Source organism: Dactylosporangium sp. NPDC051087, assembly GCF_055586325.1.
Genome location: NZ_JBVJIJ010000032.1, coordinates 1 through 57671, shown reverse-complemented (window position 1 = coordinate 57671; position 57671 = coordinate 1). Strand labels below are relative to the sequence as shown.

The 57671-nt window shown below is 71.6% G+C and carries 47 protein-coding genes and 5 pseudogenes (1 of these 52 running past the window's edge); 23 read left to right on the top strand and 29 right to left on the bottom strand.

The genetic code is table 11. From position 1 onward, the window contains the following. Positions 1–2386: the 3' portion of a TIR domain-containing protein gene (locus ACZ6TV_RS44345; protein ID WP_465305652.1), read on the top strand. It extends 560 nt beyond the left edge of the window; 2386 of the gene's 2946 nt are visible here — the last part of the coding sequence; its start codon lies beyond the left edge, outside the window; its stop codon occupies positions 2384–2386. Between the two features lie 3 nt (positions 2387–2389). Here ACZ6TV_RS44345 and ACZ6TV_RS44340 read toward each other — a convergent pair whose 3' ends face one another. Then, positions 2390–2995, bottom strand: coding sequence for a helix-turn-helix domain-containing protein (locus ACZ6TV_RS44340; RefSeq protein ID WP_465305650.1), 606 nt, complete (start codon positions 2993–2995; stop codon positions 2390–2392). A gap of 142 nt (positions 2996–3137) precedes the next feature. On the opposite strand from ACZ6TV_RS44340, the gene ACZ6TV_RS44335 reads away from it, so the two are divergent. Continuing rightward, positions 3138–3299: a hypothetical protein gene (locus tag ACZ6TV_RS44335; protein ID WP_465305648.1), complete on the top strand. Its 162-nt coding sequence runs from the start codon at positions 3138–3140 to the stop codon at positions 3297–3299. A gap of 117 nt (positions 3300–3416) precedes the next feature. Next, positions 3417–3896 (top strand): hypothetical protein, encoded by a 480-nt coding sequence (locus tag ACZ6TV_RS44330; protein ID WP_465305646.1) that lies wholly within the window; start codon positions 3417–3419, stop codon positions 3894–3896. 200 nt (positions 3897–4096) lie between these two features. Here ACZ6TV_RS44330 and ACZ6TV_RS44325 read toward each other — a convergent pair whose 3' ends face one another. Together ACZ6TV_RS44325 and ACZ6TV_RS44320 are read right to left on the bottom strand one after the other, a co-directional pair. Next, positions 4097–5035, bottom strand: a complete 939-nt coding sequence (locus ACZ6TV_RS44325) for a hypothetical protein (RefSeq protein WP_465305644.1) — start codon at positions 5033–5035, stop codon at positions 4097–4099. Between the two features lie 28 nt (positions 5036–5063). Continuing rightward, a complete protein-coding gene (locus ACZ6TV_RS44320) occupies positions 5064–5570 on the bottom strand; it encodes a nuclear transport factor 2 family protein (protein WP_465305642.1) in 507 nt (168 codons plus the stop codon). A 151-nt stretch (positions 5571–5721) separates the two neighbouring features. Here ACZ6TV_RS44320 and ACZ6TV_RS44315 point away from each other — a divergent pair, with 151 nt between their 5' ends. Beyond that, positions 5722–6660, top strand: coding sequence for a TIGR03619 family F420-dependent LLM class oxidoreductase (locus tag ACZ6TV_RS44315; protein WP_465305640.1), 939 nt, complete (start codon positions 5722–5724; stop codon positions 6658–6660). Here the strand turns inward: ACZ6TV_RS44315 and ACZ6TV_RS44310 are convergent. From ACZ6TV_RS44310 to ACZ6TV_RS44250, 13 genes are all read right to left on the bottom strand, one after another. Next, complete coding sequence (locus ACZ6TV_RS44310) at positions 6633–7607, bottom strand: zinc-binding dehydrogenase (RefSeq protein WP_465305764.1); 975 nt, start codon at positions 7605–7607, stop codon at positions 6633–6635. The genes ACZ6TV_RS44315 and ACZ6TV_RS44310 overlap by 28 nt on opposite strands. Positions 7608–7674: 67 nt before the next feature. Then, the gene (locus ACZ6TV_RS44305) at positions 7675–7965 is read right to left on the bottom strand and encodes a hypothetical protein (RefSeq protein WP_465305638.1); all 291 of its coding nucleotides are present in this window, start codon (positions 7963–7965) and stop codon (positions 7675–7677) included. Between the two features lie 3 nt (positions 7966–7968). After that, the gene (locus ACZ6TV_RS44300) at positions 7969–9057 is read right to left on the bottom strand and encodes an ABC transporter substrate-binding protein (protein ID WP_465305636.1); all 1089 of its coding nucleotides are present in this window, start codon (positions 9055–9057) and stop codon (positions 7969–7971) included. Between the two features lie 34 nt (positions 9058–9091). After that, positions 9092–9970: an ABC transporter permease gene (locus tag ACZ6TV_RS44295; protein WP_465305634.1), complete on the bottom strand. Its 879-nt coding sequence runs from the start codon at positions 9968–9970 to the stop codon at positions 9092–9094. Between the two features lie 2 nt (positions 9971–9972). Beyond that, positions 9973–10800 carry an ABC transporter ATP-binding protein gene (locus ACZ6TV_RS44290; protein ID WP_465305632.1) on the bottom strand — a complete coding sequence of 276 codons (828 nt, stop codon included), beginning with the start codon at positions 10798–10800 and terminating at the stop codon, positions 9973–9975. A 56-nt stretch (positions 10801–10856) separates the two neighbouring features. Further along, on the bottom strand, positions 10857–11606 hold the full coding sequence (locus tag ACZ6TV_RS44285) for an SDR family oxidoreductase (protein ID WP_465305630.1): 750 nt from the start codon (positions 11604–11606) through the stop codon (positions 10857–10859). Beyond that, positions 11597–12220, bottom strand: coding sequence for a cysteine hydrolase family protein (locus ACZ6TV_RS44280; protein ID WP_465305628.1), 624 nt, complete (start codon positions 12218–12220; stop codon positions 11597–11599). Before ACZ6TV_RS44280 ends, ACZ6TV_RS44285 begins: the two co-directional genes overlap by 10 nt. Beyond that, a complete protein-coding gene (locus ACZ6TV_RS44275) occupies positions 12217–13272 on the bottom strand; it encodes a Gfo/Idh/MocA family protein (protein WP_465305626.1) in 1056 nt (351 codons plus the stop codon). Before ACZ6TV_RS44275 ends, ACZ6TV_RS44280 begins: the two co-directional genes overlap by 4 nt. Before the next feature lie 82 nt (positions 13273–13354). Beyond that, on the bottom strand, positions 13355–14242 hold the full coding sequence (locus ACZ6TV_RS44270; protein WP_465305624.1) for an amidohydrolase family protein: 888 nt from the start codon (positions 14240–14242) through the stop codon (positions 13355–13357). Positions 14243–14246: 4 nt separating this feature from the next. Then, complete coding sequence (locus ACZ6TV_RS44265; protein ID WP_465305622.1) at positions 14247–15068, bottom strand: enoyl-CoA hydratase/isomerase family protein; 822 nt, start codon at positions 15066–15068, stop codon at positions 14247–14249. Further along, positions 15065–16243, bottom strand: a complete 1179-nt coding sequence (locus ACZ6TV_RS44260) for an acyl-CoA dehydrogenase family protein (RefSeq protein ID WP_465305620.1) — start codon at positions 16241–16243, stop codon at positions 15065–15067. The genes ACZ6TV_RS44265 and ACZ6TV_RS44260 overlap by 4 nt, the downstream gene beginning before the upstream one ends. After that, the gene (locus ACZ6TV_RS44255; RefSeq protein ID WP_465305618.1) at positions 16244–17236 is read right to left on the bottom strand and encodes an acyl-CoA dehydrogenase family protein; all 993 of its coding nucleotides are present in this window, start codon (positions 17234–17236) and stop codon (positions 16244–16246) included. It lies immediately after the preceding gene. Beyond that, a complete protein-coding gene (locus tag ACZ6TV_RS44250) occupies positions 17233–18117 on the bottom strand; it encodes an enoyl-CoA hydratase/isomerase family protein (RefSeq protein ID WP_465305616.1) in 885 nt (294 codons plus the stop codon). Before ACZ6TV_RS44250 ends, ACZ6TV_RS44255 begins: the two co-directional genes overlap by 4 nt. A 59-nt stretch (positions 18118–18176) precedes the next feature. On the opposite strand from ACZ6TV_RS44250, the gene ACZ6TV_RS44245 reads away from it, so the two are divergent. From ACZ6TV_RS44245 to ACZ6TV_RS44235, 3 genes are read left to right on the top strand one after another with little or no spacing between them, the layout of a single operon-like run. Continuing rightward, positions 18177–19127 (top strand): hypothetical protein, encoded by a 951-nt coding sequence (locus tag ACZ6TV_RS44245; RefSeq protein WP_465305614.1) that lies wholly within the window; start codon positions 18177–18179, stop codon positions 19125–19127. Then, positions 19124–22585: an indolepyruvate ferredoxin oxidoreductase family protein gene (locus ACZ6TV_RS44240; RefSeq protein WP_465305612.1), complete on the top strand. Its 3462-nt coding sequence runs from the start codon at positions 19124–19126 to the stop codon at positions 22583–22585. The genes ACZ6TV_RS44245 and ACZ6TV_RS44240 overlap by 4 nt, the downstream gene beginning before the upstream one ends. Then, positions 22582–23427: a FadR/GntR family transcriptional regulator gene (locus tag ACZ6TV_RS44235; protein ID WP_465305610.1), complete on the top strand. Its 846-nt coding sequence runs from the start codon at positions 22582–22584 to the stop codon at positions 23425–23427. The genes ACZ6TV_RS44240 and ACZ6TV_RS44235 overlap by 4 nt, the downstream gene beginning before the upstream one ends. 59 nt (positions 23428–23486) lie before the next feature. Here ACZ6TV_RS44235 and ACZ6TV_RS44230 read toward each other — a convergent pair whose 3' ends face one another. Together ACZ6TV_RS44230 and ACZ6TV_RS44225 are read right to left on the bottom strand one after the other, a co-directional pair. Continuing rightward, positions 23487–24044, bottom strand: coding sequence for a peroxiredoxin family protein (locus tag ACZ6TV_RS44230; protein WP_465305608.1), 558 nt, complete (start codon positions 24042–24044; stop codon positions 23487–23489). A 228-nt stretch (positions 24045–24272) separates the two neighbouring features. Next, positions 24273–25562, bottom strand: a complete 1290-nt coding sequence (locus ACZ6TV_RS44225; protein WP_465305606.1) for an MFS transporter — start codon at positions 25560–25562, stop codon at positions 24273–24275. 114 nt (positions 25563–25676) lie between these two features. Between ACZ6TV_RS44225 and ACZ6TV_RS44220 the strand changes: the two genes are divergently transcribed. Continuing rightward, a complete protein-coding gene (locus tag ACZ6TV_RS44220; protein WP_465305604.1) occupies positions 25677–26168 on the top strand; it encodes a MarR family winged helix-turn-helix transcriptional regulator in 492 nt (163 codons plus the stop codon). A 63-nt stretch (positions 26169–26231) separates the two neighbouring features. On the opposite strand, the gene ACZ6TV_RS44215 is transcribed toward ACZ6TV_RS44220, so the two are convergent. Both ACZ6TV_RS44215 and ACZ6TV_RS44210 read right to left on the bottom strand, forming a co-directional pair. Further along, on the bottom strand, positions 26232–27728 hold the full coding sequence (locus tag ACZ6TV_RS44215; protein WP_465305602.1) for a S8 family serine peptidase: 1497 nt from the start codon (positions 27726–27728) through the stop codon (positions 26232–26234). Between the two features lie 205 nt (positions 27729–27933). Next, entirely contained in the window at positions 27934–28989 is a 1056-nt protein-coding gene (locus ACZ6TV_RS44210) for a LacI family DNA-binding transcriptional regulator (RefSeq protein ID WP_465305600.1), read from the bottom strand. Positions 28990–29435: 446 nt separating this feature from the next. On the opposite strand from ACZ6TV_RS44210, the gene ACZ6TV_RS44205 reads away from it, so the two are divergent. From ACZ6TV_RS44205 to arfA, 10 genes and pseudogenes are all read left to right on the top strand, one after another. Further along, entirely contained in the window at positions 29436–31532 is a 2097-nt protein-coding gene (locus ACZ6TV_RS44205) for a family 43 glycosylhydrolase (protein ID WP_465305598.1), read from the top strand. A 12-nt stretch (positions 31533–31544) separates the two neighbouring features. Next, positions 31545–32453, top strand: a pseudogene (locus ACZ6TV_RS44200) (glycoside hydrolase family 10 protein); the annotation flags it as partial. A gap of 9 nt (positions 32454–32462) precedes the next feature. Further along, positions 32463–32990, top strand: a pseudogene (locus tag ACZ6TV_RS44195) (RICIN domain-containing protein); the annotation flags it as partial. Between the two features lie 26 nt (positions 32991–33016). Then, entirely contained in the window at positions 33017–34489 is a 1473-nt protein-coding gene (locus tag ACZ6TV_RS44190) for a non-reducing end alpha-L-arabinofuranosidase family hydrolase (protein WP_465305596.1), read from the top strand. A gap of 60 nt (positions 34490–34549) precedes the next feature. After that, positions 34550–35677 (top strand): ricin-type beta-trefoil lectin domain protein, encoded by a 1128-nt coding sequence (locus tag ACZ6TV_RS44185; protein WP_465305594.1) that lies wholly within the window; start codon positions 34550–34552, stop codon positions 35675–35677. Positions 35678–35679: 2 nt separating this feature from the next. Next, entirely contained in the window at positions 35680–37308 is a 1629-nt protein-coding gene (locus ACZ6TV_RS44180; protein ID WP_465305592.1) for a glycoside hydrolase family 27 protein, read from the top strand. Beyond that, a pseudogene (locus ACZ6TV_RS44175) lies at positions 37305–37754 on the top strand (family 43 glycosylhydrolase); the annotation flags it as partial. The gene ACZ6TV_RS44180 and the pseudogene ACZ6TV_RS44175, both read left to right, overlap by 4 nt. Positions 37755–37848: 94 nt before the next feature. Beyond that, positions 37849–39138 (top strand): carbohydrate-binding protein, encoded by a 1290-nt coding sequence (locus tag ACZ6TV_RS44170; protein WP_465305590.1) that lies wholly within the window; start codon positions 37849–37851, stop codon positions 39136–39138. 73 nt (positions 39139–39211) lie between these two features. Continuing rightward, positions 39212–42088, top strand: a complete 2877-nt coding sequence (locus tag ACZ6TV_RS44165; protein WP_465305588.1) for a glycosyl hydrolase family 95 catalytic domain-containing protein — start codon at positions 39212–39214, stop codon at positions 42086–42088. 141 nt (positions 42089–42229) lie between these two features. Next, the gene (arfA, locus tag ACZ6TV_RS44160; protein ID WP_465305586.1) at positions 42230–43744 is read left to right on the top strand and encodes an arabinosylfuranosidase ArfA; all 1515 of its coding nucleotides are present in this window, start codon (positions 42230–42232) and stop codon (positions 43742–43744) included. Between the two features lie 91 nt (positions 43745–43835). Here arfA and ACZ6TV_RS44155 read toward each other — a convergent pair whose 3' ends face one another. Genes ACZ6TV_RS44155 through ACZ6TV_RS44135 form a run of 5 tightly spaced genes read right to left on the bottom strand, consistent with a single transcriptional unit; the run spans position 43836 to position 49421 of the window. Further along, on the bottom strand, positions 43836–44996 hold the full coding sequence (locus ACZ6TV_RS44155) for an acyl-CoA dehydrogenase family protein (protein ID WP_465305762.1): 1161 nt from the start codon (positions 44994–44996) through the stop codon (positions 43836–43838). Positions 44997–45010: 14 nt separating this feature from the next. After that, complete coding sequence (locus ACZ6TV_RS44150; protein ID WP_465305584.1) at positions 45011–45958, bottom strand: NAD(P)-dependent oxidoreductase; 948 nt, start codon at positions 45956–45958, stop codon at positions 45011–45013. A gap of 6 nt (positions 45959–45964) precedes the next feature. Continuing rightward, positions 45965–47383, bottom strand: coding sequence for an aldehyde dehydrogenase family protein (locus ACZ6TV_RS44145; protein WP_465305582.1), 1419 nt, complete (start codon positions 47381–47383; stop codon positions 45965–45967). 2 nt (positions 47384–47385) lie between these two features. After that, complete coding sequence (locus ACZ6TV_RS44140; RefSeq protein ID WP_465305580.1) at positions 47386–48381, bottom strand: ABC transporter ATP-binding protein; 996 nt, start codon at positions 48379–48381, stop codon at positions 47386–47388. After that, positions 48378–49421: an ABC transporter ATP-binding protein gene (locus ACZ6TV_RS44135; protein WP_465305578.1), complete on the bottom strand. Its 1044-nt coding sequence runs from the start codon at positions 49419–49421 to the stop codon at positions 48378–48380. The genes ACZ6TV_RS44140 and ACZ6TV_RS44135 overlap by 4 nt, the downstream gene beginning before the upstream one ends. A gap of 123 nt (positions 49422–49544) precedes the next feature. Here ACZ6TV_RS44135 and ACZ6TV_RS44130 point away from each other — a divergent pair, with 123 nt between their 5' ends. The 5 genes from ACZ6TV_RS44130 to ACZ6TV_RS44110 all read left to right on the top strand — a co-directional run bounded on the left by ACZ6TV_RS44130 (position 49545) and on the right by ACZ6TV_RS44110 (position 54998). After that, entirely contained in the window at positions 49545–50078 is a 534-nt protein-coding gene (locus ACZ6TV_RS44130; protein ID WP_344512985.1) for an Lrp/AsnC family transcriptional regulator, read from the top strand. A gap of 18 nt (positions 50079–50096) precedes the next feature. Further along, positions 50097–51044 (top strand): nickel ABC transporter permease, encoded by a 948-nt coding sequence (gene nikB / locus ACZ6TV_RS44125; RefSeq protein WP_344512984.1) that lies wholly within the window; start codon positions 50097–50099, stop codon positions 51042–51044. Further along, positions 51034–51948: an ABC transporter permease gene (locus ACZ6TV_RS44120; protein WP_344512982.1), complete on the top strand. Its 915-nt coding sequence runs from the start codon at positions 51034–51036 to the stop codon at positions 51946–51948. The genes nikB and ACZ6TV_RS44120 overlap by 11 nt, the downstream gene beginning before the upstream one ends. Positions 51949–51964: 16 nt before the next feature. Then, complete coding sequence (locus tag ACZ6TV_RS44115) at positions 51965–54148, top strand: thiamine pyrophosphate-dependent enzyme (protein WP_465305575.1); 2184 nt, start codon at positions 51965–51967, stop codon at positions 54146–54148. 541 nt (positions 54149–54689) lie between these two features. Further along, complete coding sequence (locus ACZ6TV_RS44110; protein ID WP_465305573.1) at positions 54690–54998, top strand: hypothetical protein; 309 nt, start codon at positions 54690–54692, stop codon at positions 54996–54998. 250 nt (positions 54999–55248) lie between these two features. Here the strand turns inward: ACZ6TV_RS44110 and ACZ6TV_RS44105 are convergent, their stop codons facing one another. From ACZ6TV_RS44105 to ACZ6TV_RS44090, 4 genes and pseudogenes are all read right to left on the bottom strand, one after another. Next, on the bottom strand, positions 55249–56259 hold the full coding sequence (locus ACZ6TV_RS44105) for a hypothetical protein (RefSeq protein ID WP_465305571.1): 1011 nt from the start codon (positions 56257–56259) through the stop codon (positions 55249–55251). Between the two features lie 572 nt (positions 56260–56831). Next, positions 56832–57041 (bottom strand): cold-shock protein, encoded by a 210-nt coding sequence (locus ACZ6TV_RS44100; protein WP_465305760.1) that lies wholly within the window; start codon positions 57039–57041, stop codon positions 56832–56834. 99 nt (positions 57042–57140) lie between these two features. Beyond that, positions 57141–57305, bottom strand: a pseudogene (locus ACZ6TV_RS44095) (cold-shock protein); the annotation flags it as partial. A gap of 60 nt (positions 57306–57365) precedes the next feature. Beyond that, positions 57366–57557 (bottom strand): annotated as a pseudogene (locus ACZ6TV_RS44090) (cold-shock protein); the annotation flags it as partial. Positions 57558–57671: the final 114 nt, after the last annotated feature.

Sequence of the window (57671 nt, the reverse complement as noted above, 5' to 3'; positions counted from 1 at the left end):
TCAGCGAACGGTGCCGCCCGCCTTGCACGGCGAGCGGCCGTTCCTCAACCGCAATGACGAGCGGCGCGACCTGCTGGCGTCGTTGCGACGTCCCGCCGGCGAGCTGGTGGTGGTCTGCGGGGCGCAGGGTCTCGGCAAGACCCGCATGGTGAACGACGTGCTGCGTGAACTGGAGCGTGGCACCCCAGATCTGCGCCCCTGGTTGCAGCAGGTCGGGTCCAGGCACGCGTTCGTCGCCGGTGACCTGGTGGCGGCGCTGAACGACCTGCTCGCCGGCGCCGGTGGCGAGGCCCCGGACTACCGTCCCAAGGACCCCGTCGTCGTCAAACTCAAGGCGCTGCTGGAACTTCCGGGCACCCGGCCGGCCCTGATCGTCCTCGACTCCGCCGAGCAGCTGCTGGACGGCGGAAACCAGCAGCTCCTGGACGGCGACCTCGACAACGCGCTTGAGCTGCTCTACGGCCAGGACGCCGCGGCGCACCGGGTCACCGTCGTGCTCGTCACCAGGATGCTGCCGGCCTCTCCGGGAAAGAGCTGGCCGTCGAACCTCACCGTGGTTCCGGTCCGCGGCGGACTGGCCATCGGCGACTTCACAACATTCCTGCGCCGGCTCGACGCCGACGGTGTGTGGTTCCGCGGGGACCGGGTCGCCGCCCTGCACCACGGCGCACGCGGCCTGCCACGGGTGGCCGAACTGGCGTACGGGCTGCTGCAGCACGACACCGAGATCTATACCTCGGTCGACGAGGTGCTGGAGGTCATCGACGGCCGATCGGCCACGGAGATGCCGCCGCTGCTGCTGGGCGAGCTGGTTGGCCGGCTCGGCCCCGATCGGGTCAAGGTGGCGGCGGCGGTCGCCGCATACGGCCGCCCCGCCTCCGTGGCCGACGTCCTGGCGTTGCTCGACCTGGACCCGGCGAGATCGAACAGCGTGACGGCCACACTGCGGCAACTCGTGGCGCTGAAGGTGATCTCGCAGGTGTCCGACGACGAGTTGTACCTCGTGCAACCGCCGGACAGCGAACGGATCCTGGACCAGCTCGTTGACGGGCAGGAGCCGGATCGGTGGGACCTGCTGTCGCGCGCCGCCGAGCACGTCGGCAGGCAGAGCCCTGAGCCGGTGACCGGCATCCATGATCTTGATCTCCGGCGGCAGCAGATCGAGCTGTTGCTGCAGGCCGGGCAGCACGTACAGGCGTTTCATCTCGTCAACGACCTCGACCGGCGGTTCCTGTACCCCTGGGGGTTCTTCTCGCTGCTCGCCAGTCAGCGCGAGGTGCTGCGGGACAACTTGATCAGACCGTTGCATCAGCTCGTCAACCTCAACGCGCTCGGCCGTTCCTATGCTGCGCGGCATCGGTACCGTGAGGCGGTTGACAGTTTCCGCGCCGCGTTGGAGCTGTCAAGACGTCGTAAGAATCGTCAACGGACGAAGCGGCTCACGGTCAACCTCGCCAGCGCACACTTCGAATCCGGCAACACCGTGGAGGCCAGCCGGCAGTATGATGAGGCGTTGACCTTGGCACGACGGCTGGCGGCACGTTCGGAGACTGTTCCGCCGCTGCAAGGGCTTGCTGCCTGCGCCAGGCGGCATGGGCGCTTCCAGGACAGCCTTCGCGACCTGGACGAGGCGATCGACATCGCCCGCGCCGAAGCGGAGCCGGACCGGCTGGCGGAGCTGCTGCTCAGCGTCGGCAGGATCCGGCTCGACCTGGGCGACAGAACCCGGGCCGAGGAGTGCTTCGCCGCCGCGGCCGAGTACATCGGCCGGGCGTCCCACCGCAGGTTGCTGAGGTGCCAGCACCTGGACGCTATTGCGGACATGTGGCTGGGCGCCGGCCAGCCCGGCATCGCGATCACCCACGCCGCCGACGCCGTCGAACTCGCGCTGGACCTCGGCAACTCCGCCGTCCTGCAACAGGCCCGCACCACTCTGGCCGCCGCGCATCTGGCCGGTGGAGGGACGGCCGTCGGCAGCGGAGTGAGGGCCGCACGCCAGGAGATCAGACTTGCGGAAAACTACCGGTTGCCTCGTCGGTCGCTGGTCACGCTGGTGTACGGCGGCCTGATCGACATGCGCGTCACCCCGCGGCTCGGCGGCGTGACGTACTTCCGGCGGCTGCGGTCCGAGGCGGCCGAGCGGCAGCGGATCGACCGGGACGACTTCGGCGCCTGGAACATGCAAGGCCTGGCCATCTGTGGCCTGCACGCGTGCACGGGATCGTCGCTCGAGACCGCGGAGGCCGCCTTCGGACGAGCGCGCGAGCTGACGTCCGGCGCACCCGGCGTCCTCGCGCGGCTGCACGGCCTGCTGGAAATGCTCGTGGCCGCGGCATCCGAGCCGGACGAGCTCAGGCGCCTTGTCGCGGCGGTCCGGTCCGGCTGACACTCATCGCAGCCAGCCACGCTCGTTGGCGCGTATCAACGCCTCGGTCCGGGTCCGGACACCGATTGCGCGGTACAGATCCTTGAGCAGCCGGAACATGGCCCGCTCCGAGTAGCCGACCTCCAGGGCGAGCCGGCTCACCGTCGACCCGGCGGACAACCGTCGCAGCCACGCCAGCTGCTCGGCGGACGGCCGTCGGCCGGCGGGTTCACCGGCCGGCGTGGCCAGCGCGGCGAGGGCCCGCAGCACGGTGCTCGGCAGCACCGACTCCCCGTCGAACGCAGCCTGGCAGACCCGCCGCACACCGTCGGTGCCGGTTGCTCGGTCCACCACCGACAGCGCACCGGCATGGACGGCCCTGACCACGGCGTCGAGGTCGATGTCGTCGAGCAGCACGACCACGCCGGCGGCCGGCGATTCGGCGGCCTCGGCCAGCATCGTCCAGTCCTGCGCCGACCGCACCGTCAACAGCGCCACGGCCGGCCCTGCCGACCGCAGCCAGGTCGGCAGGTCGTGCGGCATGTCAACGACGTGATCGTCCAGGGCCAGGGCGGCGGCTACCCCGGCACGGAACAGCGGCAGCGGATCGACCACCGCAACCCGGCCCAAGCGCCACCGCCCTCCACAGTCCGGGTATCTGCTTAACAGACATCGAACGGCAGGGGTACGCCAACGCGGACGACGCGCGGGCCGGGCAGAGGCAGGCGGATCCGGTCATGGATGCGCGACCCCGTCGGCCTCTACCGTCGGCGTGATTGCTCACGGCTACCGCGAGGACCACGGCATGACGTTCGACGACGATCAGGCAGACCCTCCGTACGAGGACGTCTGGCTGGAGGAATCTGAAGACGACGAGGACGACGAGGACGACGACGGCAAGAAGGGCAAGGGCAGGAAGGGCCGGAAGTCGTAGCGCGACAGCGGCGCGCCACCCAGGCGGCCCCTATAGTCGTACCCAAGGCGCGGCCCGTGGGCCGCGCCGGCCGTCGCCGTCGGCGGCGGTGTGTCGCTCACAACCGCAAGGACGGCTTTGAGCACTATCGGGGTCACGGGACACCAGAACATCCCCGTCCAGGCGCTCGACTACATCGCAACTGGCATCCGGGATCGGCTCGGTCGACTTGACCAGCCGGTGACCGGTGTCGGCTGTCTCGCGGCAGGTGCGGATCAGCTCTTCGCGACGATTCTGGCGGAGCTTGGCGGTCGGCTCGACGTCGTGGTGCCCTGTGATGACTATGACTCCGCCTTCGATGCGCCGGCTGATGCGGAGCGGTATCGGCTCCTGCTGTCCACGGCGGACTCAGTGGAGCGGCTGCCGTTCGCGGTGCCGTCCGAGGAGGCGTTCATGGCGGCCGGCATCCGCGTTGTCGAGCGAAGCTCGGCGCTGCTCGCGGTGTGGGACGGTCGGCCGGCCGTCGGCTACGGCGGCACCGCCGACGTCGTCGCCCACGCACACTCTCTTGGCCGGCCGGTGCACGTCATCTGGCCCGCCGGCGTCACCCGCGCCTGACATCGCCGGAGCGCCACGTCGACCTGCTCGGTGTGGGCCGCGGTTCATCAGCGCGTCGTCCGTGATCAGCCCGAGGTGCATTGCCGGTGTCGATGCCGTACATCTTCCGGACAGGACGCTGCCGCCCGCCGGCCGGAGCAGGATCGTGCGGTCGGCGACGTCGGCCCGCAGCCCGCTCAGGCGGGCTGCCCGGCCGGCGGTCAGCGGCGCGTGGCGGATCCCAGGAGGGCGTCGATCTCCCGGTCGTAGGCGGCGTCCTCGGTCTCGGCCAGGGCGTGGACGAACTGCCCGTGGCCGTCTTCGACGAGTGCCTCCCGCAGGTGCCTCGGCGGGGCGCCGGCGTCCTTCGGGAACACGTGCACCCAGTCGGTCGGCAGGCCGAGCAGCCGCCCGCCGGTCCGGGTCACCGCGTCCGCGGGGAAGTCGGTGTGCACGAGCGACGGTGCGCTGCCCCGGTACACGCTCGCCGACACGTACGGCCCGCCGAGCGGTGTCAGCCGCCGCAGGCGCAGCACGACGAATGACAGGCCGGCCTCCTGGTACGCCACCCAGCCGGCCGGTGCGTCCACGGTCAGGACCGGCTCGCCGTCCAGCCCGGCCAAGGTCCTCGTCCCGGCCGCCGCGCCGGCGTCGCGGTCGCCCAGGGTGACGGTGGCCAGGGTCCGCGCGGCGAACTCGGCCAGGCCGTCCGGGTCGTCGACGGCGTTCGGCGACACGAACAGCTGCACCCGCACGACGCTCGTGTCGCGGGTCCGGACGAACGCGTCCGCGATGGGCACGGCCCGGCGGGTCACGTCCAAGGGCCGGTAGCCGTAGGCCACCGTGTCACCGGGGAGCGGGACGGGCACGAGCCGCTGATCGGCCGGCAGCGGCCAGGAGGTGGCGACCGCGCCGACGGCCGCCCCGAGGTCACCGGACACGAACTGGAACAGCTCGGTCGCCAGCAGCACCAGACGCTCCCCGTCCAGGTCGTACACGACCCGGGTCTCCGTCCGTCCGGTCGTCGCCACCCCCATCAGCGACTGCGGCCGCGCCTCGGCCCTGGCCCCGTCCGGCGGAGCGACACCCAGCCGTCCGTCGAGCAGCGACAACATCGGTCCCGCCTGGTAGTCGCGGCCGGTCAGTCCAAGTGCTCCCACACCTGTCGACGGTAGTACGCCGCCGTGCTCACCGGGCGAGCAGGTCGGTGCGGAGCCGGTACACGTAGTCGTCCCGGTCGCGGCGGCCGGCCGGGCCGGGGCCCTCGCGCGGGACGAACATGTTGGCCTCCGAGCGGGTCCATTCCCGCGACGCGTAGCGCTCCAGGATGCGCCACTCGCCGTCGCGCTGCTCGAGCAGGTCGACGTAGCGGAAGCCGCTGGTGAAGTTCAGCCGCGCGGAGTCCGACGGGGTGCCCCAGTGCACGGCGGTGCCGTAGGTCTCCGACAGGGCCCGGGTTCCGGCGAACTCGACCAGGTGGTTGGCGACCAGGTGCATCGTGCCGTCGAAGCCGCGCAGCTTCGGCTCGACCCAGGCGACGTACTCCTCGACGGGGCCGTCGAAGCCGGTGTGGTGGTCGATCCCGCCGGGGTGGTAGCACGATCGGACCAGGTCCATGTCGAGGCGGTCGACGCCCCGGCAGTACCGGCAGACCAGTTCCCGGATGGCGGCCCGGTCGGCGTCCTCGTTCGTCATCAGAACCTCCCGCAAACTGTCTGGTGTGGACCCGCTCGGACCTGCACGGCCTGGTGTTTTCCCGAGCCGCACAGGTAAGCTACCAAGCACTTGCTTGGTTAAGGAACCCGTTGGCTGCCAACGGTTTTCCGTGGGTGGAAGTGGGGATGCGATGGCTCGGCTGGGCTTCAACCTGATGGGCGTGGACGAGCTGTACGGCGGCCGCTTCACCGGCATCCTGGAAGCGGCCGGACTGGCCGACCGGATGGGCGTGGACCTGCTGGTGCTGCCCGACCACGTGACGATCAGCGAGCAGGCCCACCGGGACCGGGTTGCCGTCGGCTTCCCGTACCCCATCGAGACCAACTGGTTCGAGCCGCTGACCGCCCTCGCCGCGGTCGCCGGGGTCACCGGCCGGGCCCGGCTCGGCACCAACGTCCTCATCGCACCGATCCGCCCGGCCGTGCTGCTGGCCAAGCAGCTCGCCACGCTCGACGTCATCTGCGGCGGGCGGCTCGACGTGGGTCTCGGGGCGGGCTGGCAGGAGGAGGAGTACCGGACCACCGAGCGGCCGTTCGAGCGCCGCTTCGGCTACCTGGAGGAGCAGGTCGCCGTCTGCCGGGCGCTGTGGGCCGGCGGGCCGGCCGCCCACGCGGGGCAACGGGTGGACTTCACCGACCTGCACAGCATGCCGGTGCCCGTGCAGGGCGCGGATCTGCGGCTGTCGTTCGGCTTCCACCCCACCCCGCGGGCGATCGAGCGGGTGGTGCGCCACGGCGTGGGGTGGTGGGCGGCGCCGATGCCGGTCGAGGAGGTGCGGGCCGCGGTCGCCGCCATCCGCGCCGAGTGCGTGCGGGTCGGCCGGGACCCGGCGACGATCCCGGTCACCGCGGCCACCACGCTGGTCGCGCACGGCAGGACGGCCGAGGAGGCCGGCGCCGCGCCGGTGCTGCAGGAGGCGCGGGCGCTGTGGGAGGCCGGTGCCGACTGCGTCATCGTGCACCCCCTGGCGTTCGTGCGGGCACCGCAGGAGCTGCCGGCGTTCCTGCAGCCCCTGCTCGACGCCCGGGACGCGGTCGCGGGTCACGCCTCGACGACCACCTTGAGCTGACCGGCCCGGGGCGCGGCGGCCCGGTCGTAGGCCTCCTGGACGCGGGTCATCGGCAGCCGGTCGGTGACGTAGGCGTCCAGGATCGACGGGTGCTCGCGCAGGTACCGCTGAGCCAGCCGCAGCACCCGTCCGCGGTCCTTGGTGGTGCCGGCCCGCAGCGTCAGGTCCTTGCGGAAGAACGTGTGCATCGGCACCGGGTAGACCAGGTCGTCGGGCACCCCGAAGTAGTAGACCAGGCCGCCGTCGGCGGCCGCGTCGACGGCACAGCCGAGGGTGCCGACCTGGTGCCCGATCGACTCGACCACCACCCGCGGCCGGTCGGCGGGGGCGAGCGAGGCGACCCACCGGTCGCACGAGGCCCGCACCGGCTCGTCCACCCCGAAGGTCCGTGCCTGTGCCGAGCGGTCGATCCGGTCGACGCCGATCACGTGGGCCGCGCCCGCTGTCTTCAGCACGTGGCTGAACAGCATGCCGATCGGTCCCTGGCCGAGGACGGCGACCCGCTGCCCGGTGACGTCACCCATCCGCTCGACGGCGTAGATGACGCATGCCAGGGGCTGCGCTACGACCGAGTGCGCCGGTGGGAGCGTGCCGTCGTCGGGTACCAGCGAATCGCCTTCGGTGACGACGAGGTCGGCGAGCGCGTCCTGGCCGAGGGCCCAGCCGACCGCGGTGGTGCCGGGTTCGATGCCGGGGTGGCGGGAGGCGACCACGTCGCCCACCACCTCGTGCATCGGGCAGCCCGGCCCGGGTGGCGCGCCGTCCGGGTGGTTGCCCAGCCCGCCCTGCAGCTGGACGGCGCCCTTGAACAGGGGCATGTCGCTGCCGCAGATCGCGCCGGCCCGGACCCGCAGCAGCACCTCGCCGGGGGCGAGCGCCGCCGGGGACGGTGCCGGGACGCGGACGTCGGCGAACGTCGACGGGGCGACGAGCTGGGCCGCCCACATGTCACTCAATGCTGGCTCCCTCGAGAAAGAGGCCGGGCGGCCCTGGGGGACCGCCCGGCAGCGTGCGTTACGGCCGCATGGATGCGACGTAGTTACGGATGACCTCGATGCCGTCGAACAGTTCGGTGAGCGTCCACTCGCGTGGTGCGTCCGGTGCCGCCCGCAGCATCTCCAGGAGGGTCTCCTCGTCGGCGACGTTGGCGATGATCAGCCGGCCCCCGCCGGCCATCGAGTAGAGGCAGTCGAAGGTGCCGTCGGCCAGCCTGGCGGAGATCCAGTCCACGGCCACGTCGGCGATCCGCAGTCCCAGCTCCGGGTCGACCGGGCCGTGGTGGCCGACGGCGAGGAACTTCCGCATCGGCTACGCGGCCAGCGCCGTCTGGCGTGGCATGTCGTCGAACAGCTTGTCGTCGGCCAGGGGTTTGGTGAAGTTGACGATACCGCCGATCTCGGCCCAGGCGGCTTCGATCGGTGCGATGTTGCCGATGGGGAACTTGAAGTCCGGGTCGAACATCAGGCTCGACGGTCCGGTCAGCTGCGCCTCGGTGGCGCCCATCGCCTTGATCAGCCCCTCCTTCACCTGCGGGTTGCTGCGGTAGTCGCCCTGCAGGTAGGTGCGGCTGGTGCGGACCAGCGCCCGTACGATGGCCGCGGCCACCTCCGGCTTCTCGGTGCGGATCTTGCCCATCCAGTAGCTGGTGATGGACGCGGTGAACGGGATGATGAGCTTGTGCCCGGTCTTCTCGGCGGTGGTCCAGACGGGGTCGCTGAGGTTGCCGGCGTCCACCGAGCCCGAGTCGAGCCCGGCCAGCAGGTCGGCGCCGCCGAGCGGCACGATCGTGACGTCCTTGACGGTGAGGTCGCAGGTCTTCAGGTAGGCGGCCAGCTCGACCACGGCGGGGGAGCCGAGGCCGGTGGCGGAGCCGGTGGAGACCTTCTTGCCCTTCAGGTCGGCGCAGCTGAACGTGCCGTCCGGCTTGAGCAGGCTCTTGCGCACGTAGTAGCCCTGGTGGTTGGCGGGGCTCCAGCCGACGCCGCCGCCGATGCCCTTGATGTCGGCGCCACCGGCGATCGCGTTGAACAGCCCGGCGGACGGCGCGGCGGGTGCCACGTCGATGTCGCCCTTCTGCATCAGCACGACGAGGTTGTTCGTCTGCACCAGCTGGATGTTGATTTTGATGTTTTCCTTCTTGAACTCGCCGAAGTGCTCGGCGAGCAGTAACGGCGCATACGCCTCGATGTTGCGGAAGGGCAGCGAGGCGTTGACCGTGACCTCGCTCGGCAGCGGCTTGGGCGCGGGGGTGTTCGGCCCGGTCGGGCCGGGCGCCGGGGCGCTGGTGGCCCGGGTCCCGGTGGGAGTGGAGGTCGGGGTCGAGCCGCCGTCGCCGCAGGCGGACAGCAGCGGGGCGGCAAGCACGGCGACGACGAACAGGGCGGCTGATCGGCGCATTTGCGACTTCCTTACTGGGGGAGGGGAAACCGACTTACAGGAGGTTCCGGTCGCCGCCTTCGATCTCGACGCGAGCCCACGGCAGCACGAGCAGCGACACCCACTTGACGGCATTGCTCAGCAGCAGACCCATGAGGGCGACCGCCACGATGCCGACGTACATCCGGGGCGCCTGGAACAGCGTCCACGAGTACCAGATGAGATAGCCGATGCCCTTGTTCGCCTGGGTGAACTCGACGCCGACCATCATCAGCACGGCGACGCTGACCGACATCCGCAGACCGATGAACATCTGCGGCAGCGCGGCCGGGAACAGGACGTGACGGAAGGTCAGCCACGGGCCGGCCTGGAAGCTCTGCGCCACCTCGCGGTGACCCGGGCTCACCGCCAGGAACGCGGCCATGGTGCTGACCCACATGAAGAAGAAGACGGTCATGCCGATGGCCACGTTCAGGGCCGTGTCGGTGAGGCCGAAGATGAGCAGCAGCAGCGGGAAGATGGCCAGCTTCGGCACCGTGTACAGCGCCGACAGCAACGGCTCGAGGGTGGCGCGGACCCAGCGGGAGGCGCCGAGGGCGATGCCGGCGGCGACCCCGGTCACCACGCCCATGGCGCAGCCGATGAGCACCCGGGTCAGGCTGGCCCAGAGGTGCTCGAACAGCTCGCCGCTCTCGACGAGCTCCAGGGCCGCCTTCCAGACCTCGGTGGGCGGCGGGAAGAACAGCGGGTTGACCGCGCCGCTGGTCGCGGCGACCTGCCACACCACGAACAGCACGACCGGCGCGCCGAAGCCCAGCACGATCTCGACGATCCGGCGCCGGCGGCGGCGGACCGCGGCCCGTTCCGGGGTCGCCGACGCCTCGCGGCGCACGAGCCGGCCGTTCGCCGGTGCCTTCTCCAGAGTCTGGGCCACTGCTACTCCTCTCCCGCCGCGAGCGAGGCCTGGACCTCGTCGCGCAGCACGTCCCACACGTTCTGGTGCAGCTCCGCGAACTCCGGCGTGCGGCGCACGTCGCTGGCGCGGGGCCGGCCGAACGGCACGGTGATGTCACTGACCACCCGGCCGGGCCGGGCCGACACGACGACCACGCGGTCGCCGAGGACGAGCGCCTCCTCGAGGCTGTGGGTGACGAAGATGACGGTGCGCCGGTCCTCTTCCCAGACCTTGAGGAGCACCTCCTGCAGCACCACCCGCATCTGCGCGTCCACGGCCGCGAACGGCTCGTCCATGAGCAGGATCTGCGGCTGTACGGCGAGGGCCCGGGCGATCGAGACCCGCTGCCGCATGCCGCCGGAGAGCGTGGCCGGGTAGGCCTTCTCGAAGCCGCTCAGCCCGATCCGGCGGATCCATTCCATCGCCCGCTCGTTGGCCTCGCGCCGGGGTACCTTCGCCATCTCCAGGCCGAACCGCACGTTCGCGAGAACGGTCTTCCAGGGCAGCACCCCGTAGTCCTGGAAGACCATGGACGTGTCCGCCCGGCCCTCGTCGAGCCAGAGGTCCAGGGTGCCCGCGGTCGGTGGCAGCAGGCCGTTGACGATGCGCAGGAACGTCGACTTGCCGCATCCGGACGGGCCGACCAGGCAGACGAACTCGCCGTCGGCCACCCGCAGGTCGAACGGGCCGAGGGCGTGCACGCGGCTCTTGCCGGTGATGAACTGCCGCTCCACGCCGGACGCGAGCAGCTTGGCGCCCGCGGGTGCCGTCGGCGGGGCCGGCGTCGCTTGCCGTGTCTGTGTGTCCACTGTGCTCCAGGTGTCCTCAGGGGCGGGGTGTCCTCAGGGGCGGGTCGTCCGACGGGTCAGCCGAACCATTGGCCTGCGTTGACGTCGAGCGTCTGCCCGGTCACGCCGGCGGCGGCGGGCGAGCCGAGGAAGGCGGCCACGTCGGCCACCTCCCGGGCGGTCACGAACCGGCCCAGGCAGGTCCCGTCCAGGGCGGTCTGCCGGGCGGCGGGGTCGGCGAAGAACGCCTCGAGGTTGTCCGACTCGATGTAGCCGGGCACCACGGCGTTGACCCGGACGGCGTGCGGGCCGAGCTCCCGGGCCAGGACCTGGACCAGGGTGAGCATCGCCGACTTCACCGCGGCGTAGATGCCGGAGCCGGGGTGCGGCCGGCGCGCGGAGATGGAGCTGACCAGCACGACCGCCGCCGGGCGTCCGCGCATCAGCGGCAGCAGCTCGTACAGCAGGTTGGTGGCCGACACGATGTTGCCGTCGACCGCCGCGTGCCAGTCGGCGGCGGAACGGTCGCCGAGCGAGCCCAGCGGCGGCCGGGAGAACGCGTTGTGGACCAGGACGTCGACGGCGCCGAACCGTTCGCCGATGCGCTCGGCGGCCTCTGCGCAGCGGGCCCGGTCCGTGAGGTCGGTGGGCAGGCGCAGCGCGGACCGGCCGGCCGCCTCGACCTCACCGGCGACCTCGTCCAGGTAGCCGGCGCTGCGGGCCAGCAGCGCCAGGTCCGCGCCGGCCGCGGCGAAGGTCAGCGCGAGCTCGCGGCCCAATCCGGGGCCCACGCCCGCGACGGCGACGGTGCGTCCGGTCAGGTCCATGCCGCCACCACCTCGTCCACTGTGGACAGCGTGGCCAGGTGGCGCAGGCTGTACCGGATGACCTGGGCGGCGTAGTCGGCCGGGACGCCGGCGACCGCGTCGACCGGCACCACCACGCGGTACCCGAGCCCCACCGCCTCCATCGAGGCGCCGAGGATGCCCATGTTCACCGACACGCCGACCAGGACGATCGTGCGCACGTCGAGGCCGCGCAGGGTCGCGTCGAGCTCGGTGCCGGTGAACGGGGTCACGCCGTGCAGCCGCTCGACGGTGACATCGCCGTCCTCCGGCCCGAGCTCCGCCAGCACCTGCGCGGACACCGACCCGGTGCGCAGGTGCTCGGGCATGGCCGCGGCGCGCTCCAGGATCGGCGCGTTCGTCAGGCCCGGCCGTCCGCCGGTCCGGCGGGCGACGGTGGCGTGCACGACCGCGACCCCGGCGGGGCGGGCCGCCGCGAGGAGGCGGCGCACGTTGTCGACGCCACCCCCGGCCCGCAGCTGCTCGCCCAGCTCCGGCACCAGGCTCTCGGGGCCGACGATGCCGCGCTGCAGTTCCATCGTCACGACCGCGGTGCCGGCGGGGCGGACGACAGTGGGGTCGAGTGGCCGGCTCATGAGGCACCTCCGGGCTGGACGGTGATGGCGTGACCCTGCTCGGCTGAGGCCTGGATCGCCTCGACGACCCGCAGCACGGCCAGGCCGTCGGCGAAGGTGGCCGGGCGTTGGCCGCCGGTGCTGCCGTCTTCGAGGTGGCGGTACAGCCAACCGGCGAGACCGGTGTAGGCGGCGATCTCGGCCGCGGTCCACGGGCGGCTGCTGTCGGCCGCGTCCGGTTGCGTCGGTGCGGCGCTCAGGTCGCCGGCCCCGTCGGCGGTCTCGAGGCGGGCCCGGCCGTCCACGATGGACACCGTGCCTGCTGTGCCGGCCACCCGGGTCACCTCGACCGGCGCGCCCCAGACCGCCGCGCACTCCTGGATGATCCCGACCGCGCCGGACGCGGTGCGCAGCAGCACGCTGTAGCCGTCGTCGGCGCCGCCGCCGGGGCGGGGCACCGCCTGGCCCAGCGTGGCCGACACCTCGGCGATCGGGCCGAGCCACAGGTGGAGCTGGTCCAGCAGGTGGGTGCCGTTCGCGCGCAGCCACCCGCCGCCGCGGGCCGGGTCGAACCACCAGCCGGGCGCGCCCGCGCCGGCGTCGGCGAGGATCGGGTAGGACCGCACGACCGTGACCGTGTGCGGCCGGCCGATGCGGCCGCCGGCGATCGCGGCGCGGACCGCCTCGACCGCTGGGTCCCACCGGAACTCGGTGCCGACGAGCGCGACGACACCGGCCGCGTCGGCGGCCTTCGTCATCGTCTCGGCCTGCTCGACGGACAGGGCAAGGGGCTTCTCGCAGATGACGTGCCGCCCGGCCGCGACGGCCAGCCCGGCGAGCTCGGCGTGCGTGTCCGGGGGCGTGGCGATGGTGACGACGTCGGCGTCGGTGGCCCGCAGCGCGGCCTGCAGGGAGTCGAACCCGGCCGGCACGCCGACCCGCGCGGCCCGCCGGGTGGTCCGCTCGGCGTCCTGGCCGACGAGCGCGGCCACCTCGAACCCGGCCGCCCGCAGCGCCGGTACGTGCACCCGAAGCCCGAACCCGGTCCCCACGACGATCGCCCTATGCGTCATGCCGCCACCTCCGCTGCGCTCCGGCGTCGGCCTGACCTGAAGCTGCCACATGATGACCGGCCCGAGACGCTTCGCTGGCCGGTCATGCCGCACCCCGGCGGTCCAGACCCAGCACTCGGAGTGCGTTGGTGCGCAGGAACTTCTCCCACACGTCGTCGTGCAGCGGCAGGTCGTCCAGCTCGGTGAAGATGCGCTCCAGGGACAGGCCCATCGGGAAGTAGCCGGCGTAGAGCACCTTGTCCGCGCCGCGGGTGTTGGCGAAGTCCAGGATCTGCCGCGGGTAGTACTTCGGCGCGAACGCGCTGGTCGAGTAGTACAGGTTGGGCCACTTCAGCAGCAGCTTCACGGCCAGGTCGACCCACGGCTCGCAGCCGTGCCGGGTGACGAAACGCAGCTCGGGGAAGTACCAGCAGACCTCGTCGATGAGGGCGACCTCCTGGGCCGCGAACGGGATCCGGGGCCCGGGCACGCCGGCGCAGACGAAGATCGGGATGTCCAGGTCGACGCAGGCGGCGTACAGCGGATAGAACCGCTTGTCGTTGATCGGCGCCGGCGGGTTGAGCCCGCTGGGCATCGCGCTCGCCGCGACCACGCCGAGCTCCTCGACCGCCCGGCGCAGCGCCCGCACGCCCTCCATCCCGGCGTTGGGGTCGACGGGGAACGCCCCGAGGAACCGCTCCGGGTGGTCCTTGAGCGCGGCGACGGCGAGCTCGTCGTCGAAGCTGACGGTGATCATGCCGCGCTCGACGCCGAAACGGTCCATCTCGCCCAGCACGGCCGCCGCGCCGTCGGCGCTGAACCGCTGGTCCGGCAGGCTCTTGTACATGTACTCGGCGGGGAACCGGTAGGTCTCGCGGCTCTCCTGGTCGCGCAGCTGGGTGCCGAGGAACCGGCGCCAGCTGTCGTCGCCGGGTCCCTTCGGGATCCCCATCATCAGGTCGATCACGCCGATGTCGGTGGGCCTGGGCATCGCGTCACCACCCCCGGAAGACCGGGTCGCGCTTCTCCGCGAAGCTGCGCAGCCCTTCGGCGCTGTCCTCGGTCCACACGTTCATCGCCACCGCCATCTCCTCCTGGTGGAACGCCGAGACCCGGTCCGAGTCCAGCGACTGGTTCAGCAGGCGCTTGGCCAGGCCGATCGCGACGGTCGGCCCGGCCGCGAACCGGGTCGCGAGCGCGTCGGCGGCGGCCGGCAGGTCGTCGGGCTCGACCACCTGGTGCACGATGCCGAGACGTTCGGCGTCCGTGACGCTCAGGTCGCCGCCGAGCAGCAGCAGCCGCTTCGCCAGGTGCAGCCCGAGGATGCGGGGCAGCAGGTACGCCGCCGCGGCGTCCGGCACGATCCCGCGGGTGATGAACAGCTCCGCGAACCGGGCGTTGGTCGAGGCGACGACGACGTCGGCGGCGAGGGCGAGCTGGGCGCCCATGCCGGCGGCGACCCCGTTGACCGCGGCGATGACCGGCTTGGGGCAGTCGAGGACCGCGGCGATGAGGGCCTGCGCGCTGCGGACCGCGGGTCCGGTGGCGCCCACCACCCGGTCCGGCCGGCCGTCGTCCGGCGGGGTGGGCTTCGGCAGGCCGAGGTCGCCGCCGGCGCAGAAGGCCCGGCCGACCGCGGAGAGCACGACCGCCCGCACCTCGACCGCCGCGCCGGCCTCGGCCAGCAGCGAGATGAGCCGTTCGCGCTGCGGCGGGCCGAGCGCGTTGCGCCGCTCGGGGCGGTCGAACACGATCCGGGCCACGCCGCCCTCGACGGTGCAGCGTACCTGCTGCTCTACGTCCTGCTCGGCGGTCACGACGCGGTCCGCCTTCCTGTGGCGCGGGGCAGGCCGAGGTGCCGTTCGGCGATGATGCCGCGCTGGATCTCGCTGGTACCGGCGTAAATGGTGGTCACGACCGAGTGCCGGTACTCGTGCTCGATCCAGCCGTCGGCCGGTGCCCCGGTGCCGTGCCCGGCGAGCAGCCCGTCGGCGCCGACGACGTCCACCAGGGACGCGGCGGCCCGCATGAGCGCCTCGGAGCTGAACAGCTTCGCGAGGGACCCCTCGGTGTGCGGCAGGACGTCGCGTGAGGTGAGCCAGGTCATCCGGTACCCCATGAGGCGGCTCACCTCGAGGTCGGTGTAGGCCCGGGCCAGGCAGGCGCGCACCTCGGGCCGTTCGATCGGCGGCGACCCGTCCAGCCCGGGCGTGCGGGCCCAGTGCAGTGCGCGGCCGAGCAGGTGCAGCAGGTGCCCGGCCGCGGCCGGCTGCCGCTCGAAGGCGAGCGCCACCATCATGACGTCCCAGCCGCCGTCGACCTCGCCGACCCGGGCGCTGTCCGGGACCCGGACCCGGTCGTAGAACGTGGCGTTGGTGCGTTCCCCGCCGAGGGTGTGCACCGGGCGGACCTGGACCCCGTCGGCGGACAGTGGCACCAGGAACATCGTCAGCCCCCGGTGTTTGGGGACGTCGGGATTGGTACGGGCGAGCAGGAAGACGTAGCTCGCCTCGTGCGCCATCGTGGTGAACATCTTCTGGCCGTCGATGACCCAGCCGTCGCCGTCGCGGGTGGCCCGGGTGCGGGCCGCGGCCACGTCGGAGCCCGAGTCCGGCTCCGAGTAGCCGAGGCACAGCAGGATCTCCCCGCCGAGGATGGCCGGGATGACCTCGTGCCGCTGCTGCTGCGTGCCGACGATCTGCAGCGTCTTGGCCACCAGCTCGGCGATGAGCCAGCCTTCGATCGGGATGCCGGCCCGGGCGAACTCCTCGTTGAGGGTGGCCATCTCGAACGGGTCGCGGCCCTGCCCGCCCTGCTCGACCGGCCAGGCCGCCTTCAGCCAGCCGCGTTCGGCCATCGCCCGGTGCACGTCCCAGCTGTGCAGGGTGCCGGTGTCGTGCACGGCCGCCGATGTCGACGGCGGCAGGCCGGCCAGGAACTGCCGGACCTCGTCGCGGAAGCGCAGCTGCGCCGCGGAGAGCTCGAAGTCCATCTAATGGCCCCCTGTGTCGGTGTCGGCGAGCGCGAGCGCGACGACGGCGTCGACCGCCGCGGGTTCGCCGCCGGTGAGCAGGCTCAGTGCCTTGGCCCGGCGGAAGTACAGCTGGATGTCGTATTCGAGGGTGTAGCCGTAGCCGCCGTGCGCGTGCAGGCTGCGGTCGGTGGCCTGCAGGGCGGCCCGGCCGGCGAACGCGGCGGCCATCGCGGCCAGGCCGTGCCGGCGGGGGCTGCCGGTGTCGCCGGCCCAGGCCGCCTCCTGGACCAGCAGCTGCGCGCCGTCAACGAGGGCGGCGGCGTCGGCGAGCTGGTGGGCGAGGGCCTGGAACGCGCCGATCGGCTGGCCGAACTGGTGGCGGGTCTTCGCGTACTGCACGCCGAGGTGCAGCCCGGCGGCGGCGATGCCGGCGAGGGTGGCCGCGGTGAGGATCTGCCAGTCGGCGCGGGCCTCGGCGAACGCCGTCGCCGCCGCCGGTCCTTCGGCGAGGACGGTCGCGCCGGTGAGGTCGGCGTGCCCGATCGCCAGCCCGGCGAGGGTCTGCTTCGGCCGTTCGACGTCGTGGTCCGGCCCGGCGATGAGAATCCTCCCGTCCCAGGCGATGACGCGGTCGGCGACTGCGGCCCAGGGGACGGTCCGGGCGACGCCGGCCACGGCCGGTCTGGGGGAGAAGGTGACCAGGTCGTCGGCGGTGACGCCGAGGCGGTCCAGCAGCCGGGTCGCGACGAGGGTCTCGACCAGCGGCGCGGAGGCGAGGCAGGCGCCGGCGTCCTGGGCGGCGACGGCGAGCTCGGCAAGCCGGGCCGGGGTGCCGTCGCGGGAGCCGGCCAGGTGCGGGAAGCCGAACTCGCCGAGCACCGCCCACAGCGCCGGGTCGAAGCCCAGCGGCTCGGCCGCCCGGACCCGGGCCGGCGTCGAGTGGTCGGCGAACACGGCGGTCAGGCCCGCGCGGAGGTCGAGCTGCTCGCTGGAGAGGGCGAAGTCCATCATCGCAGCCGCCACTTCGGCCGGCCGCCGGTGCGGAACGCTTCCTGACCGGCGGCCAGGGCGGCCGGGTCGGTGCCGGCGGCGACGAGCGCGTGCGCGACGCCGAGCGCCTGGCCGGGCGCCATCTCGGAGCCGATCCAGATGGCCCGCAGGGTGGCCTGGACCGCGAGCGGTGGCAGGGCCGCGATGGTGCCGGCGATCGCCGTCGCCGCGGCGCGCAGCTGGTCGGCGGGCACCACCTCGGACACCAGGCCGATCTCCAGGGCGCGCCGGGCGGACATCCGCTCGGCCGAGCCGAGCAGGGTCAGCCGCAGCACCTCGCCCAGCGGCATGCGGCGCAGCAGGTGCAGCGGCTCGAACACGGCGGGCATGCCGAACGTGGTGTGCGGGTCGAAGAACGTGGCGGTGTCCGAGGCGATGATGATGTCGGCCTCGCCGAGCAGGTAGAACGCGCCGCCGCAGGCGATGCCGTTGACGGCGGCGATCACCGGCTTCCACAGGCCGCACGACTTGGGGCCGAGGAAGTCGCCGACGTCGGCGCGCAGGAACGGGCTGCTCGCCTTCAGCAGCTGGGCCGACCCGTCGCCGTCGTCCCCGGCGGCGGCGTCGTCGGCGTCGTCGGCGGGGTCGGCGGGGTCGAGGCCGGAGCGGTCGTAGCCGGTGCAGAACGCCTTGTCGCCGGCCCCGGTGACGACCACGGCCCGCACCTCGTCGTCGAGGCGCAGCCGTGCCCACAGGGCGGCCAGCTCGCGCAGCATCGTCTCGTCGAACGAGTTCAACACCTCGGGGCGGTTGAGCTCGACCCACGCGACGCCGGCGTCGATGGCGACCCGCACTGTCGTGGGTTCCGCATCTTCGCTGGTCAGCAAGTGTGTGTTGTGCATCACAGCCCGAAGGTTATAAGGTTACATCCTTAGCGTCAAGGGTGGCCGGGGAGGGCGACGTGACCGAAGGTCGGCAGAGTCGGGTGTGCACCGACGAGGAGCTCCGGGAGCTGTCCACGTCACCCCGGGACCGCGTGCTCGCCGCCACCCGGTCCACTGTGGACGAGCTCCGGGACCACCTCGCGACCCTCGAACGGGAGCACCGCGGCCAGCGCGAGCGCTACCTCGACTGGGTCGCCACCATCCTCGACACCGCCGCCGAACGGCACGGCCGGGCCGGCCTGCGCCTGCTGACCGGCCGCACCCTCGCCTTCTTCGCCGCCTACCCGGGCGTCGACCCGGTCCGCGACGACGTGCCGGCACCGATGGCCGGCGAGGTCGCCGCCGCCGTCGCCCGCGGCGACACCAGCGGCGCGGTCGCGCTCTTCGACGACCGGGAGGCCGCCTGGCGCTCGGTCATCGACGTGCTGCGCGACTGGCTCTCCGCGCTGCTGTCGCAGGTGCACGCCGCCTACGGGCCGGACGAGCTGGAGGCGTTCCACCGCCGCCGAGGCGAGGACGCCCTGCGCGGCCTCATGCGCGACATCGACCGGCCCGCTGCCGAGCGCCTGGCGAACCTCGTACACCTGCTGCAGGGACACTTCACCGACCTCACGGTCACCGAGGACGACGAGAAGTTCACGATCGTGCAGGAACCCTGCGGCACCTGCGCCCGGCAGGTCACCGACGGCCGGTTCGCCGCCGGGCTCGGGCTCGCCGTCGTCACCGACCCGCACCCGGTCACCTGGGGCGGCCGGCCGACCACCGTCTACCGCACCCACGTGCCGATCTGGCACGTCGAGATGGCCCGCGAGCGCCTCGGCGCGCCGTGGCCGGTGAACCTCTGTCCCGCCGGGCTCGACCCCGGCACCTGCACGATCCTGCTCTACAAGGATCCACGCGACCCGTCCGCCGCGACCCTGCTGCCCACGGCCGCCATCCCCGCAACGAAGGGCCCAGGAACTCCATGACCGACGTGGTGACAACGGCGCCGACCGGGTACCGACTGACCGACCGCTACGACGCCGACGAGGGCACCGTCGTGCTCACCGGTACCCAGGCGATCACCCGGATCCTGCTGGACCGGCACCGCCTGGACCGGGCCGCCGGGCTGCGCACCGGCGGGCTCGCCTCCGGATATCCCGGATCGCCCCTCGGCGGGCTGGACCTCACGCTGCACCGGGCCGCCGCGACCCTGGCCGCCGAGGACGTCCGGCACGTGCCCGGCGTCAACGAGGAACTCGCCGCCGCCGTCGTGTTCGGCACCCAGCAGCCGTCGCCGGGCGGGTTCCGCGACGGGCTGCAGGGAGTGTTCGGTCTCTGGTACGGCAAAGCCCCGGGCGTGGACCGGTGCGGCGACGCCTTCAAGCACGCCAACCAGTTCGGCGTGAACCCGCTCGGCGGGGTCCTCGCGGTGGCCGGCGACGACCCGGCGGCCAAGTCGTCGTCGCTGCCCAACCAGAGCGAGACCGCCTTCTACGACGCCCTGATGCCGGTGCTGGCGCCCGGCTCCGTCCAGGAACTGCTCGACTTCGGCGTGACCGGCCTGGAGCTGTCGCGGTACTGCGGCTGCTGGGTCGGGCTGAAGGTGGTCACCAGCGTCGCCGACTCGGTCGGCTCGGTGCGCCTGGACCCCGGCCGGCTGTCGCTGCGGCACCCGGAGCTGGAGATCGACGGCGAGCCCTGGCAGCACCGGCAACGGATCCAGCTCGTCCCCACCATCCTCGTCGACCGCGAGCGGGACCTGCTGGAACGCCGGCACGTCGCGGCCGTCGCGTTCGCCGCCGCCAACGGCCTCAACGTCATCGACGGCGCGCAGGACGGCGCCCGGGTCGGCATCGTCGCGGCCGGCAAGACCTACTACGACGTCCGGCAGGCCCTCACCGACCTCGGCCTGGACGACGACGGCCTGCGCGAGCGGGGGGTACGGCTGCTGAAGCTCGGCATGATCTACCCGCTGGACAAGGCCATCGTGGAACGCTTCGCCGACGGCCTGGAGCACATCGTCGTGGTGGAGGAGAAACGCGACTTCATCGAGTCCGCCATCCGCGACGCGCTGTACCCCACCCCGCACCGGCCGACCGTGGTGGGCAAACGCGACCGCGCCGGCCGGCTGCTCGTGCCGGCCCACGGCGAGGTCGGCCCCGACCAGCTCAAGCCGATCCTGCGCAGCGAGCTCGGCCTGCCCTCGCCCGCGCCGGCCCGCCCCGCCGGCGCCGCTGCCAAGGGACCGGTCCTGCTGCCGCTGCTGGGCCGCGCCCCGGCGTACTGCAGCGGCTGCCCGCACAACCGGTCCACCGTCCTGCCCGACGGCGCCGTCGTCGGCGGCGGGGTCGGCTGCCACGGCATGTCCTACTTCGACCCCCGCATCGCCACCAACGAGAAGCTGCCGGTGGTCCCGATGGGCTCCGAAGGGGTGCCGTGGATCGGCATGGCCCCGTTCTCGCAGACCGGGCACATCTTCCAGAACCTCGGCGACGGCACCTACTCGCACTCCGGCCTGCTCGCCGTCCGCGCCTGCGTCGCCGCCGGGGTCAACATCACCTTCAAGATCCTGTTCAACGGGTACGTCGCGATGACCGGCGGCCAGCAGATCGCCGGCGGCATGTCGGTGCCCGCGCTGACCCGCGAACTGGCCGCCGAAGGGGTCAGCAGGATCATCGTGTGCGCCGAGGACACCGGCCGGTACCGCGGCGTGCGCGACCTCGCCGACGGCGTCACCGTGCTGCCGCGCGAGGAGATCCTCGCCGCGCAGGAACGCCTCAGCGCGATCGAAGGCGTCACCGTCCTCATCTACGACCAGGTCTGCGCGGCCGAGGCCCGCCGGCTGCGCCGCTCCGGGAAACTGCCCACCCCCGACCGGCGGGTCGTCATCAACGAGCTGGTCTGCGAGGGCTGCGGCGACTGCGGGGTGAAGAGCAACTGCCTGTCCGTCCAACCGGTCGACACCGAACTCGGCCGCAAGACACAGATCCACCAGACGTCGTGCAACTCCGACTTCAGCTGCCTGGACGGCGACTGCCCGTCGTTCGTCACGATCCGCACCGCCCCGGCCGCCCGCCCGCGGTCCTTCGCGACGGGGGAGGTGCCGGCCGAACCAGCGGGCAAGGCGGCGCTCGGCGACCGCGCCTACGGCGTCTACCTCGTCGGCATCGGCGGCACCGGCGTCGTCACCGTGAACCAGATCCTGGCCACCGCGGCGCTGCTCGACGGGCGGTACACCGCCGGCCTCGACCAGACCGGGATGAGCCAGAAGGCCGGGGCGGTGGTGTCGCACCTGCAGATCAGCGCCACCGCGGTGGACGACCGCACCGCCGCGGTCAGCGCCGGACAGGCCGACCTGTACCTGGTGTTCGACCTGCTCAGCGGCGCGGCGCCGCAGCACCTGGCGCGCACCGACCCGCAGCGCACGGTGTCGGTCGTCGCGTCCTCGATCACCCCGACCGCGGCCGTCGTCACCAACATCGCCACCACCCTGCCGCCCGCCGGCGAACTGTTGGACCGCATCCGCGGCGCGGCCGGCCGCACCACCGCCGTCGACGCGGCCCGGCTCAGCCGCAGCCTGTTCGGCGACGAGACCACCGCCAACATCCTGCTGCTCGGCGTGGCGTACCAGACCGGCGCGGTGCCCCTCGCGGCCGCGTCGATCGAGGAGGCGATCCGGCTCAACGGCGTCGCCGTCGAGCAGAACATCGAGGCGTTCCGGGCCGGCCGCCGGCACGTCGTCGCCCCGGTCACGCTCGACGAACCCGCCGCGGCCGCCCGGCTGGGCTCGGCAGGTCTCGACCCGAGCGCCGGCGCGCTGTCGGTCGCCCGGCCGCTGCTCGACGCGGCCGCGCTCCCGGCCGCAGTGCGCGAGGTCGCCGAACCGCGGGCCGCCGAACTGGTCGACTACCAGAACGCCCGCCTCGCCAGTCGCTACATCGACGCGGTCCGCCGGGTGGTGGCCGCCGAGGCCGGCCGGACCGGCACGGACACGGTGTCCGTGGAATTCGCCCGGTACCTGTACAAACTGCTGGCCTACAAGGACGAGTACGAGGTCGCCCGGCTGCACCTCAAGGTCGACCTCGGCCCGCAGACCCAGGTGCGCTACCACATCCACCCGCCGTTCCTGCGGGCGCTCGGCCTGCGGCACAAGCTCGCGCTAGGCAGCTGGATCCGGCCGGCGTTCGCGGTGCTGCGGGCGATGCGGTCGGTACGCGGCACCGCCTTCGACCCGTTCGGCCTGGCAGGGGTCCGCCGGGTGGAGCGCGCCCTGCCGGACGAGTACACCACCGCGGTGCTCACCGCGCTCGACACCGACGACCTCGACCGCTGCCTGACGGTGGCGCGGGCACCGGATCTCGTCCGCGGATATGAGACCATCAAACTCGCCAATGTGACCCGGTTCCGGGCGGTTCTGGCGCGACCCTCCCAGGTGGACGGATGAAAGAGGCGAAGATCATGGCGGACCCCGCCCCCGGCCGGGCCGTGCACCAGCGTGACGGCGGCGCGAAGGCCCCGCTGCTCTCGCGGCGCCGGGTCGGCGAACGCCTCGCCGACGAGCTGCGCGACCGTATCCTCCGCGGCGAGCTCACCACGGACAACGGGCTGCTGAAGCAGGACGAGCTGTTCGAGGAGTATCGGGTCAGCATGCCCTCGGTCCGTGAGGCCATGCGCACCCTGGAGACCGAAGGCCTCATCACCATCCGCCGCGGCAACCGCGGCGGCGCCGAGGTCCACCCGCCCCAGCTCGAACGCGCCGGCTACGTCTTCGGCCTGGTCCTGCAGTCCCGCGCCGTCAGCGTGCAGGACCTCGGCCTGGCCGTGCGCCGCCTCGACCCGGTCTGCGCCGAGATGTGCGCGACCAGACCGGACCGCATGGAGACGGTCGTGCCCGCCCTGCGCGAGATCCAGCACCGCACCGAGGAGAGCATCGGCGACTTCGCCAAGTTCGTGGCCTGCATGAAGGAGTTCCACGAGGCCCTGGTGCGCAACTGCGGCAACCAGACCTTCGAGCTGCTGGCCGGCATGCTGGAAGGACTCTGGTATGCCCACGAGGAGGAATGGGCCGCCCGCACGGTCATCGAGGGCGGCATCCCCGGCGACGCCGCCACCCGCCGCAGCCTCAACAGCCACGCCGAGCTGATCCAGGCCATCGAACAGGGCGACGGCCCGGGCGCCGCCATCCTGGCCCGCCGCCACCAGGAAGACACCCAACCCCAGGCCAACCTCGGCGGCGAACCCTCAGTGGTGGTCAACGCCCAGCTGATCCGCCCGCCGGACTACTGACCCGTCGCTACTGGGTCGGTGTGCGGTGGAGGTGCGGCGGCCGCCGTACACCGCACCGGTCATTGCGTGAGCAGGTCGACGCGCTTCAGCAGGCGGTCGCTGTTGAATGTCCCGACCTCGTCGATCTCACCGGCGCGGTCGATCATGACGAACGTGCCCGGACCCGTGATGCTGAACCGCTTCGCCAGCGTGCCGTCAGCGTCGGGCAGGTGTGGCAACCCGCCGAGCTCCCACTTGTCGATGAACTGGCGCTGCGCGGCCGCGTCCCCCTCGATCGCGATGCCGACGACGTTGACCATGCCGGCGAACCCCTTCGCGGTCCTCCTGACGCCCACGGCCTGCTCGTCGCACATCGTGGACGACGGCGACCAGAACCACAGCACGGCCGGCTTCCCGGCGAGGCTGGTGCCGGTGAACTCGGTGCCCGTCAAGGTCTTCGCCGTGAAGGCCAGCACGATCGGCCCGGCCGGGGTACTGGCGACCGCGGATGGCGAGACGGCCGACGGCAGGGCCGAGGTGGTGACGGCGGGAGCAGCGACCGGAGTCCGTGACTCGGTGCAGGCGGCAGCGCCGGCGAGAGCGGCGACAAGCGGCATGATGAGGCGAAGACGGCGCACCCGGGACACCCTACTGACCCTTCGTCAGGTTGTGTGGCCCGCCGACCGGCCGTCAACGCAGCGAAGCGGGCGGCGCGGACGAGGGCGGGAAGGCCGGGTGCGGTCTGGGTCAAGGTGGTGGCGATGGCCCGGTCGCGGCCGTAGGTGGTCGCGTCGCCGCGCAGTGCCGGACCGGGCTTACATGTCCCGCCGGAGGCCCGGTGCAACGGCGGCGGAGGTCAGTGCCGGTCAGCGGCGCTCGACGGTCTTTTCGTAGTCGATGGCGTCCGGGGCGCCGCCGAACTCGTCGGCGACCTCGCCGGCAACCTCGTCGCCGGTGCCGTGGGGCGTGTCGGCCGCCATTGCGGCGTCGGCCGCGGTGAGGGGCTTGTGGCCGGTCGACAGGACGAGGACGCCGAGCACGACGGCGACCGCGCCGATGACGAACGGCACGTGGATGTTCCACTGGTCGACCATCTTGCCGGCGGCGTACGGTGCCAGGCCGCCGCCGATGAAGCGGACGAACCCGTACGCGGCCGAGGCGACCGGGCGTTCGACCGGTGAGACCAGCATGACGGCCTGGGTGGTCAGCGTGTTGTTGATGCCGGCCATGACGCCGGACAGCACGACGCAGACGATGACGGTCCAGCGGTTGTCGGTGAACACGCCGATCAGCAGGAGCAGCACCGCGAACGCGCTGAGCGCGCCGTAGAGCGACGGTGCGGTGCCGAATCTGCGCTGCAGCCAGGGCGCGCCGGTGATGGAGAAGAAGGCCAGCAGCAGTCCCCAGGCGAAGAAGACGAAGCCGAGCTGGATCTCGTTGAGCTTCATCGGGTACGGGGCGTAGCCGAGCATGGTGAAGAAGCCCCAGTTGTACAGCAGCGCGGTGATGCCCATGGTGAGCAGGCTGCGGTGCCGCAGGGCCCGGATCGGTGCGGACAGTGGGGTGGGCCGGGCCGGTTTCGGGGTCGGCTCGACCAGGATGACGGTGGCCAGCAGGGCGATCGCCATGAGCACGGAGACGCCGAAGAACGGGCCGCGCCAGCTGATGTTGCCCAGCAGGCCGCCGATGAGCGGACCGGCGGCGATGCCGAGACCCAGGGCCGCCTCGTAGAGGACGATGGCGCCGGCGAAGCCGCCGGTGGCGGAGGCGACGATGACCGCCAGGCTGGTGGCGATGAACAGCGCGTTGCCGAGGCCCCAGCCGGCCCGGAAGCCGACGATGCCGCCGATCGAGCCGGACAGGCCGGCCAGCGCGGCGAAGACGACGATGAGGCTGAGGCCGGTGATGAGGGTCGCCTTGGCGCCGATGCGGCTGGCGACCCAGCCGGTGAAGAGCATGGCGACCGCGGTGACCAGCAGGTAGCTGGTGAACAGCAGGCTGACCTGGCTGGGCGTGGCGCTCAGCTTGTCGGACAGGGCCGGCAGGATCGGATCGACCAGCCCGATGCCCATGAAGCTGACCACGCAGGCGAAGGCGACCGCGAAGACCGCCCGGGGCTGCTTGAACAACGACTGACCGGCTGCAGCGGAACTCACCGGTTCACCTCCGCGGAGACAGGATGCGGGCGGTGCGGGGGCGTCCAGTCGTCGCTCGGTGCAGCCGCCAGGATGGAGCATCAGCGGTTCCCACTCTAGGTGCATAATGGGGTTATGCAAATGGAGTCCGGTGCGAGTCGCGGGTCACAGCTGCTGCCGGTGGTGTCGGGGCTGGTCGACCTGCTACGCCAGCTGCAAGGGCCGGAGCAGCCGAGTTCGGTCGCGCTGACCGTGCTGCGGCTGCTGTCGGAGCACGGTGCCGGACGGGTGACCGACCTGGCCCGGCTGGCCCGGGTCTCCCAGCCGGGCATGACGCAGCTGGTCGGCCGGATGGAGAAGGGCGGCCTTGTGCGGCGCGTGGCCGACCCCGGCGACGGGCGGGCCGTGCTCGTGGAGCTCACCACGGCCGGTCGCGAGCTGCGCGCCCGCACCTTCGCCTATCACGCCGCGACCCTCGACACGTTGTTCGAGCACCTGGACCCGCACGACAGCGACGTCATCACGCAGGCGATACCGGCCCTGATCCGCCTGGTCGACGCGGGGCGGCTGGAGATGGCAACGCAGGCACCGCCCGCCGAACCCGCGCCGGCCCGTCCCGTCCGGTAACGCGGGTGCGGGTCCGCTATGCCGGCCCCGGGTGGTTGCGCGGGCACCCGCACGACGTGGTGGCTACGACCAGGTGCCGCCCGACCAGCCGTCGCTGGACCAGGTGCGGCCCGACCAGGTGCCGGCCGACCAGGTGCGGCCGGACCAGGTGCGGCCCGACCACGCGGGGTCGGTCCAGCCGGTGGCCGCGCTGCCGGCCCACGGCGCCGCGGTCCAGGTGCCGGCCGCCCACGTCTTGGACGCCCAGGACGAGCCGGTCCAGCCGTCGCCGGCGAGGCGGTATCCGAGCCACAGGCCACCGGACCACGCCGGGGTGGTCGACTTCGCCCACTGCGAGGTGGAGAAGCTGCCCCAGACGGTCTTCTCGCCGGTGAGCTTCACGCCGTCGAGGGTCAGACCGGCGGTGCCGCGGGAGCCCTGCAGCGATCCGGTGCCGCTGGAAAGGTACCCGGTGTACGCGGTGGCGGTGGTGCCGGTGCGGGCGAGCGCGCCGTTGACGTTGAGCGCGGTCAGGCCGAGGGTCTTCGCGGTGCCGGTGGTGAGTGCGGTGCCGCCCTTGACCAGCCAGGTCTTGACCTGGTCAGGGGTGGCGGCGGGCTTGGACTGCAGCAGCAGCGCCGCCGCGGCGGACACGACCGCGGTGGCCTGGGAGGTGCCGCTGCCCTTGAACAGGGTGTCGCCGACCCGCGCCGACGGGTACAGGTTGTCGACGTTGGAGCCCGGGTCGCGCAGCGACGCGATCGACGTGCCCGGCGCGAGCAGGTCCACCTGCCCGGCGGCACCGGTGGCGAGGTTCGTGAATGCTGCCAGGGTGTCGTCGGCGGTGGTCGCGGTGCCGTTGGTGGCGGTCGCGCCGACGGACAGGATCGAGTCGTCCATCGCCGGGTTGGTCAGCGCACCCGCGCTGTTGCCGTTGTTGCCCGCGGCGGCGACGACCACGATGCCGGCCTTCCACGCCTTCTGCACCGCGAACTGCAGCGGGTCGGTCCATGACTGGGTGGCACCGCCGGAGCCGTAGGACAGGTTCAGCACCCGGATCGGGTTGGCGGTGTCGTCGTTGCGGTGCTCGACGACCCAGTCGATCGCGGCGATCATCTGCGACACGTCGACCGAGCCTGTCGCGGTGCCGATCTTGACCGAGGTGAGCTTGACGCCGGGGGCGATGCCTTTCGCGCCGGAGGCGGTGTCGTTGCCGACGATGATGCCTGCCATGTGCGTCCCGTGCCCGTACGTGTCGAGGTAGCGCAGGTTCGGGGCCTGCGACTCGAACGACAGGTCGGGCCCGTTGACGATGTTCGCGGCGGGCAGCCCCGGCACGGCCGCGACGCCGGTGTCGATGAGCGCGACGCCGACGCCCTTGCCGGTCAGGGCGGCCGCGGCGCCGGTGTCGGCGCCGATGGCCGACCGCACCTGGGTCAGGGTGGTCGCCGAGGCCGTCGTGTCCGCGGTCTTGACCACCGCGTTCGCCGGGGTGGCGGCGAGGGCGACCGCGGCGGGTGCCAGCAGCATTCCGGCCGCGGCCCGCAGACTCTTGCTGAACTTCACGGTATGCGCGCTCATCCATGGAGTGATCTTCCGACACCTCAACGGTGACCACTCCGGACCGCTGCGTCACCGGCCGCCATGCGGAAATGCCCGGGTGCCTGACACGGACTGACCGGCCGGTGTCGGCCGGCCGGACAGGTCGTGACCGGGCGGCAACCGGGCCGCACCCGGCCGTCCCCTCCCGGCGGCGAGCCGACCGCGCCGGAACGGCACAAGGCCGTCAGCGAGACGGGCGCCGGGACGGGGCGGTACTGGAGCGGACGATGAGTGCAGGGGCCACGGTCGGGTCCGGTGCGGCTCGGTCGGGACCTCCGGGTGCGTGGGCATCGAGGAGCCGCAGCAGTGCGGCGATGCAGCGCCGGCCGACCTCGTCGAAGTCCTGACGGATCGTGGTCAGGGGAGGGCACAGGAACTCCGCTTCCGGGATGTCGTCGAACCCGACGATGCTCACGTCGTGCGGGACCTGGACGCCGCGCTCGTCGAACGCGCGCATGAGCCCGAGCGCCATCTGGTCGTTGCCGGCGAACACCGCGGTGACGCCAGGATCGTCGGCGAGGAGCAGGCCGGCGCGGTACCCGCAGTGGGCGCTCCAGTCGCCGGTGATCGGCTCCGGCGCGACGATGCCGGCATCGCTCAGCGCCTCGCGCCAGCCCTGGATACGGCCGTGCGATTCCAGCCGGCCGCCCGGACCGGACAGGTGCACGACCCGGCGGTGGCCGAGCGACAGCAGGTGCTCGACGGCGATCCTGGCGCCGGTGACCTGGTCGACGGAGATGGACGGGACCGCGGTTCCGGGCTCCGCCTCGGTGACCACGGCGGCCATCCCGTCGGGCAGGTTGCGCAGCGCCGCCGCGGTTGCGGCCTGAGGGGCGATGACGACGATCCCGGCCACCGCCTGCTGGATGAGCGCGCCGATCGCGGACCGCACGCCGGCGTCGTCGAGGCGCTCCAGCATGGCGATGCTGACCCCGTAGCCGGCGCCGCGGGCAGCGCGTTCGACACCGAGCAGGGTGGATGCCGGGCCGTAGAGCCTGGTGTCGAAGCTGACCACCCCGACGATGCGCGACCTGCGTCCGGCGAGCCCACGCGCCATGGCGTTCGGCCGGTACCGCAGCTGCCGCACCGCTTGCAGCACCCGCTCGCGGGTATGTGCGCTGACATCGGGGGAGTCGTTGAGCACCCTGGAGACCGTCTGGTGCGAGACCCCCGCGAGCCGCGCGACGTCCTTGATGACGGCTGCCCGCGCGCTGGTCCTGCGTGCCGCCTCCGGGCTCACCGGCCGTTGGTGGGGGCGTGGAATGTCACGGAAACCCAATCTGCGTGAATCGGCATGTTCCGTCAAGGGGTCATTGATGCGACCATCCCGCCGGGCTCCGGATAACGAAAAATTGTCCCGGCAGAAATTGTTATCCTCGCCGGGTGTCGGAGGTCGTTCATTGAATTCGGCGCTTTCACCGTGCGGTTCATGTCGGATCGTGGCCCTGAGCTGCTGTTATGCGCAAATCGGCGAGTTTCGAAAATAGGATCTGCCAGACAGAACTTGATTGTTCCGCATGCTTCTGGCAACCTCGCGAAACGAGATGTGAGCGCTCCCGCCGACGCTCCCTGTGCGCTTGACCCCCTGATGTGCGACGGAAATCCGCCGTTTCCGCAGCATCCTGTTAGCGCTAACACAACATCCTGGGAAGGGCGGGCGGGCTCTCGACCGAAGGAGCAGCCCCCATGCAACCGCACACTCCGCCACCACCGGCCGCCCGCCGGCCACGCCGCTGGCGAATCGCTGCCGGCGTCCTGCTGGCCACCGTCCTCGCCGCCGCCGGCGGCATCGTGCTCAACATGACCGGCGCGGCCGCGGCCACCGTGGACACCAGCGCGTCGTACGTCCTGGTGAACCGCAACAGCGGCAAGGCCCTCGACGTGTACAACTTCGCCACCAACGACGGTGCGCGGATCACCCAGTGGGCGCGCAGCGACGCGAACAACCAGCAGTGGCAGTTCGTGGACTCCGGCGGCGGCTACTACCGCCTGAAGTCCAAGCTGTCCGGCAAGGTCCTCGACGTCTACAACCTCTCCACCGCCGACGGCGCGTCGGTCGTGCAGTGGACCGACGGCAACGGCACCAACCAGCAGTGGCGCCTCGCCGACTCCGCCGACGGCTACGTGCGGCTGATCAACCGCAACAGCGGCAAGGCCCTCGAGGTGCAGGGCGCCTCCACCGCGGACGGCGGCAACATCGTGCAGTACACCGACTGGGGCGGCAACAACCAGCAGTGGCAGCTCGTCCGCGTCGGCGGCACCACCCCGACCTCGAACCCGCCCTCCGGGCAGTACACCAACCCGGTGGTGTGGCAGGACTTCGCCGACGGCGACATCATCCGGGTCGGCGACGCCTACTACTACTCCGCCTCCACCATGCACTACTCGCCGGGCGCGCCGATCCTGCGCTCCTACGACCTGGTCAACTGGGAGTACGCCGGACACTCGGTGCCCAGACTCGACTTCGGCTCCGGCAACTACGACCTCAGCGGCGGCCGCGCCTACGTCAAGGGCATCTGGGCCTCGACGCTGAACTACCGCAAGAGCAACAGCACCTACTACTGGCTCGGCTGCGTCGAGTTCAACCGGACCTACGTCTACACGGCCTCCGCCGTGGACGGCACCTGGCAGAAGCGGTCGCAGATCAACAACTGCTACTACGACGCGGGCCTGCTCGTCGACGACAACGACACCATGTACGTCGCGTACGGCAACAGCACCCTCAGCGTGGCCCAGCTGTCCGCCGACGGGCTCAGCCAGGTCCGGACCCAGCAGGTGTTCACCACGCCGTCGAGCGTGGGGACCCTGGAGGGTTCGCGGTTCTACAAGCGCAACGGCAGCTACTACATCTTCGTCACCCGGCCCGCCAACGGGCAGTACATCCTCAAGTCGAGCAGCCCGTGGGGCCCGTACGAGATGCGGCAGGTCCTGCTGAACATGCCGAGCCCGATCTCCGGTGGCGGCACCCCGCACCAGGGCGGCCTCGTGCAGACGCAGAACGGCGACTGGTACTACATGTCCTTCGTGGACGCCTACCCCGGCGGCCGCGTCCCCGCGCTCGCGCCGATCACCTGGACCGCCGACGGCTGGCCGGTCGTGCAGACCGTCAACGGCGGCTGGGGCGCCACCTACCCGAAGCCGAACATCAGCACGACGAAGACGGTCAAGCCGATGACCGGCGCCGACACGTTCACGTCCGCGGCGCTCGGCTCGCAGTGGGAGTGGAACCACAACCCCGACACGTCGAAGTTCTCCACCGGCAGCGGGCTGCGGCTGCAGACCGCCACCGTCACCAACGACCTGTACGCGGCCCGCAACACCCTGACCCACCGCATCCAGGGCCCGACGTCGACGGCGACCATCGAACTGGACTACTCCACGATGGCCGACGGCGACCGGACCGGCCTGGCGATGCTGCGCGACTCCTCGGCGTGGATCGGCGTCCGGCGCGACGGCGGCACCACCCGGGTCTCGATGGTCAACGGCCTGACCATGAACAGCAGCTGGGGCACCAGCAGCACCGGCACGGAAGCGGCGAGCGCTGCGGTCTCCGGCGGACGGATCTGGCTGCGGGCCACCGCCGACATCCGGCCCGGCAGCGGCCGGCAGGCCAGGTTCTCCTACAGCACCGACGGCACGACCTTCACCCCGCTCGGCTCCGCGCTGACGCTCAACAACGCGTGGCAGTTCTTCATGGGCTACCGCTACGCGATCTTCAACCACGCCACCCGCGCGCTCGGCGGCGCCGTCACCGTGCGCCGCTTCGAGATGACCACCCCGTAGGAAGGACCGATCGTGCGCAAACGTGTGATCCTGCCGCTGATCGCGGCGACCGTGGTCGCCGCCGGCACCGCGGTGTTGTTCAACGGCTCCGCCGACGCCGGCACCACGCTGGGCACCTCAGCGGCGGAGAAGGGCCGCTACTTCGGCGCCGCCGTCGCCGCCGGGAAACTCGGTGACAGCACGTACACCGGCATCCTCGACCGCGAGTTCAATGCCGTCACGCCCGAGAACGAGATGAAATGGGACGCGACCGAGCCGTCGCAGGGGCAGTTCCGCTACACCGGCGCCGACCAGATCGTCGCGCACGCCCAGGCACACGGCCAGAAGGTCCGCGGGCACACCCTGGCCTGGCACTCCCAGCAGCCCGGCTGGGCGCAGAACATGTCCGGCAGCGCGCTGCGCACCGCGATGGTCAACCACATCACCCAGGTCGCGACGCACTTCAAAGGCAGGATCTACGCCTGGGACGTGGTGAACGAGGCGTTCGCCGACGGCGGCGGCGGAGGCCGGCGCGACTCCAACCTGCAGCGCACCGGCAACGACTGGATCGAGGTCGCGTTCCGCACCGCGCGGGCCGCCGACCCGGCCGCGAAGCTCTGCTACAACGACTACAACACCGACGGCGTCAACGCCAAGAGCACCGGCATCTACAACATGGTCCGCGACTTCAAGTCCCGCGGCGTGCCGATCGACTGCGTCGGCTTCCAGTCCCACCTCGGCGGCCTGCCGTCCGGGGACTACCAGGCCAACCTGCAACGCTTCGCCGACCTCGGCGTCGACGTGCAGATCACCGAGCTCGACATCTCCGGCAGCAACCAGGCGCAGGCGTACGCCAACGTGGTCAAGGCCTGCCTCGCCGTCACCCGCTGCACCGGCATCACCGTGTGGGGCATCCGCGACAGCGACTCCTGGCGCACCGGCGAGAACCCGTTGCTGTTCAACGCCTCCGGCGCGAAGAAGGCCGCCTACACCTCGACGCTCACCGCGCTCAACGCCGGCACCAACCCCAACCCGACCGGATCCACCGGCGTCGACACCAGCGCCTGGTACGTGCTCGTCAACCGCAACAGCGGCAAGGCCGTCGACGTCTACAACTTCTCCACCGCCGACGGCGGCCGGATCACGCAGTGGGCGCGCACCAACGGCAACAACCAGCAGTGGCAGTTCGTCGACTCCGGCGGCGGCTACTACCGGATCAAGTCCCGGCACTCCGGCAAGGTGCTGGACGTCTACAACTTCTCCACCGCCGACGGTGGGTCGGTCGTGCAGTGGACCGACGGCAACGGCACCAACCAGCAGTGGCGCCTCGCGGACTCCGGCAACGGCTACGTGCGGCTGATCAACCGCAACAGCGGCAAGGCCCTCGAGGTGCAGGGCGCCTCGACGGCCGACGGCGGCAACGTCGTGCAGTACGCCGACTGGGGCGGCAACAACCAGCAATGGCAACTCGTCCGCATCTGACCCTCCCAAGGAGCACACCCCGCATGAACAGACGCCTCGGCCTCACCGCCGTGGTCGTGACAGCGCTCGCCGGCGCCGTCGTGACCGCCGTCAACATGACCTCCGCCGCGGCCGCCACCGTGGACACCAGCGCGTCGTACGTCCTGGTGAACCGCAACAGCGGCAAGGCCCTCGACGTGTACAACCTGGCGACCAACGACGGCGCTCGGATCACCCAGTGGACGCGCAACGACCAGGCGCAGCAGCAGTGGCAGTTCGTGGACTCCGGCGGCGGCTACTACCGCCTGAAGTCCAAGCTGTCCTCCAAGGTCCTGGACGTGTACAACTTCTCCACCGCCGACGGCGCGTCCGTCGTGCAGTGGAGCGACCTGAACGGCACCAATCAGCAGTGGCGGCTGTCGGACTCCTCCGGCGGGTACGTGCGGCTGATCAACCGCAACTCCGGCAAGGCCCTCGAGGTGCAGGGCGCCTCGACCGCGGACGGCGGCAACGTCGTGCAGTACGCCGACTGGGGCGGCAACAACCAGCAGTGGCAGCTCGTCCGCGTCGGCGGCACCACCCCGACCACCCCCGGCACCACGGGCAGCGGCTGCACACTGCCGTCGACGTACCGCTGGTCGTCGACCGGTTCGCTGGCCAACCCGAAGTCGGGCTGGGTGTCGCTGAAGGACTTCACCAACGTCGTCTACAACGGCCGGCACCTCGTCTACGCCACGACGCACGACACCGGGTCGACGTGGGGATCGATGAACTTCGGGCTCTTCACCAACTGGTCCGACATGGGCTCCGCTGCCCAGAACGGCATGAACTTCGGAGCGGTCGCGCCGACCCTGTTCTACTTCGCGCCGAAGAACATCTGGGTCCTCACCTACCAGTGGGGCGGGGCCGCGTTCAACTACCGCACCTCCAGCGACCCGACGAACGCCAACGGCTGGTCCGCGCCGCAGACGCTGTTCTCCGGCAGCATCTCCGGCTCCGGTACCGGTCCGATCGACCAGACCATCATCGGCGACAGCACGACCATGTACCTGTTCTTCGCCGGTGACAACGGCAAGATCTACCGGGCGAGCATGCCGATCGGGAACTTCCCCGGCAGCTTCGGCTCCTCCTACACCCAGATCATGAGCGACACGACGAACAACCTGTTCGAGGGCGTCGAGGTGTACAAGGTGCAGGGCCAGAACCAGTACCTCATGCTCGTCGAGGCCATCGGCGGCCAGGGCCGCTACTTCCGCTCGTTCACGTCCTCCAGCCTGAGCGGCTCGTGGACCCCGCAGGCCGCCACCGAGAGCAACCCGTTCGCGGGTAAGGCCAACAGCGGCGCGACCTGGACCAACGACATCAGCCACGGCGACCTGGTCCGCAGCAACCCCGACCAGACCAAGACCGTCGACCCGTGCAACCTGCAGCTGCTGTACCAGGGCCGCGCGCCGAGCTCCGGCGGCGACTACGGCCTGCTGCCGTACCGCCCGGGCGTGCTGACCCTGCAGCGCTAGTCGTTCCCCCGGCCGGCCGCCTCCCGGGGCGGCCGGCCCTCCCTTTCAGGAGGCACCGCCATGCGCACGGCACGACACTGGCTCATCGCCGCGGCCCTGACCGCCGCGCTCACCGCGGCGGGCGCCGCGGCCCTGACCGCTCCCGCCTCGGCGGAGTCCAACGGCGGCGTACGGATCATGCCGCTCGGCGACTCGATCACCGAGGGCACCCAGGTCCCCGGCGGCTACCGCACCGGCCTGTGGCAGCGGCTCGCCGCCGGCGGCTACCGCAACGACTTCGTCGGCTCCCAGTTCAACGGGCCGGCATCGCTGTGGGACCACGACCACGAAGGCCACCCCGGCTGGCGGATCGACCAGATCGACGCCAACATCACCGGCTGGCTGCGCACCACCACCCCGCGCACCGTCCTGCTGCACATCGGCACCAACGACATCCTGCAGAACTCCAACGTGGGCGGCGCGCCCGGCCGGCTCTCCACCCTCGTCGACCACATCACCGCCGCCGCGCCGAACGCCGACGTGTTCGTCGCCAGCATCATCCCGCTGAGCAACAGCGGCCAGGAGACGGCGGCCCGCACCTTCAACGCCACCATCCCCGGCATGGTGCAGAGCAAGGTCAACGCCGGCAAGCGGGTCCACTTCGTCGACCTGCACGCCGCGCTGACCACCGCCGACCTCATCGACGGTATCCACCCCACCGCCGGCGGCTACGACAAGATGGCCGCCACCTGGTTCACCGCGCTGCGGGCCGTCCCCGGCAGCATCGGCGACCCGGGCACCCCCACCAGCCCTTCCACCCCGACCGGCGGCACCGGCAACACGCTGGTGAGCGCCGCCTCCGGGCGCTGCCTCGACGTGCCGGGGAGCAACTCGGCCAACGGCACCCAGCCGATCATCTGGGACTGCAACGGCGCGGCCAACCAGCGCTGGACGCTCAACGGCCAGGCGCTGCAGTCGCTCGGCAAGTGTCTCGACTCGCCCACCGGCGCGACCGCCGGCAGCAAGGTCCAGCTGTGGGACTGCCGCGGCGGGACGAACCAGCGCTGGAGCCTCAACGCCAACGGCACGATCAGCAACGCGCAGTCGGGCCTGTGCCTCGACGTCGCCGGCAACGCCACCGCCAACAACACCCCCGTACAGCTGTGGACCTGCACCGCGGCGGCGAACCAGCGCTGGACAAGGAGATGAGCATGAGACGTATCGGTGTCCTCGCGGCCGCGGCGGCCGTGCTGACCGCGGGCATCCTCGCCGCCGTCGTTCGCGGCCCGGACGCGCAGGCCCTGGAGAACGGCGTGGCCCGCACGCCGCCGATGGGTTGGAACAGTTGGAACACGTTCGGCTGCAACATCAATGACGGGTTGATCCGGCAGATGGCCGACTCGATCGTCAGCAGCGGGATGCGGGACCTGGGCTACAAGTACGTGGTCGTCGACGACTGCTGGATGAACTCGACCCGCGACGCGCAGGGCAACCTGCAGGCCAACGCCAGCCGGTTCCCGAACGGGATGAAGGCACTGGGCGACTACCTGCACTCCCGCGGGCTGCTGTTCGGCATCTACCAGGCGCCGCTGGACAAGACCTGCGCGCAGTACTTCGGCAGCTACCCCGGCGCGACCGGCGCGCAGGGGCACGAGGCGCAGGACGCCCGCCAGTTCGCGGCCTGGGGCGTGGACTACCTGAAATACGACTGGTGCTCGCCCAGCGGCACGATCACCGAGCAGGTCACCACCTTCGCGAAGATGCGCGACGCGCTCGCCGCGACCGGCCGGCCGATCGTGTACAGCATCAACCCGAACAGCATCCACGCCAAGACCGGCCCGCAGCGCAACTGGGGCGACGTGGCCAACCTGTGGCGTACCACCGAGGACATCACGAACACCTGGGACTCGGGCCAGACCAACGGCTACCCGATGGGCATCCAGAACATCGTCAACGTCACCGTCCCGCTCGCCGGCTACGCCGCGCCCGGCCGGTTCAACGACCCCGACATGCTCGAGGTCGGCCGCGGCGGCATGACCGACACCGAGATGCGCAGCCACTTCGCGCTGTGGGCGATGATGGCCTCGCCGCTCATCGCGGGCAACGACATCCGCTCGCAGAGCTCCGCGACCGCGACGATCCTGAAGAACCAGAACCTGATCGCGATCAACCAGGACAGCCTCGGCCTGCAGGCGACCCAGGTCTCCAACGACGGCACCCGCCGCGTCCTGGCAAAGCGGCTCGCCGGAGGTGACGTCGCGGTCGCCCTGTTCAACCAGAGTGCCTCCGCGACGACGGTCAGCACGACCGCCGCGGCGATCGGCAAGTCAGGCAGCTCGTTCACGCTGCGCGACGCGTGGACGAACACCACGAGCACGACGACCGGCGGCATCAGCGCGACCGTGCCGGCGCACGGCACCGTCGTGTACCGGGTCAGCGGCGGCGGGACCACCACACCGCAGGCCGGGTCGACGCTGGTCAGCGCTGCGTCCGGACGCTGCCTGGACGTGCCGAACGGCAGCACCACCAACGGCACACAGCCGGTCATCTGGGACTGCAACGGCGGCACCAACCAGCGCTGGACCGTCAACGGCGCCACGCTGCAGGCGCTCGGCAAGTGCCTCGACGCCCCTGTCGGTGCCACCGCTGGCGCCAAGGCGCAGCTGTGGGACTGCAACGGCGGCACCAACCAGCAGTGGACCCTCAACGCCGACGGCACCATCCGCGGCACTGCGTCCGGGCTGTGCCTCGACGTCGACCACAACCTCACCGCCAACGGCACCGTGGTGCTGCTGTGGACGTGCACGGCCGCGGCGAACCAGCGCTGGACGAGGGGATGACGATGCGAAGACTCGCCGGACTGCTCACCGCGGGCCTCCTGCTCCTCGGCGGCACCGCCGTCGTCGTGGCCGCCGCCATGCCCGCGGCCCTGGCCGACAACCCGATCGTGCAGACCGTCTACACCGCCGACCCGGCACCGCTCGTGTACAACGGCCGGGTCTACCTGTACACCGGCCACGACGAGGACAACTCGACCTACTTCACCATGAAGGAGTGGCGGGTCTACTCCTCCGCCGACATGGTGAACTGGACCGACCACGGTTCGCCGATGAACCTCGCCACGTTCGGCTGGGCCAGTGCCAACGCGTGGGCCGGCCAGGTGGTCAACCGCAACGGCAAGTTCTACTGGTACGTGCCGGTGACGAACCGCGCGACCGGCCGGATGGCCATCGGCGTCGGCGTGTCCAGCAGCCCGACCGGGCCGTTCACCGACGCCATCGGCAGGCCGCTGGTGGAGAACAACGAGATCGACCCGACCGTCTTCGTCGACGACAACGGGGCAGGCCTACCTGTACTGGGGCAACCCGAACCTCTGGTACGTGCGGCTGAACACCGACATGATCTCCTACTCCGGAGGCGTGACCCAGATCCCGCTCACCACGTCGGGGTTCGGCGCCCGCACCGGCAACGCGAGCCGGCCCACCCTGTACGAGGAGGGACCCTGGGTCTACAAACGCAACGGCCTCTACTACAACGTGTTCGCGGCGAAGTGCTGCTCGGAATTCATCGGCTACTCCACCGCCCCGGGCCCGACCGGGCCGTGGACCTACCGCGGCACCGTCATGCCGACGCAGGGTGGCAGCTTCACCAACCACGCCGGCGTCATCGACTACAACGGCGGCTCGTACTTCTTCTACCACAACGGCGCGCTGCCGGGCGGCGGCGGCTACACGCGTTCCGTCGCGGTGGAGAGGTTCAGCTACAACGCCGACGGCACCATCCCGACGATCACCATGACCAGCGCGGGCGCACCGCAGATCGGCACGCTCAACCCGTACGTGCGGCAGGAGGCCGAGACGATCGCCTGGGAGACCGGCATCGAGACCGAGGCCTCCAGCGAGGGCGGTATGAACGTCGGCTGGATCGAGAACAACGACTCGATCAAGGTCAAGGGCGTCGCGTTCGGCGGCGGTGCCGCGTCGTTCACCGCCAGGGTCGCCTCCGCCACCAGCGGCGGCCGCATCGAAGTGCGCCTCGACGGCGTGAACGGCCCGCTCGCCGGCACCTGCACCGTCGCGGGCACCGGCGGCTGGCAGAACTGGACCAGCGTCACCTGCCCGGTGAGCGGCGCGACCGGGACCCGTGACCTGTTCCTGAAGTTCACCGGCGGCAGCGGCAACCTGTTCAACGTCAACTGGTGGCAGTTCGCCGGCGGCGGGAGCGGCGACGGGAACCTGATCACCAACGGTTCCATGGAGAGCGGCACATCCGGCTGGGCGACGTTCGGCAGCGGGACCTTGTCGGCGAGCACCGCCACCGCGCACGGCGGCACCCAGTCGCTGCAGATCAACGGGCGCACCGCCGCATGGAACGGCCCCGGCCAGGACGTGACGTCCAAACTGGCCAACGGCCGGACCTACACGACGAGCGCCTGGGTCCGCACCGGCAGCGGCAGCCCGAGCGCCAAGGCGATGCTGGCCGTCACCGCGAACGGCACGACCAGCTACATCCAGCTCGCCCCGGCGACCGCGGTGAACTCCGGCGGCTGGACCCTGCTGTCCGGCACGTCGACGGTGTCGTGGACAGGCACGCTGACCGGCGCCACCTTCTACGTGGAAACCACCAGCGGCACGGACAACCTCTACCTCGACGACGTCTCGATGCAGTAGAAGACGCGATTCGCTTCCCCGGGCAACGCGGCTTCGCGGCCGCGTTGCGTCCGCCACGGCAAAGGAGCATCCCGTGCAGCACGAGCACACCGAACACCACACCCCCTCGTCGTCCGACCCGACCCGCAGACAGGTCCTGATCGCCGGTGCCGTGATCGCCGGCGCGGCGCTGCCACTGCCGTGGACGGCGTCACCCGCGTCGGCCGCGGCCCCGCCGGAGGTCAGCGCCGCGAACGGCCTCGCCCTGTGGTACGAGCAGGCCGCCGGCACCGACTGGCTACGCGCCCTGCCGGTCGGCAACGGGCGCCTCGGCGCCATGGTGTTCGGCAACGTCGACGTGGAGCGGTTGCAGCTCAATGAGGACACCATGTGGGCCGGTGGCCCCTACGACCAGAGCAACCCGCGCGGCGCCGCGGCCCTCGCCCAGATCCGGCAGCTGGTGTTCGCCAACCAATGGGGTCAGGCGCAGACCCTCATCGACCAGAACATGCTGGGCATCCCGTCGGAGCAGCTGGCGTACCAGACGGTCGGCAACCTCCGGCTGACGTTCGCGGCCGGCGGCTCGGGCGTGTCGCAGTACACGCGGTTCCTCGACCTGACCACGGCCGTGGCCGGCGTCAGCTACCTGCAGAACGGTGTGCGGTTCCGGCGGGAGGTGCTCGCCAGCGCGCCGGACCAGGTGATCGCGGTCCGCCTGACCGCGGACCGGGCCGGGTCAATCACCTTCTCCGCCGCGTTCGACAGCCCCCAGCGCACGACGCTGTCCAGCCCGGACGCGGTGACGGCCGCCGTCGACGGGGTCTGCGGCGACCAGCGCGGGCTGACCGGCAAGGTGCGGTTCCGCGGGCTCGCCCGCGCGGTCGCCGACGGCGGCACCGTCAGCAGCTCCGGCGGCACGTTGCAGGTCCGCGGAGCCGACAGCGTCACGCTGCTCGTGTCGATCGGCACGAGCTACGTCAACTATCGTGACACGAGCGGGGATCATCAGGGCAGGGCCCGGTCGTTCCTCGACGCGGCCGCCGCCCGGACCTGGGACCAGCTGCGCAGCCGGCACGTCGCGGACTACCAGCGGCTGTTCAACCGCACGACGCTGGACGTCGGCCGGACCTCCGCCGCCGACCAGCCCACCGACGTGCGGATCAGCCGGCACGCCTCCACCGACGACCCGCAGTTCGCGGCGCTGCTGTTCCAGTTCGGCCGGTACCTGCTGATCTCGTCCTCGCGGCCGGGCACCCAGCCGGCGAACCTGCAGGGCATCTGGAACGACTCGCTGAGCCCGTCGTGGGACTCCAAGTACACGATCAACGCCAACCTGCCGATGAACTACTGGCCGGCGGACACGACGAACCTCGCGGAGTGCTTCGAGCCGGTGTTCGGCATGATCCGTGAGCTCGCGGTGACCGGGGCCCGCACCGCCCAGGTGCAGTACGGCGCCGGGGGATGGGTGACGCACCACAACACCGACGGGTGGCGCGGGTCGTCGGTCGTCGACGGGGCGCTGTGGGGCATGTGGCAGACCGGCGGCGCGTGGCTGTCCACGCTGATCTGGGAGCACTACCAGTTCACCGGCGACGTCGCCTTCCTGCAGGCCAACTACCCGGCGATGAAGGGGGCCGCGCAGTTCTTCCTCGACACCCTGGTCGAGGAGCCGTCACTGCGCTACCTGGTGACCAACCCGTCCAACTCACCGGAGCTCGCCCACCACTCGGGGGTCAGCGTGTGCGCCGGGCCGACCATGGACAACCAGATCCTGCGGGACCTGTTCAACGCGGTCGCGCAGGCCGCCCAGGTGCTCGGCGTCGACGCCGACCTGCGGACCCGGGTGCTGGCCACCCGCGACCGGCTCGCACCGATGAAGGTCGGCTCCCGCGGCAACATCCAGGAGTGGCTGTACGACTGGACCGAGACCGAGCTGAACCACCGGCACGTCTCACACCTGTACGGCCTGCACCCCAGCAACCAGATCACCAGGCGCGGCACCCCCACGCTGTACAACGCCGCCCGCCGCACCCTGGAACTGCGCGGCGACGACGGCACCGGGTGGTCCCTCGCCTGGAAGATCAACTACTGGGCGCGGCTGGAGGAAGGGACCCGCGCGCACGACCTGCTGCGGCTGCTGGTGACCACGGCCAGGCTCGCACCGAACATGTTCGACCTGCACCCGCCGTTTCAGATCGACGGCAACTTCGGCGCCACCTCGGGCATCGCCGAGATGCTGCTGCACAGCCACAACGCCGAGCTGCACGTGCTGCCGGCGCTGCCCGCGGCCTGGCCCGCAGGGCAGGTGCAGGGCCTGCGCGGCCGGGGCGGCTACACCGTGGGCGCCCGATGGAGCGGCGGACAGGCCGCCGAGATCACCGTCCGGTTCGACCGGGACGGCACCGTCAAGGTCCGCAGCCGGTCGCTCACCGGAACGGTCACGGTCGTCGACACCACGACCGGCGGCACCGTCACCGTCACCCGGCCGGAGGCCGACGTCGTCCAGCTGCCCGGCCTGGCCGGCCGCAGCTACCGCGTGACGGCGCAGGTACCGGCGCAGACGTGGACGCGCATCGGCAACGCGACCACCGGTCTGGTGCTCGACAGCGGCGGCAACGTCGCCGCCGGCTCCGTGCTCAAGCAGTGGAACTGGGACGGCAGCAGCAACCTGCAGTGGCAGCTGGCCGACCTCGGCAGCGGCTGGGTCCGCATCGTCAACCGCACCAACGGCCTGGTGCTGGACAGCGCCGGCAACACCGCCAACGGCGCGCCGTGCCGGCAGGCGGCCTGGACCGGTGGCGTGAACCAGCAGTGGCGGCTCAACGACGTCGGCAACGGCCGCCGGCAGATCATCAACCGCGGCACCGGGACCGCGCTGGACGGCATGGGCAACGCCTCGGCCGGCTCCACCGTCGCGTTGTGGGCGCCCAACACCAACACCAACAACCAGTGGACCGTGACCGCGCTCTGAGCACCCACCGCAGCAAGGAGATCCTGACGCGACCGGTGCGATCTGGTGCTGGTCACCGCCGGCCGTTGTTGATGGGATGTGCGCTGAGCCCACGACGCCGGTGTCGTCGGCCGCCGTGGACACGTCGGTCCAGGAGGACGCATGCAGCTTGCGAGGGTCACGGTCGATCCGGCGTTCGTCGCCGGGCCGGTTCGCCGGCGTACGTTCGGCTCGTTCGTCGAGCACCTCGGCCGGTGCGTCTACACCGGGCTGCACGACCCCGGACACCCGACCGCCGACGTGGACGGGTTCCGGGGTGACGTCGTCGACCTGGTCCGGGAGCTGGGTGTCAGCACGGTGCGGTACCCGGGCGGGAACTTCGTGTCCGGGTACCGCTGGGAGGACGGCGTCGGCCCGCGGATGGACCGGCCGGCGCGGCTCGACCTCGCCTGGCACTCGACCGAGCCGAACACCGTCGGCGTCGACGAGTTCGTCCGCTGGGCGCGCAAGACCGGCGTCGAGCCGATGATGGCGGTCAACCTCGGCACCCGGGGCATCCAGGAGGCGCTGGACCTGCTGGAGTACTGCAACGTGCGGGGTGGCACGGCCTGGTCGGACCGGCGGCGGGCCAACGGCGCCGAGCAGCCGCACGGCATCCGGATGTGGTGCCTCGGTAACGAGATGGACGGCCCGTGGCAGCTCGGGCACAAGACGGCGCACGAGTACGGGCGGCTCGCCGCCGGGACGGCGCGGGCGATGCGGCAGCTCCAGCCGGACCTGGAGCTGGTGGCGTGCGGGTCGTCCGGGCCGGGCATGCCCACGTTCGGGGAGTGGGAGCGCGTCGTCCTCGGCGAGACCTACGACGTCGTCGACCTGATCTCGGCGCACGCCTACTACTGCGAGGAGGACGGCGACCTCGCGTCGTTCCTCGCCTCGGCGGTGGACATGGACCACTTCATCGAGTCGGTCGTGGCCACCGCGGACGCCGTCCGGGCCGCCCGGAAGACGGGCAAGCGCATCCACCTGTCGTTCGACGAGTGGAACGTCTGGTACGCCAAGCGCGCCGAGTCCCGCCCGCCGTCCGGCGACGACTGGCCGGTCGCCCCCGTGCTGCTGGAGGACCGTTACAACGTCGCCGACGCCGTCGTGGTCGGCAATCTGCTGATCTCGTTGCTGCGGCACACCGACCGGGTCCACGCGGCGTCGCTGGCCCAGCTGGTCAACGTCATCGCGCCGATCATGACCGAGCCGGGCGGGCCGTCCTGGCGGCAGACGACGTTCCATCCGTTCGCGCTGACCGCCCGGCACGCCGCCGGAGAGGTGCTGCGCGTCGCGATCGACGCGCCGGTCCACGACACGGCCCGATTCGGTGCGGTGCCGGTCGTCGACGCCGTCGCCACGTACGAGCCGGACCCGGGCGGGCTGGTGCTGTTCGCCGTGAACCGGTCGACGACCGGGCCCGTCGGCCTGACCGTCGAACTGCGCGGCCTCCCCGCGCCGCGGGTCGTCGAGGCGCTGACCCTGTCCAGTCCCGACCACACGTGGTCGGCGACGGCGGACGACGCGACGACCGTCCTGCCGCGCGGCAACCCGTCGGCGACGCGAGACCCGGACGGTGTGCGGGTCGAGCTGCCGCCGGTGTCCTGGACGATGCTGCGCCTCGAGTTCCCCGAATGATCACGACGCGGGCGTTGGCGGGCACGCTGGAGGCGCCCGCCCGGAGCGCCCGTACCTGACCCGACCGGCATCCTGGAGCCGGGTGTCGCTGTCAGCGGAAGGCGGCGTGGCCGGTCACGGTTTGGCCGATGATCAGCTGGTGGACCTCCGAGGTGCCTTCGTAGGTCAGGACGGACTCGAGGTTCGACGCGTGGCGCAGTACCGGGTAGTCCAGGGTGATGCCGGCGGCGCCGAGGATGGTGCGGCACTCGCGGGCGATGGCGATCGCCTCCCGGGTGCTGTTGAGCTTGCCCAGGCTGATCTGGCGGTGGTCCAGGGTGCCGGCGTCCTTCAGCGCCGCCAGTTGCAGCGCGAGCAGGAAGCCCTTGCCGAGCTCCAGGGTCATGTCGGCGAGTTTCAGCTGGGTCGCCTGATAGGCGGCGAGGGGCCGGTCGAAGATCTCGCGGCTGCCGGCGTACGCGATGGTCGTGGACAGGCAGTCGTGCGCCGCGCCGAGGGCGCCGAAGACGATGCCGAAGCGGGCCTCGTTGAGGCAGGACAGCGGGGCCGACAAGCCGGTCGCGCCGGGCAGCATCGCGTCGGCGGGCAGCCGTACCCCGTCGAGGACCAGCTCGGCGGTGACGGAGGCGCGCAGGGAGAGCTTGCGGGTGATCTCCGGGGCCGCGAAGCCGGGTGTGCCGGCGGGCACCAGGAAGCCGCGGACACCGTCGTCGGTGCGGGCCCAGACGACGGCGACGTCGGCGACCGAGCCGTTGGTGATCCACATCTTGGTGCCGTCGAGGATCCAGTCGGAGCCGTCGCGGCGGGCGCGGGTGCGCATGCCCGACGGGTCGGAGCCGAAGTCGGGCTCAGTCAGCCCGAAACAGCCGATCGCCGTGCCGCTCGCCATGGCCGGCAGCCACTGCTCGCGCTGGGTCTCCGAGCCGTAGCGGTGGATGGCGTACATCGCCAGGGAGCCCTGCACGGAGACCAGCGAGCGCAGGCCCGAGTCGGCCGCCTCCAGCTCGAAGCAGGCCAGCCCGTAGGCGAGGGCGGAGGTGCCCGCGCAGCCGTAGCCCCGCAGGTGCATGCCGAGCACGCCGAGGTCGCCGAGTTCCCGGGCGAGGTCGCGGACCGGGATGCTGCCTTCCTCGTACCAGCCGGCGATGTGCGGCCGGATCCGCCGGCCGACGTAGGTGCGCACGGCCTCGCGCAGGGCGCGGCTCTCGTCGTCGATGCGGCCGTCGACGCCGAAGTAGTCCAGCACGGGCAGGGTCGCGGGCGGGGTCACAGCGATCGTCCTTTCGCGAGTTCGTCGAGGACGCCCCGGGCGACGGCGACGGCCATCGCGTCGAGCGCGTCGGAGGTCATCGCCGCCATGTGCGGCGTGGCCAGGACCCGCGGGTGGTGCAGCAGCGGGTCGCCGGGCGGGGGCGGTTCCGGGGCGAACACGTCGACGGCGTAGCCGTGCAGCCGGTCGGCGTCGAGCGCGGCGAGGACGGCGGCGTGGTCGACGACACCGGCGCGGGCGGTGTTGACCAGCAACGCGCCGGGCCGCATGGACGCCAGCGCGGCGGCGCCGATCAGGCCGGTGGTCTGCGGGGTCTGCGGCACGTGCAGGCTCACCACGTCGGCCGAGCGCAGCAGCTCGTCCAGCGGCACCAGGCGGACGCCCTGCGGTGGTACCACCGCGGCGACGTCGAACGCGAGGACCGTCATTCCCAGGCCCAGCGCGCGGGCGGCCACACCGCGGCCGATCGCGCCGAGCCCGACCAGCCCCAGTGTCCGGCCGGTGAGCATGGTGCCGGTCAGTCCGGCGGCGACGACCTGCGACGGCAGCGACCGGCCGGCCGGGAAGCCGCCGCCGGCGAGGGTGGCGACGGCCTGCGGCAGCTGCCGGGCGAGGGTCAGCGCGGCGAGGACGACGAACTCGGCGACCGACTCGGCGTTGGCGCCGGGCGTGCTGACCACCGGGATGCCAAGGCGCTGCGCCGCGGCGAGGTCGATGCCGTCGAGGCCGGCGCCGTGCCGGCCGACGACCCGCAGCCGCGGCGCGGCCTCGAGCATCGCGGCGGTGACGGGGGAGGAGCGCACGACGAGGGCGTCTGCGGTGGCGAGCGGGCCGGCGGCCAGGGCGGCGGGGTCGGTGACGCCGGCGACGCGTACGTCGCCGGCGGCCCGCAGCAGCCGCATCCCGGCGTCCGCGATCGGCTCGGTCAGCAGGATCTCAGGCATGCGGTCTCACCAGCCCGTGTAGCAGGTCACCGGCACCGAGTAGAAGTCGCGGGCGTAGCCGCCCTGCTCCCGCGGGCCGTGGTTGGAGTCGCCGGTGCCGCCGAAGGGTAGGTGCAGCTCGGTGCCGGCGGTGGGCAGGTTGACCGTGACGATGCCGGCCCGCGCGTCGCGCTTGAAGCGTTCGGCGGCGGCGAGGGACGTGGTGACGATGCCGGCCGAGAGCCCGTAGCGGGTGTCGGCGGCGACCGCGATCGCCTCGTCGAGGTCGCCGACCCGGATGACGCAGGAGACCGGGCCGAAGATCTCCTCCTGGGCCACCCGCATGCCGTTGTGCGCGCCGGTGAGCAGCGTCGGGCGCATGAACTGCCCGTCGCTGGTGCCGCCGGCGGCCACGGTCGCGCCCTCGGCGGTGCCGGCCGCGACGTAGCCGAGGTTCTGGGCGAGCTGTTGCGGGCTGACCACCGGGCCGATCTGGCTGCGCGGGTCGAGCGGGTCGCCGACCGTCAGTGCCCGGGCGGCGTCGGCGAGCGCGGCCACGAACCGGTCGTGGATGCCGTCCTGCACGATGAGGCGGCTCGACGCGGTGCAGCGCTGGCCGGTACTGAAGAAGCTGCCGTCCAGGGCGCAGCGCACTGCCACCTCGAGGTCGGCGTCGTCGAGCACGACGAGCGGGTTCTTGCCGCCCATCTCCAGCTGGAAGCGCTTGTTGCCGTGGGCGAGGCACTGCCGTGCGACGTGCGCGCCGGTGCCGGTGCCGCCGGTGAACGACACGCCGTCGACGCCGGGTGCGGTGAGCAGCGCCTCGCCGGCGGTCCGACCGGCCCCGAGGACCAGGTTGAACACGCCCGGCGGCAGACCCGACCCGGCGATGATCCCGGCCAGCTCGCCGGCCGAGGCGGGCACCAGCTCGGCCGGCTTGAGCACGACCGCGTTGCCGTAGGCGAGTGCCGGCGCCACCTTCCACGCCGGGATGGCGATCGGGTAGTTCCACGGCGTGATGACCGCGACCACGCCGAGCGGCCGGCGGCGCACCTCGGCGTGGACGTTGTCCCTTGTGGACGCGTACACCTCGCCCTGCGGCTGCAGCAGCTGGTGGGCGTAGTAGCGGAAGGTCTGCCCGGCGCGGACGACCTCGCCGCGGGCCTCGGCGAGCAGCTTGCCCTCCTCGCGGGCGAGCAGCACGGCGAGTTCTTCGGCGCGGCTGAGGATCGTGGTGCCGATCCGGTCGAGGACCGCCATGCGCTCGGCGACGGGCGTGCGGGCCCAGCCGGGCTGGGCGGCGCGGGCGGCCTCGGCGGCGGCGCGGGCGGTGTCCGGTCCGGCTTCGGCGTACTCGCTGACGATCTCGTCGGGCCGGGCTGGGTTCACGTTCGGGCGGCGGTCGCCGTCGACCCATTCGCCGCCGACGAGACTGCGGTGCAGCACGGTCACACCCCCGCGGCCGCGACGGTGGCGGGCTCGGGGAAGTGGCAGGCGACCCGGTGTCCGTCCGCCGGGTCGGTCAGCACGGGCACGGTCGTCGCGCACACCTCCTGCGCCTTCCAGCATCTGGTACGGAAGCGGCAGCCGCTGGGCGGGTCGAGCGGGCTCGGCACGTCCCCGGTGAGCAGGACACGCTGCCGCTTGGTCTCGACGAGGGGGTCCGGGATCGGCACCGCGGACAGCAGCGCCTTCGTGTAGGGGTGCCGCGGCGACTGGTACAGCTCCTCGCAGCCGCCGACCTCGACGACGGTGCCGAGGTACATCACCGCGATCCGGTCGCACAGGTGCCGGACCACGGCGAGGTCGTGTGCGATGAACATCATCGTCAGGCCCAGCTCCTCCTGCAGCTGTTCGAGGAGGTTGACGATCTGCGCCTGGACGGACACGTCGAGGGCGGAGACCGGCTCGTCGGCGACGACGAAGTCGGGGCCGCTGACCAGGGCCCGCGCGATGCCGACCCGCTGGCGCTGGCCGCCGGAGAACTCGTGCGGGTAGCGGTCGTGCCAGCGGTCGCTGAGCCCGACCAGCCGCATGATCTCCTGCGCCTTCGCCCGCCGTCCGGACGCGGACAGGTCGGAGTGCACGAGCAGCGGCTCCTCGATGAGCTCGCCGATGCTCATGCGCGGGTTCAGCGACGCGTACGGGTCCTGGAAGATCATCTGCATCCGGCGGCGCATCGCCCGCATCCGGCGGCCGGGCAGCGTGGTCAGCTCGGTGCCGTCGAACCTGACGCTGCCCCGGCTGGGCCGCAGCAGCTGGAGAATGGCCCGCCCGGTGGTGGACTTGCCGCAGCCGGACTCGCCGACCACGCCGAGGATCTCGCCGCGGCGGATGTCGAGGTCGACGCCGGCCACCGCGCGCAGCCGGGCCGGCAGCAGCGAGCCGCGGCGCGGCACCTTGAAGTCGACGGCCAGGTCCCGGACTTCCAACAGGTTGGTCATCGCGCCTCCACGGACTGCTCGGCGAAGCGGTCCTCGTCCGACAGCCAGCCGCCCGCGTCGGCGGGGCGCATGCCCCAGCAGCGGTTGAGCTGGCCCCGGTCCGGGACCTGATGGGTGAGGACGAGGTCGGGCACGGCGTCGGCGCAGGTGTCCCGGGCGTGCGCGCAGCGGGGTGCGAACCGGCAGCCGGGCGGCATCGCGGTCAGCTCGGGCGGGCGGCCCGCGATCGGCCGCAGCCGCCCGCCGCGGACCAGGTCGAGGCGCGGGACCGAGCCGAGCAGGCCCCAGGTGTACGGCATCTGCGGGCGGTGGAACAGGTCGACGGTCTCGGCCCGCTCGACGATCTGTCCCGCGTACATGACGTTGACCCGCTCGGCCATGCCGGCCACGACGCCGAGGTCGTGGGTGATGAACAGGACGGCGGTGGCGGTCTCGCGGGCCAGGTCGCGCAGCAGCTCGAGGATCTGCGCCTGGATGGTGACGTCGAGCGCGGTGGTGATCTCGTCGGCGAGGATGAGCCGCGGGTTGCAGGACAGCGCCATCGCGATCATGACGCGTTGCCGCATGCCGCCGGAGAGCTGGTGCGGGTAGGCGCCGAGGCGGCTCTGCGCGGCCGGGATGCGCACCATCTCCAGCAGCTCGACGGCCCGGGTCCGGGCGGCCCGGCGGCTCAGCCCGAGGTGCGCCTGCAGGGTCTCGGTGATCTGCTTGCCGATGGTGAGCACCGGGTTCAGCGAGGTCATCGGATCCTGGAAGATCATCGCGATGCCCTTGCCGCGCACGGCCCGCAGCTCGCGGCGGCTCAGGGTGAGCAGGTCCCGGGCCTCGAAGAGCACCTGACCGCCGGTGACCTGCCCGGCCGGCGGCACGATCAGGCCCATGACGGACTGCGCGGTCGCCGACTTGCCGCAGCCGGACTCGCCCACGAGCGCGACCATCTCACCCGCGTCGACGGTGAACGAGACGCCGTCGACGGCGGTCACCGAGCCCCGCGCCGCGCGGAATTCCGTGCGCAGTTCGCGCACCTCCAACAAGGCCATCGAAACTCCCCAAAATTTGGTGCTCGAACGTCGCCATTCGTCAACCGGGAGTGTTGCACAGGCGATCTTCGTCGTCTAGGCTCCGGCGAGCGACGAATTACGTCGATTGAGAGTTGGAGCCCGATGACATCCAAGAGCTCGATCGTGAAGGATCGCGCCATCATCCGGGAGCTCGTGCAGGACCCGAGACAGACCAACGTCGCACTGGCGGCCAAGGTCGGGCTCTCCGAGGGTTCGGTGCGGCGCCGGATCGACCGCCTGCTCGCCGAAGGCAAGCTGCAGTTCTCCGCGATCCCCAGCGCACCCTTCATGGGCCGCCCGGTGCACACGCTCTTCGAGATCCAGAGCGCCCCAGGCGCCACCGAGCAGCTCATCGACAAGCTCGCCGGCATGCCCGAGATGGCCTACGTCTACCACGTGACGGGCCAGTTCGACATCATCGCCGTCGGCTACTTCGCCTCCACCAACACCATGCGCCGGTTCTGGACCGAGCGCCTGGGCCACCTGGAGGGCGTCATGGAGAGCCGGTCGGTGATGGTGCTGCGGGTCGCCAAGCGAGCCCACGAATGGGCGCGTGACCTCGCCGGCGCCGACGACGAGCTGGAGCCCGGCTGGGACGAGGGCGCCGAACCCGGGTTATCCGGCTACGAGCACTGACCGGTAGGAGAGCCCACCATGCTGCGCATCACGCTGATCCGCTCGCTGACGGTCATCCCCGTCCTGCTCGGGATCTCGGTCATCTCGTTCCTGGTCATCCGCATGATCCCGGGTGACGTGATCAGCTCCATCATGGGACAGGACTTCGGTGACCCCGAGGTCGAAGCGGAGATGCGCCGCTACTTCGGGCTCGACATGCCCGTGCACGAACAGTTCTTCACCTGGTTCGGCGACCTGCTGCGCGGTGACCTCGGCACCTCCATGCGCACCGGCCAGCCGGTGCTCGACGAGATCCTGCAGCGACTCCCGTCCACGCTGCTGCTGGCCGTCTCCGCGCTGCTCGTCGCCATCCTGCTGTCGATCCCCATGGGGATCCTCAGCGCCACCCGCCGCAACGGCCCGCTCGACGCCTTCGCCCGCGTGGCGTCGCTCATCGGCCTGTCGGTGCCCAACTTCTGGCTGGGCATCCTGCTCGTCTACGTCTTCTCCGTCTCCCTCGGCTGGCTGCCCTCCCAGGGCGCCAGCGAGGGCGGCGGGCTGCTCGACAACCTGAAATACCTGGTGCTCCCCGCCGTCACCCTGGGTGCCAGCCTCGCCGCCATCAACATGCGGATGACCCGCTCCAGCATGCTGGAGGTGCTCAACCAGGACTACGTGCGCACCGCCCGCGCCAAGGGCCTGGCCGAGCGCGTCATCCTGGTCCGCCATGCCCTGCGCAACTCGCTCATCCCGGTCGTGACCGTGCTCGGCATCGAGCTCGGCGCGCTGCTCGGCGGCACCGTCATCGTCGAGCAGGTCTTCGCCTGGCCCGGTCTGGGCACGATGGTCATCCGCGGGATCAGCCAGCGCGACTACCCGGTCGTCCAGGGCACCCTGCTCTTCCTCGCGTTCTTCTACGTCCTGGTCAACTACCTGGTCGACCTCGTCTACACCTACCTGGATCCGAGGCTGCGCAGTGGTCACTGAAGTCGACACCGTCACGGAGGTACAGGCGCGGCGGCTCGGCCGGCTGCGCACGGTCGGCGGGCGCGGCGGCGCGCTGCTGCGGCAGCTCACCCGCGACAAGATCGGCGCCGTAGGGCTCACCCTCGTGCTGCTCATGGCCGCGGCAGCGGCCCTCGCCCCGGTCATCGCGCCCTACGACCCGACCGCGATGTCCAACCAGCGGCTCGCCACGCCCGGCGGGACCTTCCTGCTCGGCGCCGACGAGGCCGGCCGCGACCTGCTCAGCCGGGCCCTCTACGGCGCACGCACCTCACTCGCCGTGGGCCTCGTGGTGGTCGGCTGCGCCGCCGTCATCGGCGTCCTGCTCGGCCTGCTCGCCGGCTTCTACCGGGGGATCCTCGACGCGATCATCACCCCGGTCACCGACATCATGTTCGCCTTCCCGACCCTGCTGCTCGCCCTCGCCGTCGTGGCCGCCCGCGGACCCGGCACCGAGAACCTGATCCTCGCCCTGGTGTTGGTGTTCATCCCCAGCTTCGCCCGGATCGTGCGGGGCACGGCGATGTCGGTGCGCCGCGAGCCGTTCGTCGAGTCCGGGCAGGCCGCCGGGCTCAGCAACGCCCGCCTCATCTTCAAGTACGTGCTGCCCAACTCGATCGCGCCGATCGCCGTGCAGTTCACCACGAGCATCGCCTACGCCATCCTCATCGAGGCGTCGCTGGGCTACCTCGGCCTCGGCGTCCAGCCGCCGGCGCCGTCCTGGGGCTCGATGCTGGCCAACGGCAAGGCCTTCATGGAGCTGTCGATCTGGCCGTCGGTCGTGCCGGGCGTCTGCATCATGATCGCGGTGCTCGGGTTCAACCTGCTCGGCGACACCCTCCGCGACGTCCTCGACCCGCGGCTGCGCGGCCGCACCAACCGCTGAACTGGAGCCCTCCGTCGTGGAATCCATCGACGAGCACGTCGTCCGCCGGCTCACCGAATGGTCGTCCGGAGCGCCCACCGGCACTTCTGACGTCACCGAGGTCGACCGCTCGGTCCTGCTGGAGTACTGGGAGGCCCAGGTCCAGGCCCGTCACCTGGACCTCGCGCTGCGCTGGCTGCAGGCCCAGAAGGAAGGCTTCTACACGATCGGCTCCAGCGGCCACGAGAGCAACGCCGCCGTCGCCCTCGCCCTGCGCCCGAGCGACCCGGCGCTGCTGCACTACCGCTCCGGCGGGTTCTACGCGGCCCGCGCCGGCCAGGTGCCCGGCGCCACCCCGATCAGCGACGTGCTGCACTCGGCGGCGGCGTCCCGGCACGACCCGATCTCCGGCGGCCGGCACAAGGTGTTCGGCCACCGCGCCCTCAACATCATCCCGCAGACCTCGACGATCGCCTCGCACCTGCCGCGCGCGATGGGCCTGGCCTTCAACCTCGGCCGCAGCACCGGCACCGGCCAGGTGTATCCCGCCGACGCCGTCGTCGTCTGCAGCTTCGGCGACGCCTCCCTGAACCACTCCACCGCCGCCGGCGCGCTCAACGCCGCCGGCTACAGCGCCCACCAGGGCCTGCCGCTGCCGCTGCTGCTCGTCTGCGAGGACAACGGCATCGGCATCAGCACCCGCTCACCGCACGGCTGGGTCCGGCGCGCCCTGTCGTCGCTGCCCGGCATCGACTACGTCCACGCCGACGGCACCGACCCCGCCCACCTGCTGGCCGCCGCCGCCGACGCCGCGCGGCGGGTCCGCACCGAACGCCGGCCGGTCGTGCTGCACCTGGGCACCGTACGGTTCATGGGCCACGCCGGCTCCGACGCCGAACTGGCCTACCGCGGCCGCTCGGAGATCCTCGCCGACTACGCCCGCGACCCGATCCTCGCCACCGCCGCGGCACTGGCCCGCCGCGGCATCCAGAGCCCGGGCGAGAGCCTCGCCGGCTACGAGCACGCCCGCAAGCTCGTCATGGACGAGGCCCGGCAGCTGGTCGGCGCGGTCGAACGGCTCGCGTCCCCGGACGCCGTCACCGCACCGCTGACCGCCCGCCGCCCCGCCGCCGTCACCGCCGCCGCCACCCGCGCCGGCACCGGCCGCGCACCGGCCTTCGGCGGGAAGCTGCCGGAGGAACGCGGGCCGCTCACCCTCGCCCAGTCGATCAACGCCGCCCTGCACGACGCCCTGCTGACCCACCCGGGCGCCCAGGTCTTCGGCGAGGACGTGGCCCGCAAGGGCGGCGTCTACGGCGCCACCCGCGGGCTGCGCAAGGCGTTCGGCGCCGGCCGGGTCTTCGACACGCTGCTGGACGAGCAGTCGATCCTCGGACTGGCGCTCGGCGGCGCGCTGGCCGGCGCCCTGCCCATCCCCGAGATCCAGTACCTCGCGTACCTGCACAACGCCGAGGACCAGCTGCGTGGCGAGGCCGCGTCGCTGCGGTTCTTCTCCGCCGGCCAGTACCAGAACGGCATGGTCGTGCGCATCGCCGGCCTGGCGTACCAGAAGGGCTTCGGCGGCCACTTCCACAACGACAACTCGGTCGCCGTGCTGCGCGACATCCCGGGTCTCGCGTTCGCCGTCGCGTCGCACCCCGCCACCGCACCCGCCCTGCTGCGCCAGTGCCTCGCCCTGGCCGAGGCGGAAGGGCGGGTGTGCGTGCTGCTGGAGCCGATCGCCCTGTACCACACCCGCGACCTGCACACCGAGGGCGACGGCGGCTGGCTCGCCCCATATGCGGCCCCGCAGGACTGGGCCGAGGCACCGCTGGGCGCGGTGCGGACCGTCCGCGCCGGCGCCGACCTGGCGGTGGTCACGTTCGGCAACGGCGTGCCGATGAGCCTGCGCGTGGCCGGCGTCCTGGCCGGCGAGGGCGTCGAGACGCGCGTGGTGGACCTGCAGTGGCTCGCGCCGCTGCCGGCTGCGGCGCTGGACGCCGCGCTCGCCGGCGTGGACCGGGTCCTCGTCGTCGACGAGACCCGCGCGAGCGGCGGCGTGTCCGAGGCGGTCGTCGCGGCTCTGGTCGACGCTGGCTTCGCGGGCCGGATGGCCCGGGTCAACAGCGTCGACAGCTACGTCCCGCTGGGCCCGGCCGCAGATCAGGTCCTGCTCGGCGAGGCCGACATCCTGGCCGCCGCCCGCACCCTGCTGGCCTGACCCGCCGCCGCACGGGCGATGGCGATGGCGGCACACGGTTCCCAGGCGTACATGCCATTTTCGGTGCTGTACGCCGCGTAGGATTTGAACCTACAACCCGCAGATTAAGAGCTTGATTCGGACCATGCCGACCACTGGTTTGAGTCCCGTTTGAGCCATTTTTATGCTGATTGATGATGCGAGCCACGCGACTGAAGGCCGTTGCGTGCTGTCGAATGTCCGTCCGTACGATAGCGGTCGATCACACGCCGATCACACGTGCTGGGTGGCGTGCCAGGCCGGTGGCGCCGTAGTTGTGCTGGCCGGTCTTCTCATCCTGGATCGCCGGTGTGGGGCCCGGGTCCGCGGTCACGGCGATCGGCCGCTGACAGTCGTGCCGCTGCAGCATCGCTGCGCCGCGCTTGGATCGCGGCAGATCCGTGCACGTGATCTTCATGTGTACCTGTGCGTTTGCGACATCGTCTCAGGGTTCAGGGCAGCGTGTGGCAGCTGCGAATGTCTGTCCGCGACGCTTACCGCGGCCCGCCGGTAGATTGTGCCGGTGAGGGCACCCGAACCGCACGTCGCCCAGATGTGGCAGGCCAATCTTGACCGCTGGTTTCCCCCTCTGCTGCGGGGCGCCGAAGTCGGTGACATCGATGTGGTTCTACTCGACTCCTTTACCGCCGGCTGCGTCAGTACGTGGCTGGGCAACGGTGGTCACCTCGACCCGGAAAGGTCGCGAGTCCTCGCGACCTGCGTGGAGGACCTCGACACGGTTATCGCGGTGTTCACCGATGCGGAGGAGTCGTACTACCTTCAGCAGTTGCGCATCATGGCCGCCGCCGTGCTCGCAAGGACTCAGGGGTAGCGCCCGGTCTGCGGCTACGGATGTTGGTAGTGGTCGTAGCGACCGGTCCTCATCGGAATAATGTGGAGGAAAGTCGGTGTGCTGGATCCGATCTTCTCTCCACGTTGTGCAGAGGCGTCGGTGGCGGCGCGTGCCACGCATGCACCGGCTTCGCGCCTCGAGTTCCAACTCGATCTGGTGCCCGTTCATCGGCAGATCGGTCACGCCTTTCAGCGACGCTTTCCGGGCCGGTTCTGCCTGCGACGGTGGGTCATCGGCGATGATATGGCTCGTCGAACTTCGGCCATCGAGGGGCGGGCCAGTGCCTACCGGTGATCGCCTCCAACGCCGCGGACAGTTCGCGGCGGGTGATGCCGGTCTGCTCTCGCGCGTAGAACCAACCGTTCTCGCGTTGCAGCTCGACGATTTTCTTGAGGAGGAACGCCTTACGGCAGTTCTTGCTGAAGTCCTCGGCGACGAAGAACGACCAGGTCTTCATCACGCTCTTGGCGAATTGTCCTCGGCCGAGCGGTTCTGACAGCGGAAACGCGACCGAGCCGGCGCACCGCTGGAGTTGCTCGCCGCCCCGGTCATCCCAACGGAGCAACGTCCAGTCTGGCCACAACCGTGGCCAGGATTCGGAGAGCCCGCGCAGCGGTCGCACCGCACTCCACACGCCGGCGGTGAGACTGACCGGGTCGAGGTGCATGCCCGCCTCGGGCATGGTCGCGGCGACGGTGATCCGGTCGCCTGGACGCAGCTGCTCCTGCAGCCCGGCACCCACCTCCCACGGGTCGACTGCGTTCCAGGCCAGGCCATACGCTTGCGTCTCACCGATGGTGACGACGTAGCGCAGGTCCATCGGCCCGGTGCCGTCGTGCCAGTAGAGGTCCTTCGGTTCGGGGCGCTTGCGGCGAACCTGCGAGACGTCTCCGCCCACGTGGTCGACCAGATCGGCGATACCGTCGTAGGCCCAGCGCACCTGCCAGCCCGGCCACGTGCGAGTCACCGCGTCCAGGTATGCCGCCCTCAGCGCCGCCCCCCGCTGGGTGCTGAACATCATCAGCACCTGCTGATCGAAATCGACCAGCAGGCCGCCGTCGCTATCGGCGTCGTCGGTCCACTCATCCCACGGATCGAGCTGCTGCCACGCCTCAAGAAACCGGCCGACCACATCCGGGCCGAGCACACTGATCTCAAGGATCTCGTACCCGCCCACACGGTTATAAGTGACGGAGACCTTGCCGTCGCGCACCGTCACGTAGGTCGCTGGTACCGCCATAGCCGACGATCGTATCCGGAGCGCCCGGCAGAACATATGGCGGTCGTCGGTGCGAGCCACGAGCGTACCCGACGATGGCGCCACGTATGCAGCCACAGGGCCTGATGTCGTCGGCTGGCGCCGTCCCGTCCACGCCGTGCGAGGAGGCCCGCTGCTGGGGAACTCTGACGAGCACCAACCCCGGACCGCTGCCGCCGGGAAATACGCGCTGTAGACACAGGCGCGGACACCACGCGCCCGGTCAGCGGCTAGATCCGGACGCCAAATTCAGGTGGTCTTCGGCGCGGTACACGATGATGATCGTCAGGTGGACGGGTCCAGCGAGCTGCAGTCAGTGTGGTTCAGCGCAACAGTGCGGTTCGCCCTCTACACGGAGGACGCCAGCTACTTCATGCCCAGCGTGTCGGTCTACACGTTCCGGGCGATCGATCACGAGGCCGCGTTTGTCCGGGTGCTGGACATCGGGCGGACGGCGGAACGCATGTACGTCAACGCCGAGGACGTCCGCGTTCGCATCGCCATGACAGAGATCGAGACGCTCGCCGCGGCAGATGAGCATGTGTTCAGAGGTGTTAGAGGCGCTCCACGCGGTCGGCCTGCGGGCCCCGGTCGCTCTGACGCACGGTGTACCGGACCGGGTCGCCCTGCTGCAGCGGTTCCGACCCGGCGACCACGGATACGTGGACGAACAGGTCGTCGCCTCCGGCGTCCGGGGTGATGAACCCGAACCCGCGGTCGCCGTCGTAACGTGCGACGACGCCGTGGCCCGCGCGTGCGGGCATGCCCCGTGACGGCGGCGTACTCCTGGCGGGTGGCGGTCCGGCCGGTGCCGGGCGTCGCGGTGGCGGCGCGGGCTCGGCCCCTCGGATCAGCTGCACGTCGCGGGCCTGCGGGCCCTTGTCGCTGCTGACCACCTCGTACGCCACGCGGTCGCCCTCTGTCAGCCAGGTGAGGCCCTCGGCCAGGGACCGGGCGTGGACGAAGACGTCCCCGGCGCCGGAGTCGGGGGCGATGAAGCCGAAGCGCTTGTCCTCGTCGTACCAGGAGACGGTTCCGTCCGCCCCGTCGGCACCGCCTGCCGTGGCGGACAGGCCGGCCCCAGGACCGAGCGGGATCACGTGCGCGGCCTGCGGGCCGCGCTCGCCGTCGACGACGACGAAGGCCACCCGCTGCCCGTCGCTGACCACGCCGCCGGTCACGATGGCCGAGCTGTGCACGAAGATGTCGGGGCCGCCGCCGTCTGGCGATGCGAACCCGTACCCCTTGGTCGGCTCGTACCAGTTGACCGTGCCGAGCAGGCCCACGGCACCGCCAGCGGCCTGCTCGGCGGTGCCGCGCACGCGCAGCGCCTGGGGACCGCGGTCGTTCTTGCCGGCCTCAAACTCGACGGCCTGGCCCTCACGGAGCACCTT

Coding starts and splice junctions, on each gene's coding strand:
- arfA (WP_465305586.1), top strand. CDS start 42,230: ATGCAGCTTGCGAGGGTCACGGTCGATCCGGCGTTCGTCGCCGGGCCG.
- ACZ6TV_RS44250 (WP_465305616.1), bottom strand. CDS start 18,117: ATGCACAACACACACTTGCTGACCAGCGAAGATGCGGAACCCACGACA.
- ACZ6TV_RS44105 (WP_465305571.1), bottom strand. CDS start 56,259: ATGGCGGTACCAGCGACCTACGTGACGGTGCGCGACGGCAAGGTCTCC.
- ACZ6TV_RS44305 (WP_465305638.1), bottom strand. CDS start 7,965: ATGCGGAAGTTCCTCGCCGTCGGCCACCACGGCCCGGTCGACCCGGAG.
- ACZ6TV_RS44320 (WP_465305642.1), bottom strand. CDS start 5,570: ATGACGAACGAGGACGCCGACCGGGCCGCCATCCGGGAACTGGTCTGC.
- ACZ6TV_RS44285 (WP_465305630.1), bottom strand. CDS start 11,606: ATGGACCTGACCGGACGCACCGTCGCCGTCGCGGGCGTGGGCCCCGGA.
- ACZ6TV_RS44235 (WP_465305610.1), top strand. CDS start 22,582: ATGAAAGAGGCGAAGATCATGGCGGACCCCGCCCCCGGCCGGGCCGTG.
- ACZ6TV_RS44260 (WP_465305620.1), bottom strand. CDS start 16,243: ATGGACTTCGAGCTCTCCGCGGCGCAGCTGCGCTTCCGCGACGAGGTC.
- ACZ6TV_RS44185 (WP_465305594.1), top strand. CDS start 34,550: ATGCGCACGGCACGACACTGGCTCATCGCCGCGGCCCTGACCGCCGCG.
- ACZ6TV_RS44220 (WP_465305604.1), top strand. CDS start 25,677: ATGCAAATGGAGTCCGGTGCGAGTCGCGGGTCACAGCTGCTGCCGGTG.
- ACZ6TV_RS44215 (WP_465305602.1), bottom strand. CDS start 27,728: ATGAGCGCGCATACCGTGAAGTTCAGCAAGAGTCTGCGGGCCGCGGCC.
- ACZ6TV_RS44310 (WP_465305764.1), bottom strand. CDS start 7,607: ATGTGGGCGGCCCAGCTCGTCGCCCCGTCGACGTTCGCCGACGTCCGC.
- ACZ6TV_RS44240 (WP_465305612.1), top strand. CDS start 19,124: ATGACCGACGTGGTGACAACGGCGCCGACCGGGTACCGACTGACCGAC.
- ACZ6TV_RS44140 (WP_465305580.1), bottom strand. CDS start 48,381: ATGACCAACCTGTTGGAAGTCCGGGACCTGGCCGTCGACTTCAAGGTG.
- ACZ6TV_RS44130 (WP_344512985.1), top strand. CDS start 49,545: ATGACATCCAAGAGCTCGATCGTGAAGGATCGCGCCATCATCCGGGAG.
- ACZ6TV_RS44150 (WP_465305584.1), bottom strand. CDS start 45,958: ATGCCTGAGATCCTGCTGACCGAGCCGATCGCGGACGCCGGGATGCGG.
- ACZ6TV_RS44270 (WP_465305624.1), bottom strand. CDS start 14,242: ATGCCCAGGCCCACCGACATCGGCGTGATCGACCTGATGATGGGGATC.
- ACZ6TV_RS44205 (WP_465305598.1), top strand. CDS start 29,436: ATGCAACCGCACACTCCGCCACCACCGGCCGCCCGCCGGCCACGCCGC.
- ACZ6TV_RS44275 (WP_465305626.1), bottom strand. CDS start 13,272: ATGACGCATAGGGCGATCGTCGTGGGGACCGGGTTCGGGCTTCGGGTG.
- ACZ6TV_RS44315 (WP_465305640.1), top strand. CDS start 5,722: ATGGCTCGGCTGGGCTTCAACCTGATGGGCGTGGACGAGCTGTACGGC.
- ACZ6TV_RS44300 (WP_465305636.1), bottom strand. CDS start 9,057: ATGCGCCGATCAGCCGCCCTGTTCGTCGTCGCCGTGCTTGCCGCCCCG.
- ACZ6TV_RS44280 (WP_465305628.1), bottom strand. CDS start 12,220: ATGAGCCGGCCACTCGACCCCACTGTCGTCCGCCCCGCCGGCACCGCG.
- ACZ6TV_RS44135 (WP_465305578.1), bottom strand. CDS start 49,421: ATGGCCTTGTTGGAGGTGCGCGAACTGCGCACGGAATTCCGCGCGGCG.
- ACZ6TV_RS44190 (WP_465305596.1), top strand. CDS start 33,017: ATGAACAGACGCCTCGGCCTCACCGCCGTGGTCGTGACAGCGCTCGCC.
- ACZ6TV_RS44255 (WP_465305618.1), bottom strand. CDS start 17,236: ATGATGGACTTCGCCCTCTCCAGCGAGCAGCTCGACCTCCGCGCGGGC.
- ACZ6TV_RS44180 (WP_465305592.1), top strand. CDS start 35,680: ATGAGACGTATCGGTGTCCTCGCGGCCGCGGCGGCCGTGCTGACCGCG.
- ACZ6TV_RS44100 (WP_465305760.1), bottom strand. CDS start 57,041: ATGCCCGCACGCGCGGGCCACGGCGTCGTCGCACGTTACGACGGCGAC.
- nikB (WP_344512984.1), top strand. CDS start 50,097: ATGCTGCGCATCACGCTGATCCGCTCGCTGACGGTCATCCCCGTCCTG.